The organism is Blastococcus sp. SYSU D00669, assembly GCF_054050715.1.
The window spans coordinates 57672-113589 of sequence record NZ_JBJGZV010000008.1; the positions used below are offsets into that span (position 1 = coordinate 57672).

Annotated in this window: 55 protein-coding genes and 1 pseudogene (2 of these 56 only partly in view); 22 read left to right on the forward strand and 34 right to left on the reverse strand. The window is 75.8% G+C overall.

Annotation, left to right across the window (positions count from 1 at the left end; genetic code table 11):
* Nucleotides 1-608, reverse strand: the 5' portion of a protein-coding gene (locus ACI8AF_RS07915; RefSeq protein ID WP_456539138.1) for a ferritin-like fold-containing protein. The gene continues 43 nt to the left of window position 1, outside the view; the window shows 608 of its 651 coding nt (coding positions 1-608); it begins with the start codon at nt 606-608; the stop codon falls past the left edge of the window.
* Between the two features lie 192 nt (nt 609-800).
* Here ACI8AF_RS07915 and ACI8AF_RS07920 point away from each other — a divergent pair, with 192 nt between their 5' ends.
* The 4 genes from ACI8AF_RS07920 to ACI8AF_RS07935 are packed head-to-tail and all read left to right on the forward strand — an operon-like array spanning nt 801 to nt 5494.
* Nucleotides 801-2543 (forward strand): DEAD/DEAH box helicase, encoded by a 1743-nt coding sequence (locus ACI8AF_RS07920; protein ID WP_456539139.1) that lies wholly within the window; start codon nt 801-803, stop codon nt 2541-2543.
* A 9-nt stretch (nt 2544-2552) separates the two neighbouring features.
* Entirely contained in the window at nt 2553-3707 is a 1155-nt protein-coding gene (locus tag ACI8AF_RS07925) for an outer membrane protein assembly factor BamB family protein (RefSeq protein WP_456539140.1), read from the forward strand.
* A gap of 6 nt (nt 3708-3713) precedes the next feature.
* A complete protein-coding gene (locus ACI8AF_RS07930; protein WP_456539141.1) occupies nt 3714-4661 on the forward strand; it encodes an alpha/beta fold hydrolase in 948 nt (315 codons plus the stop codon).
* Nucleotides 4658-5494, forward strand: a complete 837-nt coding sequence (locus ACI8AF_RS07935) for an oxygenase MpaB family protein (RefSeq protein ID WP_456539142.1) — start codon at nt 4658-4660, stop codon at nt 5492-5494. Before ACI8AF_RS07930 ends, ACI8AF_RS07935 begins: the two co-directional genes overlap by 4 nt.
* On the opposite strand, the gene ACI8AF_RS07940 is transcribed toward ACI8AF_RS07935, so the two are convergent.
* Entirely contained in the window at nt 5467-6360 is an 894-nt protein-coding gene (locus ACI8AF_RS07940; RefSeq protein WP_456539143.1) for a LysR family transcriptional regulator ArgP, read from the reverse strand. The two genes, ACI8AF_RS07935 and ACI8AF_RS07940, sit on opposite strands and share 28 nt — an antisense overlap.
* Before the next feature lie 70 nt (nt 6361-6430).
* On the opposite strand from ACI8AF_RS07940, the gene ACI8AF_RS07945 reads away from it, so the two are divergent.
* Nucleotides 6431-7060 (forward strand): LysE/ArgO family amino acid transporter, encoded by a 630-nt coding sequence (locus tag ACI8AF_RS07945; RefSeq protein WP_456539144.1) that lies wholly within the window; start codon nt 6431-6433, stop codon nt 7058-7060.
* Here ACI8AF_RS07945 and ACI8AF_RS07950 read toward each other — a convergent pair.
* The 5 genes from ACI8AF_RS07950 to ACI8AF_RS07970 all read right to left on the reverse strand — a co-directional run bounded on the left by ACI8AF_RS07950 (nt 7057) and on the right by ACI8AF_RS07970 (nt 10415).
* Entirely contained in the window at nt 7057-7908 is an 852-nt protein-coding gene (locus ACI8AF_RS07950) for a RecB family exonuclease (protein WP_456539145.1), read from the reverse strand. The two genes, ACI8AF_RS07945 and ACI8AF_RS07950, sit on opposite strands and share 4 nt — an antisense overlap.
* Nucleotides 7909-7944: 36 nt before the next feature.
* A complete protein-coding gene (locus ACI8AF_RS07955; protein ID WP_456539146.1) occupies nt 7945-8802 on the reverse strand; it encodes a PHP domain-containing protein in 858 nt (285 codons plus the stop codon).
* A 38-nt stretch (nt 8803-8840) separates the two neighbouring features.
* Complete coding sequence (locus ACI8AF_RS07960) at nt 8841-9530, reverse strand: PH domain-containing protein (protein WP_456539147.1); 690 nt, start codon at nt 9528-9530, stop codon at nt 8841-8843.
* Between the two features lies 1 nt (nt 9531).
* Nucleotides 9532-9690 (reverse strand): hypothetical protein, encoded by a 159-nt coding sequence (locus ACI8AF_RS07965; RefSeq protein WP_456539148.1) that lies wholly within the window; start codon nt 9688-9690, stop codon nt 9532-9534.
* 101 nt (nt 9691-9791) lie between these two features.
* Nucleotides 9792-10415: a DUF6758 family protein gene (locus tag ACI8AF_RS07970; protein ID WP_456539149.1), complete on the reverse strand. Its 624-nt coding sequence runs from the start codon at nt 10413-10415 to the stop codon at nt 9792-9794.
* A 79-nt stretch (nt 10416-10494) separates the two neighbouring features.
* Here ACI8AF_RS07970 and ACI8AF_RS07975 point away from each other — a divergent pair, with 79 nt between their 5' ends.
* Nucleotides 10495-10908, forward strand: coding sequence for an NUDIX hydrolase (locus ACI8AF_RS07975; RefSeq protein WP_456539150.1), 414 nt, complete (start codon nt 10495-10497; stop codon nt 10906-10908).
* Nucleotide 10909: 1 nt separating this feature from the next.
* On the opposite strand, the gene ACI8AF_RS07980 is transcribed toward ACI8AF_RS07975, so the two are convergent.
* Both ACI8AF_RS07980 and ACI8AF_RS07985 read right to left on the reverse strand, forming a co-directional pair.
* Nucleotides 10910-11416, reverse strand: coding sequence for a MaoC family dehydratase (locus tag ACI8AF_RS07980; RefSeq protein ID WP_456539151.1), 507 nt, complete (start codon nt 11414-11416; stop codon nt 10910-10912).
* A 188-nt stretch (nt 11417-11604) separates the two neighbouring features.
* Nucleotides 11605-11898: a WXG100 family type VII secretion target gene (locus tag ACI8AF_RS07985; RefSeq protein ID WP_456539152.1), complete on the reverse strand. Its 294-nt coding sequence runs from the start codon at nt 11896-11898 to the stop codon at nt 11605-11607.
* 153 nt (nt 11899-12051) lie between these two features.
* Between ACI8AF_RS07985 and ACI8AF_RS07990 the strand changes: the two genes are divergently transcribed.
* Nucleotides 12052-16170 (forward strand): FtsK/SpoIIIE domain-containing protein, encoded by a 4119-nt coding sequence (locus tag ACI8AF_RS07990; protein WP_456539153.1) that lies wholly within the window; start codon nt 12052-12054, stop codon nt 16168-16170.
* A gap of 12 nt (nt 16171-16182) precedes the next feature.
* On the opposite strand, the gene ACI8AF_RS07995 is transcribed toward ACI8AF_RS07990, so the two are convergent.
* The 3 genes from ACI8AF_RS07995 to ACI8AF_RS08005 form a co-directional block, all read right to left on the reverse strand.
* Nucleotides 16183-16707, reverse strand: a complete 525-nt coding sequence (locus ACI8AF_RS07995) for a DUF6912 family protein (protein ID WP_456539154.1) — start codon at nt 16705-16707, stop codon at nt 16183-16185.
* Nucleotides 16708-16779: 72 nt separating this feature from the next.
* Nucleotides 16780-18159, reverse strand: a complete 1380-nt coding sequence (locus tag ACI8AF_RS08000; protein WP_456539155.1) for a WS/DGAT/MGAT family O-acyltransferase — start codon at nt 18157-18159, stop codon at nt 16780-16782.
* A 92-nt stretch (nt 18160-18251) separates the two neighbouring features.
* Nucleotides 18252-19031, reverse strand: coding sequence for an AAA family ATPase (locus ACI8AF_RS08005; protein ID WP_456539156.1), 780 nt, complete (start codon nt 19029-19031; stop codon nt 18252-18254).
* Between the two features lie 442 nt (nt 19032-19473).
* Here ACI8AF_RS08005 and ACI8AF_RS08010 point away from each other — a divergent pair, with 442 nt between their 5' ends.
* Nucleotides 19474-19761 carry a helix-turn-helix domain-containing protein gene (locus ACI8AF_RS08010; protein WP_456539157.1) on the forward strand — a complete coding sequence of 96 codons (288 nt, stop codon included), beginning with the start codon at nt 19474-19476 and terminating at the stop codon, nt 19759-19761.
* Nucleotides 19762-19770: 9 nt separating this feature from the next.
* On the opposite strand, the gene ACI8AF_RS08015 is transcribed toward ACI8AF_RS08010, so the two are convergent.
* The gene (locus ACI8AF_RS08015) at nt 19771-20340 is read right to left on the reverse strand and encodes a hypothetical protein (protein ID WP_456539158.1); all 570 of its coding nucleotides are present in this window, start codon (nt 20338-20340) and stop codon (nt 19771-19773) included.
* Between the two features lie 98 nt (nt 20341-20438).
* On the opposite strand from ACI8AF_RS08015, the gene ACI8AF_RS08020 reads away from it, so the two are divergent.
* From ACI8AF_RS08020 to ACI8AF_RS08035, 4 genes are all read left to right on the forward strand, one after another.
* A complete protein-coding gene (locus ACI8AF_RS08020; protein WP_456539159.1) occupies nt 20439-21119 on the forward strand; it encodes a hypothetical protein in 681 nt (226 codons plus the stop codon).
* Between the two features lie 82 nt (nt 21120-21201).
* A complete protein-coding gene (locus tag ACI8AF_RS08025; protein ID WP_456539160.1) occupies nt 21202-21738 on the forward strand; it encodes an Rv3235 family protein in 537 nt (178 codons plus the stop codon).
* Between the two features lie 125 nt (nt 21739-21863).
* Nucleotides 21864-24302: a hypothetical protein gene (locus ACI8AF_RS08030; protein ID WP_456539161.1), complete on the forward strand. Its 2439-nt coding sequence runs from the start codon at nt 21864-21866 to the stop codon at nt 24300-24302.
* A 98-nt stretch (nt 24303-24400) separates the two neighbouring features.
* Nucleotides 24401-25378, forward strand: a complete 978-nt coding sequence (locus ACI8AF_RS08035; protein ID WP_456539162.1) for a hypothetical protein — start codon at nt 24401-24403, stop codon at nt 25376-25378.
* 21 nt (nt 25379-25399) lie between these two features.
* Here ACI8AF_RS08035 and secA read toward each other — a convergent pair whose 3' ends face one another.
* Nucleotides 25400-28351, reverse strand: coding sequence for a preprotein translocase subunit SecA (gene secA, locus ACI8AF_RS08040; RefSeq protein ID WP_456539163.1), 2952 nt, complete (start codon nt 28349-28351; stop codon nt 25400-25402).
* A 71-nt stretch (nt 28352-28422) separates the two neighbouring features.
* Here secA and ACI8AF_RS08045 point away from each other — a divergent pair, with 71 nt between their 5' ends.
* The gene (locus tag ACI8AF_RS08045) at nt 28423-28815 is read left to right on the forward strand and encodes a PPOX class F420-dependent oxidoreductase (RefSeq protein WP_456539164.1); all 393 of its coding nucleotides are present in this window, start codon (nt 28423-28425) and stop codon (nt 28813-28815) included.
* Nucleotides 28816-28825: 10 nt separating this feature from the next.
* The gene (locus tag ACI8AF_RS08050; protein WP_456539165.1) at nt 28826-29377 is read left to right on the forward strand and encodes a GNAT family N-acetyltransferase; all 552 of its coding nucleotides are present in this window, start codon (nt 28826-28828) and stop codon (nt 29375-29377) included.
* 48 nt (nt 29378-29425) lie between these two features.
* Here ACI8AF_RS08050 and hpf read toward each other — a convergent pair whose 3' ends face one another.
* The 13 genes from hpf to ACI8AF_RS08115 all read right to left on the reverse strand — a co-directional run bounded on the left by hpf (nt 29426) and on the right by ACI8AF_RS08115 (nt 44221).
* Entirely contained in the window at nt 29426-30118 is a 693-nt protein-coding gene (gene hpf / locus ACI8AF_RS08055; RefSeq protein ID WP_456539166.1) for a ribosome hibernation-promoting factor, HPF/YfiA family, read from the reverse strand.
* A gap of 87 nt (nt 30119-30205) precedes the next feature.
* Complete coding sequence (locus ACI8AF_RS08060) at nt 30206-30919, reverse strand: ComF family protein (protein WP_456539167.1); 714 nt, start codon at nt 30917-30919, stop codon at nt 30206-30208.
* 56 nt (nt 30920-30975) lie between these two features.
* Nucleotides 30976-32679: an LpqB family beta-propeller domain-containing protein gene (locus tag ACI8AF_RS08065; RefSeq protein ID WP_456539168.1), complete on the reverse strand. Its 1704-nt coding sequence runs from the start codon at nt 32677-32679 to the stop codon at nt 30976-30978.
* Nucleotides 32676-34460 (reverse strand): MtrAB system histidine kinase MtrB, encoded by a 1785-nt coding sequence (gene mtrB, locus ACI8AF_RS08070; RefSeq protein ID WP_456539169.1) that lies wholly within the window; start codon nt 34458-34460, stop codon nt 32676-32678. Before mtrB ends, ACI8AF_RS08065 begins: the two co-directional genes overlap by 4 nt.
* A gap of 4 nt (nt 34461-34464) precedes the next feature.
* A complete protein-coding gene (gene mtrA, locus ACI8AF_RS08075; RefSeq protein WP_456539170.1) occupies nt 34465-35181 on the reverse strand; it encodes an MtrAB system response regulator MtrA in 717 nt (238 codons plus the stop codon).
* Nucleotides 35182-35288: 107 nt separating this feature from the next.
* A complete protein-coding gene (gene ahcY, locus ACI8AF_RS08080; protein WP_456539171.1) occupies nt 35289-36773 on the reverse strand; it encodes an adenosylhomocysteinase in 1485 nt (494 codons plus the stop codon).
* Nucleotides 36774-36951: 178 nt separating this feature from the next.
* The gene (gene manA, locus ACI8AF_RS08085) at nt 36952-38130 is read right to left on the reverse strand and encodes a mannose-6-phosphate isomerase, class I (RefSeq protein ID WP_456539172.1); all 1179 of its coding nucleotides are present in this window, start codon (nt 38128-38130) and stop codon (nt 36952-36954) included.
* Between the two features lie 74 nt (nt 38131-38204).
* Nucleotides 38205-39923 carry a glycerol-3-phosphate dehydrogenase/oxidase gene (locus ACI8AF_RS08090; protein WP_456539173.1) on the reverse strand — a complete coding sequence of 573 codons (1719 nt, stop codon included), beginning with the start codon at nt 39921-39923 and terminating at the stop codon, nt 38205-38207.
* Nucleotides 39924-39983: 60 nt separating this feature from the next.
* Nucleotides 39984-41051, reverse strand: a complete 1068-nt coding sequence (locus ACI8AF_RS08095) for a DUF808 domain-containing protein (protein ID WP_456539174.1) — start codon at nt 41049-41051, stop codon at nt 39984-39986.
* Nucleotides 41052-41109: 58 nt separating this feature from the next.
* Nucleotides 41110-42252, reverse strand: coding sequence for an SIS domain-containing protein (locus ACI8AF_RS08100; RefSeq protein WP_456539175.1), 1143 nt, complete (start codon nt 42250-42252; stop codon nt 41110-41112).
* Entirely contained in the window at nt 42249-42431 is a 183-nt protein-coding gene (locus ACI8AF_RS08105; RefSeq protein ID WP_456539176.1) for a Trm112 family protein, read from the reverse strand. The genes ACI8AF_RS08100 and ACI8AF_RS08105 overlap by 4 nt, the downstream gene beginning before the upstream one ends.
* Nucleotides 42428-43792 (reverse strand): phosphomannomutase/phosphoglucomutase, encoded by a 1365-nt coding sequence (locus ACI8AF_RS08110; protein WP_456539177.1) that lies wholly within the window; start codon nt 43790-43792, stop codon nt 42428-42430. The genes ACI8AF_RS08105 and ACI8AF_RS08110 overlap by 4 nt, the downstream gene beginning before the upstream one ends.
* 78 nt (nt 43793-43870) lie before the next feature.
* Entirely contained in the window at nt 43871-44221 is a 351-nt protein-coding gene (locus tag ACI8AF_RS08115) for a DUF3499 domain-containing protein (RefSeq protein ID WP_448627028.1), read from the reverse strand.
* Nucleotides 44222-44321: 100 nt separating this feature from the next.
* Between ACI8AF_RS08115 and ACI8AF_RS08120 the strand changes: the two are divergent.
* From ACI8AF_RS08120 to ACI8AF_RS08130, 3 genes and pseudogenes are all read left to right on the forward strand, one after another.
* Nucleotides 44322-44564, forward strand: a pseudogene (locus tag ACI8AF_RS08120) (KR domain-containing protein); the annotation flags it as partial.
* A gap of 244 nt (nt 44565-44808) precedes the next feature.
* The gene (locus tag ACI8AF_RS08125) at nt 44809-44973 is read left to right on the forward strand and encodes a hypothetical protein (RefSeq protein WP_456539222.1); all 165 of its coding nucleotides are present in this window, start codon (nt 44809-44811) and stop codon (nt 44971-44973) included.
* Nucleotides 44974-45005: 32 nt separating this feature from the next.
* On the forward strand, nt 45006-45464 hold the full coding sequence (locus tag ACI8AF_RS08130) for a metallopeptidase family protein (RefSeq protein WP_456539178.1): 459 nt from the start codon (nt 45006-45008) through the stop codon (nt 45462-45464).
* Here the strand turns inward: ACI8AF_RS08130 and ACI8AF_RS08135 are convergent.
* Complete coding sequence (locus tag ACI8AF_RS08135; RefSeq protein WP_456539179.1) at nt 45461-46342, reverse strand: phosphotransferase; 882 nt, start codon at nt 46340-46342, stop codon at nt 45461-45463. The genes ACI8AF_RS08130 and ACI8AF_RS08135 overlap by 4 nt on opposite strands.
* A gap of 68 nt (nt 46343-46410) precedes the next feature.
* Between ACI8AF_RS08135 and ACI8AF_RS08140 the strand changes: the two genes are divergently transcribed.
* Both ACI8AF_RS08140 and ACI8AF_RS08145 read left to right on the forward strand, forming a co-directional pair.
* Nucleotides 46411-47367, forward strand: coding sequence for a hypothetical protein (locus ACI8AF_RS08140; protein WP_456539180.1), 957 nt, complete (start codon nt 46411-46413; stop codon nt 47365-47367).
* A gap of 342 nt (nt 47368-47709) precedes the next feature.
* Nucleotides 47710-47949 carry a hypothetical protein gene (locus ACI8AF_RS08145; RefSeq protein ID WP_456539181.1) on the forward strand — a complete coding sequence of 80 codons (240 nt, stop codon included), beginning with the start codon at nt 47710-47712 and terminating at the stop codon, nt 47947-47949.
* Nucleotides 47950-47973: 24 nt separating this feature from the next.
* On the opposite strand, the gene ACI8AF_RS08150 is transcribed toward ACI8AF_RS08145, so the two are convergent.
* Both ACI8AF_RS08150 and ACI8AF_RS08155 read right to left on the reverse strand, forming a co-directional pair.
* Nucleotides 47974-48849, reverse strand: coding sequence for a hypothetical protein (locus ACI8AF_RS08150; protein ID WP_456539182.1), 876 nt, complete (start codon nt 48847-48849; stop codon nt 47974-47976).
* Between the two features lie 66 nt (nt 48850-48915).
* Nucleotides 48916-49263 (reverse strand): WhiB family transcriptional regulator, encoded by a 348-nt coding sequence (locus ACI8AF_RS08155; protein WP_456539183.1) that lies wholly within the window; start codon nt 49261-49263, stop codon nt 48916-48918.
* A 249-nt stretch (nt 49264-49512) separates the two neighbouring features.
* Between ACI8AF_RS08155 and cofD the strand changes: the two genes are divergently transcribed.
* The 3 genes from cofD to ACI8AF_RS08170 are packed head-to-tail and all read left to right on the forward strand — an operon-like array spanning nt 49513 to nt 52173.
* Complete coding sequence (gene cofD, locus ACI8AF_RS08160; RefSeq protein WP_456539184.1) at nt 49513-50487, forward strand: 2-phospho-L-lactate transferase; 975 nt, start codon at nt 49513-49515, stop codon at nt 50485-50487.
* Complete coding sequence (locus ACI8AF_RS08165) at nt 50480-51544, forward strand: coenzyme F420-0:L-glutamate ligase (protein WP_456539185.1); 1065 nt, start codon at nt 50480-50482, stop codon at nt 51542-51544. The genes cofD and ACI8AF_RS08165 overlap by 8 nt, the downstream gene beginning before the upstream one ends.
* Nucleotides 51545-51570: 26 nt before the next feature.
* Nucleotides 51571-52173, forward strand: a complete 603-nt coding sequence (locus ACI8AF_RS08170) for a dTDP-4-dehydrorhamnose 3,5-epimerase family protein (RefSeq protein WP_456539186.1) — start codon at nt 51571-51573, stop codon at nt 52171-52173.
* Nucleotides 52174-52177: 4 nt separating this feature from the next.
* Here ACI8AF_RS08170 and ACI8AF_RS08175 read toward each other — a convergent pair whose 3' ends face one another.
* From ACI8AF_RS08175 to ACI8AF_RS08190, 4 genes are all read right to left on the reverse strand, one after another.
* Entirely contained in the window at nt 52178-52942 is a 765-nt protein-coding gene (locus ACI8AF_RS08175; RefSeq protein WP_456539187.1) for a DNA-3-methyladenine glycosylase family protein, read from the reverse strand.
* A 253-nt stretch (nt 52943-53195) separates the two neighbouring features.
* Complete coding sequence (locus tag ACI8AF_RS08180; protein ID WP_456539188.1) at nt 53196-53966, reverse strand: SDR family NAD(P)-dependent oxidoreductase; 771 nt, start codon at nt 53964-53966, stop codon at nt 53196-53198.
* Nucleotides 53967-54048: 82 nt separating this feature from the next.
* Nucleotides 54049-55158 carry a mannose-1-phosphate guanylyltransferase gene (locus tag ACI8AF_RS08185; protein WP_456539189.1) on the reverse strand — a complete coding sequence of 370 codons (1110 nt, stop codon included), beginning with the start codon at nt 55156-55158 and terminating at the stop codon, nt 54049-54051.
* Nucleotides 55159-55171: 13 nt separating this feature from the next.
* Nucleotides 55172-55918 carry the 3' portion of a glycosyltransferase family 2 protein gene (locus tag ACI8AF_RS08190; protein WP_456539190.1) on the reverse strand. 210 nt of this gene lie beyond the right edge of the window, so only the last 747 of its 957 coding nucleotides appear in the window; the start codon falls outside the window, past its right edge; its stop codon occupies nt 55172-55174.

The window sequence follows — 55918 nt, forward strand, 5'->3', positions numbered from 1 at the left end:
GCGGTGATCCGCTCGATGAGCCGGCCGACGCCGGCGAGGTCACCGGTGCCGCGGACGATCAGCTCGGCCAGCTGGTCGCGCTCGGCGATGACCGACTGCGACTGCGACATCGCCTCCCCCACCAGGCGCCGTCCCCACAGGGCCAGCCGGCCGGCGACCGCCCGATCGGCCTTGATCGCCGCGCGCACCTCGCGGACGGCGAAGTCGGCGTGGCCGGTGTCGGCGAGCACCTCGAGCACCAGCCTGCGGTCGGAGTCGGGCAGCAGGGCGGCGATCTCGCGGTAGAAGTCCGAGGCCAGCCCGTCGCCGACGTAGGCCTTGACCAGCCCCTCCAGCCAGGTGCTGGGGCGGGTGCGCTCGTGGAAGGTGTCCAGCGCCCCGACGAACGGCGCCATCGCCTGCGTGGGGTCGGCGCCGAGCTCCTCGAGCCGTGCGGTGAGCCGGACGTGGTGCGCGATCTCGGCGGCCGCCATCCGCGCCAGCGCCGCCCGGCCGTCGAGGGAGGGGGCCAGCCGGGCGTCCTCGGCCAGCCGGTCGAAGGCGATGAGCTCGGCGTACGCCAGCGCCCCGAGGAGGTCGACGACGGCGCGGTTGTCGACCTCGGTCACCGGTTCTCCCTTTCGAGTGTCACGAGCCACATCTGCCTCGCAGCGCGCAGAGGCTAACCGGTCGCTCCGCTAGCATGGGAATCGGCGAGCCACTCGGTTCGCTTGTGCACGTATCTGCGCGCTGACGAAGCCGAGCGACGCCCGACCCCGGGCGAGCCACCAGGGCCTTCCCGAGAGCCCGGTCCGCTGGCGGTGTCGGCGCTGGAACTGATCCCGCGACACCGAATCCGGGACAGGACGGGTCCGGCGGAATCCGCCGCGGGACCACCTGCCCCCAGCAGACCTGAGGCGAGAGCACTGACTTCCACCGACAACACCCCCACGGCCCCCGAGCTCGAGCACGCCGAGACCGGCGCCCCCGCTCCGGAGGCCATCGAGCAGACCGTCGAGCAGCTCGGCGGCGCCCCGGTCGAGGAGACCGCGCCGCTGTTCAGCGACTTCGACGTCCACCCCGACGTCGTCGCCGCGCTGGCCGAGGCCGGGATCACCCGCACCTTCGCCATCCAGGAGCTCACGCTCCCGCTGGCGCTGGGCGGGCACGACCTGATCGGCCAGGCGCGCACCGGCACCGGCAAGACCCTCGGCTTCGGCGTCCCGCTGCTGCAGCGGGTCGTCCCGCCGGCCGAGGGCGGCGACGGGGTGCCGCAGGCGCTGGTCGTCGTCCCGACCCGCGAGCTGTGCGTGCAGGTCGCCCGCGACCTGACCACCGCCGGCAGCAAGCGCGGCATCCGCGTCCAGGCCATCTACGGCGGGCGCGCGTTCGAGCCGCAGGTCTCGGCGCTGCAGGCCGGCGTCGAGGTCGTCGTCGGCACCCCCGGCCGGCTGCTCGACCTGGCCCAGCAGGGCCACCTGGTCCTCGGCAAGGTCCGCGTCCTGGTCCTCGACGAGGCCGACGAGATGCTCGACCTGGGCTTCCTGCCCGACATCGAGCGCATCCTCGGCATGGTCCCGGCGCAGCGGCAGACGATGCTGTTCTCGGCCACCATGCCGGGCCCGATCGTCACCCTCTCCCGGTCGTTCATGACCCAGCCGACCCACATCCGGGCGCACGGCAACGACGAGGGCTCGACCGTCCCGCAGACGACCCAGTTCGTCTACCGGGCGCACAACCTCGACAAGCCCGAGCTGCTCTCCCGCGTGCTGCAGGCCCGCGGTCGCGGCCTGGCCATGATCTTCTGCCGCACCAAGCGCACGGCGCAGAAGGTCGCCGACGAGCTCGTCGAGCGCGGCTTCGCCGCCGCGGCGGTGCACGGCGACCTCGGCCAGGGCGCCCGGGAGCAGGCGCTGCGCGCCTTCCGCAGCGGCAAGGTCGACGTCCTGGTCGCCACCGACGTCGCCGCCCGCGGCATCGACGTCACCGGCGTCACCCACGTCGTCAACTACCAGTGCCCCGAGGACGAGAAGACCTACGTGCACCGCATCGGCCGCACCGGCCGGGCGGGGGCGGACGGCGTCGCGGTCACCCTGGTCGACTGGGACGACGTCCCGCGCTGGCAGCTGATCAACAAGGCGCTCGACCTGTCGTTCGACGACCCGGCCGAGACGTACTCGACCTCCCCGTGGGTCTACACGGACCTCGACGTCCCCGAGACGGCCACCGGCCGGCTGCCCCGCGCCCAGCGCACCCGCGAGGGCCTGGACGCCGAGGAGCTCGAGGACCTCGGCGAGACCGGCCGGAAGAACCGCGGCGGCGGTCGCGGCCCGGCCCGGGAGGACGCCGGCGAGCAGTCCGACCGGCCGCGCAAGAGCCGTCCCCGCCGGCGCACGCGGGGCGGTGGGTCCGCCGCGGCGGCCGCCGGCGCCGAGGAGGCCGCGCCGGCGCCGGTCGCCGCCCCCGCCGCCGCCGGTGAGGAGGGCTCCGCGCCCGAGCCGCGGCGCCGTCGTCGCCGCCGGGGCGGTGCCAACCGCGGCGGCGGCTCCGAGTCCGCCGCCTAGTCCTCACCGGTGCCGGCGCTGCGCCGCCCGCCGCTGCGGGTGTGGGTCTGGACGGCGGCCACCCTCGCGCTGGTCGTCGTCGCCACCCTGCTGTGGCGGGGCTCCGACGCCGCGGCGACCGACCGCTCGACCGCACCGAAGGCCGCCCTGCCCGGCGGGGCCCCGGCGACGGATCTGACCGAGGCCTGGTCGGTGCCCGCGGGCACGGCCCCCGACCAGGTGGTCGAGAGCTCCCGGGTGGTCGTCGGCGACGCGCACGGGCTCCGGGCGCTCGACCCGGCCACCGGGGAGACCGCGTGGCACTACACGCGCAGCAACGCGCGGTTGTGCGACGCGACGGCCACCGACGGCGTCGTCGTCGCCGTGTTCCGCACCGAGCAGCGCTGCGACGAGGCGGTGGCGCTGCGCGCCGACACCGGCGTCTACGCCTGGACCCGCAACGTCGGCTTCGACCCCGACGTCACGCTGTCCAGCCGCGCCGGGGTGGTGCTGGCGACCGGCCGCGGCAGCGTCGTCGTCGTCGACCCCATCGGCGACAACATCCGGTGGCGCTACACCCCCGACGACTGCCTGGTCGCCGGCGCGGTGCCCGGCTCGTCGGGTGTCGCCGTCCTGCTCCGCTGCGAGGGCGTCGCCGGGCTGCGCGTCCGGCTGATCGACAGCGCCGACGGCACCGCCGTGTGGACGGCGGACCTGTCGGCCGGCGACGGGTCCGACCCCGTCCTCGCCGCCGCCGACCGGGGCGTGACGGTCGTGGTCGGGGACGAGCTCCGGCTGCTGGCGGCCGCCGACGGCACCCCGGTGACGACGGTCGAGCTGCCCGCGGCGGGCACCGACGACCCCGCGCCGCTGGCCGCGGAGGTCGGCGCGATCGTCCTGGTCTGGGCTCGCGGCACGCTGGTCGCCCTCGAGCCCGACGCCGGCCGGGTCGCCTGGCAGCAGCCGGCCCGCGGCCTGCCCACCACCGAGCCGGTGCTCAAGGTCGGCCTGCCGCGCACCTCCCTGTTCGTGCCCGAGGACGGCGCCTTCGTCGAGCGCGAGCCGACCACCGGCGCGGAGCTGGGCCGCTCGGCGGTCGCCGACCTGCCCGTCGGCGGGACGAGCACCGTGGTCGGCGACGTGGTGGTGTACCGCCTGCCCGACGAGGTGCGCGCCTACCGCTGAGGGGGCGTGGGGTTCACTGGGGTCATGGTCCTGCCCGGTGGTTCCTCCGACGCCGTTCCGCTCGCGATCGCGCCCACCGACCTGCGCCAGCTCGCCGAGCACGACGCCGCGCACCGCACCTTCGCCGGGGGCGCCGGCCCGCTGGCCGCGCTCGACACCGGGCCCGCCGACGGCGCCACCGTCCTGCTCGTCGCCGGCTTCACCGGCACCAAGGAGGACTTCGCCCCGCTGCTGCGGCCGCTGTGCGGCGCCGCGTACCGGGTGGTCGCGCTCGACCAGCGCGGGCAGTACGAGTCGCCCGGCCCCGACGACCCCGGCGCCTACACCGTCGCCGCGCTGGCCGAGGACGTGGTCGGGGTGGCCCGGGAGCTGCGCGCGGAGAGCCCCGCACCGCTGCACCTGCTCGGGCACAGCTTCGGCGGGCTGGTCTGCCGCGGCGCCGTGCTCGCCGAGCCGGCGCTGTTCACCTCGCTGACGCTGCTGGGCTCGGGCCCGTCGAAGCTGCTCGGCCCGCGGGCGGTCATCCTCGAGCACATGCGGCCGCTGCTGGCCGAGGGCGGCGTGCCCGCGGTGCACGAGGCGATGGAGCAGCTGGCCATGACCGACCCGAGGGCGCAGGCGGTGCCGGCGCCGACGCGGGCGTTCCTGTCCCAGCGGTTCCTGCGCAACTCCGCCGCCGGCCTGCGCGGCATGGCCGACGCGATGACCAGCGAGCCCGACCGCGTGGCGGAGCTGGCGGCGACCGGCGTGCCGGTGCTCGTGGCGCACGGGGTGGCCGACGACGCGTGGACGCCGGAGTCGCAGGCCGACATGGCGGTGCGGCTGGGCGCGCGGTACGAGGTCATCCCGGGGTCGATCCACTCCCCCGCCGTCGAGAACCCGGCGCGGACGCTCGAGATCCTGCTCGACTTCTGGGGCAGCGTCACCGCGTCCGGGGTACAGGCGGCCTCGTGAGCGACGACGACGCCGACGACCTGCTCGGGTTCTTCGGTCCCGAGAGCGTCACGTGGCGGGTGCACAGCGACCCGACCTTCTCCGTCGCCGGGCTGCGCGCCCTGCTGCTGCAGGCGCTGCACCCGGTCGCCATGGACGGCGTCGCGCGCAACACAGCGGCCCGCGAGGACCCGTGGCCGCGGCTGGTGCGCACCGCCGCCTACGTGGACACGCTGACGTTCGGCACCCGCCGGGAGGCGCTGCGCGCGGTGCGGCGGGTGCGCGGCATCCACCGGCGGCTGGGCGGCGTGGAGGAGACGACCGGGCGGGAGTACCGCGTGGACGACCCCGACCTGCTGCTGTGGGTGCACTGCTGCGAGGTCGACTCGCTGCTGTCGGTCGCCCGGCGCGGCGGCGTCCCGCTCACCGACGACGACGCCGACCGCTACGTCGCCGAGCAGGTGACCGCCGCGGTGCTGGTCGGCGCGGCGGAGGCCGACGTCCCCCGGTCCGTGGCGGCGCTCGCCGCCTACTTCGACGCGGTGCGGCCGTCGCTGGCGCTCACGCCGGCGGCGCGCGACGCCGCCCGGCTGGTGCTGCTGCCGCCGATGCCGGCGTGGGTGCGCTTCCTCACCCCGGCCCGGCCGGCGTGGGGCACCCTGGCCTCCCTCGCCTTCGCGTCGCTGCCCCGCTGGGCCCGGCGGACCTACTCGATGCCGGGACTGGCGCTCACCGAGCCGGCGACGACCGCGGCGCTCAAGGCGTTCCGGCAGGCGACGCTGGCGCTGCCGCAGAACGCGCGGCGCTCGCCGATCGTGTGGGCCGGCTACGAGCGGGTGGCCGGCGCGGCCTGATCCAGCTGCTCGCGGGCGGCGGCCAGCACGGCCTCCCGCACCCGGTCCAGGCCCGCCGAGCGCAGCTTCCACTGCTGCCAGTGCAGGACGACGTCGACGGCGCCGTCCTCGTCGAGCACGGTGAGATCGGCGCCGCGCACCTGCTGGTCGGGCAGCATCCCCCACCCGAGGCCCAGGGCGACCGCCGCCAGGTAGTCGGCGGACGCGGGCACGTAGTGGGCCGGCGGGTCGGCGTCGGGCGCCCGGCCGCGCAGGTAGCGGTGCTGCAGGTCGTCGCGCCGGTCGAAGACGACGACGGGCGCGGCACGCAGCGCCTCGGGCGTCGGCCCGTCGGAGAACCAGCGCCGCGCGAACGCCGGTGCGGCCATCGGCCGGTACCGCATGCCGCCGAGGCGGGTGACGGTGCAGCCGGGCACCGGGACGGCGTCGGTGGTGACGGCGGCCATCACGGTGCCGGAGCGCAGCAGCGCGCTGGTGTGCTCCTGGTCCTCGCGGTGCAGGTCGAAGACGTGCTCGCCGGCCAGCGGGGCGAGCGCGGGCAGCACCCAGGTGGCCATCGAGTCGGCGTTCACCGCGATCGGCAGGGTGGCCGGCCGGTCGGCGTGCTCGTCGGCGCCGAGCTCGCGCACGGCGTCGGCGGCGAGCAGCGCGACCTGCCGGGCCAGGCGCAGCACCGCCTGGCCGGACTCGGTGACCTGGACCGGCTTGGTGCGCACGAGCAGCACCCGGCCGGTGGCGACCTCGAGCGCGCGCAGCCGCTGGCTGACCGCCGACGGCGTGACGTGCAGCGCGCGGGCGGCCGCCTCGAGCGTGCCCGCGCGGACGGTGGCGTCGAGCGCGCGCAGCTGGGGCAGGTCGAGGTCCATGAAGCAAGGCTAACGCTGGTGCAGAATTCTGAGCTGGACTGTCGGCGTGGTGCTACCTAGCGTCGGCGGCGTGCTCGACACCCCAGCCCTCGTCGCCGTCCTCTCCGGCCTCGCGCTCGGGCTGGGGCTGATCGTGGCGATCGGCGCGCAGAACGCCTTCGTGCTGCGGCAGGGGCTGCGGCTCGAGCACGTGACCGCCGTGGTGGCCGTGTGCGCCGTCTCCGACCTGGCGCTGATCGGGGCGGGGGTGCTCGGCGCGGGGGCGGCGCTGACCCGGGTGCCGTGGCTGGTGCCGGTGGTCTGCTTCGCGGGCGCGGCGTTCCTCGTCGGCTACGGCGTCCTGGCGCTGCGCCGGGCCCTGCGGCCCGGGGCGCTGCTCCCCTCGGCCGCGGGCGCGCGCACCGGGCCGGCGGTCACGGTCGGCACCTGCCTGGCGCTGACCTGGCTGAACCCGCACGTCTACCTGGACACCGTGGTGCTGCTCGGCACGACGTCGGCGACCTACGGCGACCACCGGTGGGAGTTCGCCGCCGGGGCCGGCGTGGCGAGCCTGGCCTGGTTCGCCGGCCTGGGCTACGGCGCCCGGCTGCTCCGGCCGGTGTTCGCCCGGCCGGCCGCGTGGCGGGTGCTCGACGGCACGATCGCCGTCGTCATGACGGCGCTGGGGGTGTCCCTCGCCGTGCGGGGGTTCGGCGGCTAGGCGTCGTCGTCGGCCAGGAAGCTCCAGGTCTCCCGCGGCGGGGTGGCCGCCTGCCCGGTCGGGCAGCTGGGGCGGAAGTCGCACCAGGCGCACTGCCGCCCCGGGGCGGCGGGGAACGCCTGGTCGGGGTCCAGCCCCTCCTCCATCGCCCGGGTGGCGGCGCCGATGTCGGCGGCGACGTCCTCGGCCCGGCGGACGTGGTTGGCCAGCGAGCGGTCGGTGTGCTCGAAGGCGGCGACGGTGCCGGTGGGCAGGTGGTGCAGCTCGACCCGGGAGCAGGGGCGGCGCAGGGTGCGGCGGACGCCGAGCACGTACGCGGCGAGGGCGGGTGAACCGCGGGCGTCGTCGTCGGTGCTGACGCTGCGGCCGGTCTTGTAGTCGACGACCACCAGCTCGTCGCCGCGCCGGTCGATGCGGTCGACCCGGCCGGACAGGGCGAGCGCGGTGGTGGTGCAGCCGACGGTGCGTTCGGTGCCCACCGGCTCGTCGGTCGGATCGAGACCGGCGACGTACTCGGTGAGCCAGCCGGCCGCCCGGGCGCGCCACCGCTCGGACTGCTCGGCGTCGCGGAAGCCGGCCGGTGACCACGCGCCGTAGAGCAGCTGCCGGGCGGCGGCGGTGGTGCGCTTGTCGACCGGCAGCTCGAACCACGACCGCAGCGCGGCGTGCACCGCGGCGCCGACGCTGTTGTGCGCCCAGGCCGGGCCCTTGGCCGGGGTGGGGCGGTCGACGTAGGCGTAGCGGTAGCGGCGGGGGCAGTCGCTGAAGCAGGCGAGCTTGCTCGGGGTGGCCGGGAAGAGCCGCTGGGGCATGCCCGGCATCTCGAGCTGCGCGGCGCCGGAACTCACCCCTCCACGCTAGCCGCGTCCGGCCGCGATCAGGCGTCAGTCCCCGAAAGGCGCGCTGCCCGTGCCGGCGGCGATCAGCGCCGCCAGCTGATCGGGGTCGGTGGTGCACGCGCCGATCGGGGTCGTCTTGTTGGTGCCGTGGTAGTCGCTGGACCCGGTGGTGAGCAGGCCGAGCTCCCGGGCCAGGCCACGCAGGTGGGCGCGCTCCTCGGCGCTGTGGTCGGGGTGGTCGACCTCGAGGCCGAGCAGGCCGGCCTCGGCCATGGCGCGGATCGCGTCGTCGCCGACGACCCGGCCGCGCTTGGTGGCCAGCCCGTGCGCGAACACCGGGACGCCGCCCGCGGCCCGGACCAGCGCGATCCCCTCGCGCACGTCGGTGTCGCGCTTGGCGACGTAGTGCGGGCTGCGCGGGTGCAGCAGCGTGGCGAAGGCGTGGTCGACCGAGTCGACGACGCCGGCCTCGACGAGGGCGCGCGCGATGTGCGGGCGCCCGACCACCCCGCCCTCGCTGGCCTCGACGATCCGCTCCCAGCTGATCGGGTAGCCGGCGGCGGCGAGCGCGGCGGCGATCTTCTCGCCGCGGCCGAGCCGCTCCTCGCGCAGCCGGGTGCGCTCGCTCATCAGCGCCGGGTGCTGGGGGTCGAAGAGGTAGGCCAGCAGGTGCACGCTGATCGGCCGGTCGTCCTCCGGGAACCAGCGGCACGACAGCTCCATGCCGGGGATCACCGTGAGGCCCAGCGGGCGCTCGGCGGCGGCCATGACCCAGCCGTCGGTGGTGTCGTGGTCGGTCAGCGCGATGACGTCGAGCCCGGCCGCGCGCGCGGTGGCCATGAGCGCGGCCGGGGTCTCGGTGCCGTCGGACACCGTGGAGTGGGTGTGCAGGTCGATCCGCATCGCCGTCCACCCTGCCCGATCGGTCTGTCGCCCGGCGGTCAGGGTCCCGTGCCCGGGGGCGGACGGCGCGGGATCGGCTCGGTGTCCTGCCGGCCGGCCGGTGGCGGGGGTGGCCGGCGCGGCGGCAGGGGTGGCGGCTCCTCGTCGCCGAGGTCGCCGTTGTCGACGCCGCCGGCGCCGTTGTCGCCGGGGAAGAGCAGCTCGCTGATCTTGCGGTAGAGCACGTCGGCGCGCGGCAGGAAGGTGACGCGGGACAGCGCCTGGTGCTGGCCGGCCGACTCGATGCGGAAGGTGCCGTAGCCGAGGACCTGGCCGAACAGCGTCTCCTGCCAGGTGAGGTCGGTGATCCGCCGCCGCGGCAGCAGGGTGACGGTGCGGACGATGACGCCGGAGGTGAGCAGCATGCGCCGCGGGCTGACGATGAAGTGGCGCATGTACCACTCGGCGACGTGCAGGCCGAGGTAGCCGAGCCCCGCGACGAGCAGCAGCAGCCCGGCCGAGCTGCTCACCCGGTTGTCGGGGTCGAGGGTGAGCAGCCAGAACCCGAGGGCGACGGCGGGCAGCGACTTGGCCGCCGGCTCGAACAGCGAGGCCCAGTGCCGGCGGGTGGCGATGATGACCTCCTCGCCGGGGAGGAGGTACTTGGCGACGTCCTTGCGGGCCCGCCGCCCCTCGTACATGGTCCGGGGGTGGCCGGTCTCCTCCGCGTGGGGCGCGGGCGGGGTCACCTCAGACCAGGGAGCCGACGAAGTCCGCGAGGGAGGACGCCGCGTTGCCCAGGGCGTTGCCGGCGCTGCGGACGAACTCGGCCGAGCTCTCCGGGAACTTGATCACGTAGAAGATCACGAAGGCGATGACCAGCCAGGTGACGACCTTCTTCAAGCTCACCGTCACCTCCGCCGGGTGGGCCCGCCGGGGTGGCGGACCGCTTCGTCCCAAGGCTCACACAGGCCTCACGGGTTGCCCGGGCGACGCGCCGGGTCGGTCGGCTACTTCCCCGGGAGCAGGTGCTCGCTCGGCGGGCCGAGCGGCAGGTCGGGGTAGAGCCGGTCGCGCAGGTCCAGCAGCTCCAGCTGCTCGGCCAGCAGCCAGGCGGCGTTCATCGGCCACATGACCAGCCACAGCCAGACGCCGTAGGCCTCGCCCACGAACGCCGCGCGGTCGTCGGAGGTGGGCACCGCCCACAGCGGTGCCCGCTGGCCGGCCGCCTTGACGTCGACCGACGACGGACCGGTGATGACGTCGCCCGGGTCGAGACCGGGCAGCCCGGCGTAGCCGCAGCCGACGCCGGTGCCCGGCTCCTCGGCGACCAGCACCAGCTCGGCCGAGCCGCCCAGCGGTGCGGGGCCGGCGGTGTCGACGACGATGGCCCGCGCACCGGGCTCGCCGCCCCAGGCCAGCCCGGTGACCGTCCAGCCGGTCGGCATGGGATCGGGCACCCAGGCGGGCACGCGCGCGTCGGCGGTGACCGCGCTGATGGCGTCGTGCGCGATGAGCACCGTGTGGTGCAGCGGGGTCACGGCCCCGTGCAGGTGGCACCAGGCCTGGGCTTCGTGGCCCGGGCGCACGACCAGTTGCTCACCGCACCGGGGGCAGACCGCCGAGACGCTCATCGCGGAACACCGTCCTGTCCGCGCGGGCTCTCGTCAAGCCGAGCGCCCGCACGGCGCGCGGCCTCCGTAGCCTCGCCGCATGGCCGGCCCCGTCCCCCGCGTCCCGTGCGTCGGCGCGGTGGTGCGCGACGGCGCCGGGCGGCTGCTGCTGATCCGCCGCGGGCAGGAGCCGAGCCGGGGGCTGTGGTCGCTGCCCGGCGGCCGCGTCGAACCCGGGGAGACCGCCGAGCAGGCGGTCGTCCGGGAGGTGCGCGAGGAGACCGGGCTGGACGTCCGCGCCGGCGCCGTGGTCGGCCGCATCCTCATCCCTGCCGGCGCGGTCGACTACGACGTCGTCGACCTCGTCTGCACGCCGCTCGACCCGACGGCCGTGCCGGTGGCCGGGGACGACGCAGACGACGCGCGCTTCGTCGCCCCCGCGGACCTGGCAGGGCTGGGCTGCACGCCCCGGCTCGTGGAGACCCTCCGCGAGTGGGGCGTGCTGCCCGGCTGACCTACTTCCGCACCGGCTCCGGGCGGCCCGGCTGCTCGCCGCCGCGGGCTTCCCCGTACGAACGCTTGGGCACCATGACCTTGCGCCGGAAGACGCACACGACCGTGCCGTCCTGCTTGTAGCCGATCGTCTCGACGTGCACGATCCCGCGGTCGTCCTTGGACTTCGACTCGGCCTTGTCCAGCACCGTGGTCTCGCCGTAGATCGTGTCGCCGTGGAACGTGGGCGCCACGTGCCGCAGCGACTCGATCTCCAGGTTGGCGATGGCCTTGCCCGACACGTCGGGAACGCTCATGCCGAGCAGCAGCGAGTAGACGTAGTTGCCGACGACGACGTTCCTGCCGAAGTCGGTGGTCTCCGCCGCGTAGTGCGCGTCCATGTGCAGCGGGTGGTGGTTCATCGTGATCAGGCAGAACAGGTGGTCGTCGTACTCGGTGACGGTCTTGCCGGGCCAGTGCTTGTAGACGGCCCCGACCTCGAACTCCTCGTAGTACCGACCGAACTGCATCTGCTCGCTCCCGATGTCGACGCGTGCGGGCGCGGCGATCGCGGAGCGCGGGCCCACCCCGCGGCGCACGGTGGGCCGGCTGCCCACCACGAAGCACCGGTGACCCGTCTGGACGGCCGCCGATCCTACGGTGCGCGCCGGCCTGCACCCCTCGTCCGGGGGCGGCCGTCCCCCGGACGAGGACCTGGTCAGAGCAGCGCGCCGATGCGCGCGGCCATGTCGGCCTCGTGCTGCTGGTACGACGAGGCCACGTTCGAGAGCAGCCCGCCCATGCCGTTGAGCGCGTCGGCCACGCCCTGGGCGGACAGCCGCCACTGCTCGTACAGCTCGGTGAAGCGGGCCGCCGCCTGGCTGTCGGTCCACCCGTCCAGCACCGAGGTGTTGATGCCGGCGGAGAGGGCGGCCTGGCGGCCCGTGGCGTCGGCCGCCTCCGTCCGGCACTGCCCGGCCATGTGCTGCAGGGTGGCGATGTCGACCTTCACGGCTCCTCCTGTGCGTCCGGGCCCTTCCCGGTCGACGCGGGACGCTAGGCGGGACCGGCCCGGCATCCCCGGAGTCGTCCACAGCCCGGCCGGTTGTCCACAGGTGCCCCTCCGGCGCCCCGCGCCCACGCCTGGGCGGGACACCATCCGCGGGTGATCGAGCCCTCCGCGGCCGCAGCCGCGCCGCCCCGCGGCACCCGCTGCTGGACCCTCTGGTCCGCCGACGGCGCCGTCGACGTGGAGGTGACGGCCGCCGACGACGCGCCCCTCGGCGAGGTCGTCCCCGTCCTCGTGCGGGCGCTCGGCCCGGCCGTCGACGGCCTGTGGTCGGGTTCCACCCGGCTCCCCGACGACCTCGCCCTGGACGTCCCGGAGCTGGCGCACGGCGCGGTGCTCGGGTGGGGCCGGCCCGGTCCGCGCGCACGCGCCGAGCGGCGGACCAGCGCCCTCGAGCTGCACGTCGTCGGCGGGCCCGAGGCGGGTCGCACCGAGCCGCTCGGGCAGGGCCGGCACGTGCTCGGCCGGGGCGCCGAGGCCGGCGTCCGGTTCGACGACCCCGACGTGTCCCGGCGCCACGTGCAGGTCACCGTGGCCGCCGGCGAGATCACCGTCGCCGACCTCGGCTCGACCAACGGCACCCGGCTGGACGACGCCGCGGTCTCCGCGGCGCCGATCACCTGGCCGACCGGTGCCGTCCTGCGGGTCGGCGCCAGCGCCGTGACCGTGCGCGGGCCCGAGGGCGGCTCGGCCGCGCTGCAGCGGGGTGCGGGCGGGCGGCTGCGGCTGCGCCCCGCTCCCCGGTTGCCCGCCACCCGCCCGGAGGTGGAGGTCCGGTTCCCGCGGCCGCCGGCGCCCGCGCCCAGGCGCCGGCTCGCCTGGATCGCGGTCGCGGTGCCGCTCGTCGCCGGCGTCGCGATGGCCTGGCTGCTGCACACCCCGCAGTTCCTCTTCTTCGCCCTGCTGAGCCCCGTCATGGCGGTGGGGACCTGGTGGTCCGAGCGCTGGTCCGGGCGGCGCGACGGCCGCCGGCAGACGGCCGAGCACGCCGCCGCTCACGCCGACGCGCAGCAGCGGCTGACCGACGCGGTCCACGCCGACCGCCGCGCGACCGGGACCGCGCACCCAGACCTGGCAGCGCTGACGACCGCCGCCCGGCGCCGGTCCGGGCGGGTCTGGGAACGGCGCCGCGATGACGCGGACGCGCTCCACGTCCGCCTCGGCACGGGGCAGCGGCCCTGCGCCGTCACCCGCGTGTCGCCGGAGGGCGACCGCGAACGGGTGACCGCCGAGGACCTCCCGGTCGTGGTCGACCTCCGGGCGAGCGGCGGCCTGTCCGTGGTCGGCCCGCGTGCGCCGGCCACCGGGGTGCTGGCGGCGGTCGTCGCCCAGGCGGCGGTCCTCCACGGTCCCGACGAGGTCCAGCTGGTGCTGGTCGCCGACGTCGGGAGCGTCCCGGACTGGGACTGGGTCCGGTGGCTGCCGCACCTGCAGCACGTGGACGCGGCGCCCGTGGACGCGGCCGCCGACGAGGAGCTGCTGCGGTGGGCGGGCCGGGTGGTGGCGGCCCGGCGCGCGGCGGTGGCCGAGCACGCGCCCGGCGACCGGGCCCGCCTCCCGTGGGTGCTCGTCGTGCTGGCCCGTCCCGTCGGCACCGGCGTGGTGGCCGCGCTGCGGGCCGGCCGGGACGTGGGCGTCGTGGTGCTCGCGGCCGCCGCCACGGAGCACGAGCTGCCCGGTACCGCGGCCGCGGTGCTGGCCCTGGGCGGGGAGACCGGCGCCCGCGGCGACCTGCGCTGCGCGGACCGGCCGGACGTGCGGCACGTCGTGGTGGACCGGGTGCCCCGGGCGACCGCCGAGTCCCTCGCCCGGGACCTCGCCGCCCTGCAGCCCGCCGCAGCCGCGGCCGCCCTGCCGCGCGAGGTGCGGCTGCTGGACCTCCCGGCTCCCGGTCTCCACCTCGACGACGACGACCGCACCACCGGCCGCTGGAGCCGGGCACGGGACGCGCTCACGCTCCCCCTCGGCCGGACGGCGGAGGGGCCGCTGGTCGTCGACCTGTGCCGGACGGGGCCCCACGCGCTGGTCGCGGGCACGACCGGGTCGGGGAAGTCGGAACTGCTCCAGACCCTGGTCGCCGGGCTCGCGCTGCACCACCCGCCCGACCGGTGCTCCTTCCTCCTCGTCGACTACAAGGGCGGTGCGGCGTTCGCCGACGCGGTGTCGCTCCCGCACACCGTGGGCCTGGTGACCGACCTCGACGGTCCGGCGACCGAGCGGGCGCTGCGGTCGCTCGGGGCGGAGCTCACGCGGCGGGAGAACGTGCTCGCCGCGCACGGGGTCGCCGACCTCGCCGCGCTCCCGGAGGGTGTCGACCTGGCCCGCCTCGTCATCGTGGTCGACGAGTTCGCGGCACTGGCCGAGGAGCACCCGTCGTTCGTGCCCGGCCTGATCGGCATCGCGCAGCGCGGGCGGTCGCTCGGGGTGCACCTCGTGCTCGCCACGCAGCGGCCGGGCGGGGTGGTCTCCCCTGAGATCCGGGCGAACTGCAGCCTGCGGATCTGCCTGCGCACCACCGACGAGGCCGACTCGCGGGACGTGATCGGCACCAGCCGTGCGGCGTTCCTCCCGGTCGACCGGCCAGGGCGGGCACTGCTGCGCGCCGGGAGCGCACCCCCCGTCGAGTTCCAGGCGGCCCGGGTCGCCACGCCGGTACCGACCCCCGACGCCACGCCCGTGGTCCGCCGCTGGTGCTGGTGGGCGAGTGGTCCGGCCGCGGCGGCGGCCCCGGCGGGCGGCGACGGCGACCTGACGCGGCTGTCCGCCGCCCTGCGCCGGCACGCGACCGCCACCGGGGTCCCGGTGCCGCACCGGCCGTGGCAGCCGCCCCTGCCCGACCTGCTGCCGGCCGGGTCGCTCGAGCCGGCCGAGCACGCCACGCGCCTGCGGATCGGCCTCGTCGACCGCCCCGAGGTCCAGGCTCGGGAGCCGCTCGAGATCGACCTCGCCGACGGCGGCGGCTGGCTGGTGGTGGGCGGCCCCCGCAGCGGCCGGACGACGCTGCTGCGCACCGTGCTGGCTGAGGCGGTCCACCGGCTCGCGCCGGATGACGTGCACGTCCACGTGCTCGACCACGGCGGCGGTGCCCTGGCGGCCGCCGCAGCGGCGCTCCCGCACACCGGCACGGCGGTCGGCGCCGACGACCCGCTGCGCACGAGCCGGCTGGTGGCCCGGCTGGCCGAGGAGGTGGCGCAGCGGCGGGCGGGGCGCCGGGGCCGTGTGTCCCCCGCCCTGCTGCTGCTCGTGGACGGGCTGGACGCGGTCGGCGAGCAGCTGGACGTGGCCGACCCGGGCCAGGGCTCGGCGGCGCTGCTGCGGCTGGTGCGCGACGGCGCGGCGGTCGGGCTCACCTGCCTGCTCACCGCCGACCGCGCGGTGCCGGGAGGCCGGCTGGCGTCCGCCGTCGGACAGCGGCTCGTCCTCCCGCTGCCCGACCGGGCGGACTACGCGGTGGCCGGCGTCCCGGCCCGGCTGGTCCCCACGGCGCGGCCGCCCGGACGAGCGCTGCTGGGGGAGGCCGCCGTCGAGTGCCAGATCGCGCTCCCCCGGCCCGCGGCCCCCGGTGCCGCACCGGCACCGGCCCGGTCAGCGCTGCGGATCGCCGACCTGCCCGCCGACCCCCGGCTCCGCCTGCCCGCTCCTCCCGGCGACAGCGCGTCCGCCGTCGCGTTGACCCTGCCGGTGGGGCCCGGCGGGGACGAGGGTGGCGTGCTGTCGGTGGACCTCCGGCGGTCCGGTGGGCTGCTCGTCGTCGGACCGGCAGGCAGCGGGCGCTCCTCGACCCTGGAGGCGTTCGCCGCCCACCTGGCGCACGCCGGGGCGGCCGTCCGGGTCGTCGATCCCGCCGTCGTCCACGACCTCGCGGCCTGGGCGGCGGCCCTGACGGACCGCCCGGGCGTCGTGCTCGTCGACGACGCGGCCGCGCTCGGCGACGCACCGGCGCTCCACCTGCCGCCGCGGACCGGCACGGCCTGCCCGGTGGTCGTCCTCGCCGCCGGCCAGGCGGCGGACCTCGCCCGCCTCTACCAGGGGCCGCTGGCCGACCTGCGGCGCGGCCGCACCGGGCTGCTGCTCACCCCCGGCCCGGGGGACGCCGACCTGCTCGGCGTCCGGCTGCCGCGCACACCGGTGGCCGTCCGCCCCGGCTCGGGCTGGTTGGTCGTCGCCGGGACGCCGCAGCGCGTGCAGGTCGCGCGCCACCGGGACCCGGCGTAGGCCGTGACGCGCTCAGAGCAGGTCGAGCGCGGGACCGATCTCCTGCGTCGCGTACCAGGCCAGCTCGTGCCCCTCCGCCTGGTCGACGACGAACTGGGCGTCGTCGCTGCCGAGGTCGGCCTCGAGCACCACGTCGACCGCGGCCCGCACGTCGTCCTCCGCCTCGCTCCCGTCGATGTGGGCGCTGGCGACGTCCCGGAGCGCGATGTCGCCCGGCACCCGCACCGTGCCGCGCTCGGCGTCCGGGTCGACCGCGGGGTCGTCCCGCAGCTCCACGGCGGCGTCCGGGACGTCGGCGGCGAGCACGACCCGCCGGCGGGCGGCCAGCGGGTCCACGTCCAGCAGCCGCAGGCTGGCGCGGGCCGCGGTGAGCAGCGCCGCGTACTCCAGCTCCTCGGTGTCGGCCTCGGCCTCGCTGACGGCGTAGAAGTCCCGCAGCGCCGGCGTCACCGCGAACGCCGTGCGCGGGCCGGGCAGCCGCCCCTCGTCGACCAGCGTCCGCAGCACGGTCGTCGTCGCCGGCAGGTACACGCGCACCCGGTCCGCTCCCTTCCTCGGTGGACGGCGACCGTAGCGCGGCGGGGCCGGGCAGCCCTTCCCGGCCCGGGGTCACCCCGCGGCGCGCACCAGTTCCGCGACCTCCTGCTCGATCAGGTCGGCGAGCACGTCGACGTCGCCGACGCTGTCCCGGTCGGCGTCGAGACCGATGAACACGCGCCCGTCGTAGCTGGTCATGCCGATGGACAGCCCCTGCCCGCGGGCCAGCGGCACGACGGGGAAGACCTCGAGCACCCGGCTGCCCGCGGCGTAGAGCGGCACCTGGGGCCCCGGCACGTTGGTGACCACCAGGTTGAACAGCCGCCGCGAGAGCCCTCGCGCGGCCCGCACCCCGAGGGCGTGCATCGTCGGCGGCGCGAACCCGGTGAGGGCGATGAGCCGGTCGGCGCCGACGGACCGGCCGTGCAGCGCGACCCCGCGCATGGCGTAGCCGAGCCGGGCCAGGCGCACGCCCGGGTTGGGCTCCCCGACCGGCAGGTCGACCAGGAACGAGGCGACCCGGCCGCCGGGCGAGGCGTCGGCGTCCTGGAGCGACACGGGTACGAGCGCGCGCACCGACGTCGAGCCGGTCACCGGCTCGCCGCGCGAGAGCAGCCACTCGCGGAGCGCGCCGGTCACCACGGTCAGCAGGACGTCGTTGACCGTCCCGCCGTGCAGGCTGCGGACCTTCTTCACGTCGTCGAGGTCGGCCCGGGCCACGGCCACCCGCCGCTGCCGGCCGGTGGTGGTGTTCAGCGGCGTGTGCGGCGCCGGGAAGACCGCCGAGCGCGTCGCGCGCAGCAGGTCCCGGCCGACCCCCAGCACCCGCGCCGCGCCGGCGCGCACGTCGGTGACCGCGTGCCGGGCGGCGTCCAGCGCCGCCGTGGGCCGGTGCGCGTACTCCTCGAGGGCCTGCAGCACCAGCGCCGCGGCTCCCGGCGGCCGGGCCGGGGTCCACTCCTCCGGCGCGGGCACGGGAGCGTCGGGCTCCGGGTCGAGCAGCGCCTGGCCGATGTCGAGCGCGCTGAGCCCGTCCACCAGGGCGGGGTGCGTCTTGGTGATGACCGCGACGCGGTTCCCCTCCAGCCCCTCGACCAGGTAGAGCTCCCACAGCGGCCGGTTGCGGTCCAGCGGCCGCGACATCAGCCGGGAGACCAGCTCCAGCAACTGGGCCTGCGTGCCCGGGCGGGGCAGCGCCGAGCGCCGGACGTGGTAGGCGCAGTCGACGTCGGGGTCGTCGGCCCACACCGGGGTGGCCAGGTTGCCGGGCACCTCGATCACGCGCTGGCGGTACCGCGGCACCAGCGGCAGCCGCGCGGCGACCAGGGAGGCGAGGGAGTCCAACCCGTCCGGCGGGGCCTCGAGCACGAGCACGCCGCCGACGTGCATCGGGTTGAGCCGTTCCTCCAGGTACAGGAACGAGGCGTCCAGTGCGGTCAGCCGCTCGACCATCGCTCTCCTCGTGGGTGGCCGGCGCCCCACGCTACGGGGCACCGGTCGCCCGCACAGCAGGATGCGACGACCGTCACGCCCCCGGCTGGGGCTCAGCCGGCGCGCCGGCGGCCGGTCAGCCGGCGGCCGGACGCGGTGGGCTCGGGGACGCCGGCCACCTGCGCGGCCAGCGACCGGAGTGCGCCGCGCAGCGGCGACGCCGGGGCGGTCTCGGCCAGGGTCCGGCCGGCGGCGAGCGCGCCGTCGGTCGCCCGCCGGTCGGCGGGGAGGAAGAAGCCGACCGGGCGCCCGGCGAACCGCTCGAGCGCCTCGGCGATCTCCGCACGGGCGTTCCCGGGCACCGGACCACGCCGGACCTGGTTCACGACCACGACGGGGTCGACGTCCGGCAGCACGTCCCGCAGCTCGCCGAGCGCGCGCACCGTGCGCTGCAGCGCCACCGGGTCCGCCCCGCTCACGCACAGCACGGTGTCCGCTGCCTCGAGGACCGCCAGCGTGGCGCCGTTGCGCCGCGGTGCCGCCGTGTCGAAGGACAGCTCCTCGTCCTCCTCGAGGCAGAACGAGCAGTCGACGACGGTCAGGTCGGCCAGCCGGCGCGCCTCGCCCAGCACGGCGCTCACCGCCCGCGGGCGCAGCTCCGGCCAGCGGTCGGCCCGCGCCAGGCCGGTGAGGACCCGCAGGTGCGGCCGCACGGTCCAGGCCAGCCGCGCCAGCGCGGCGGTGTCCAGCGAACCGAGGGCCGCCTGCCGCGCCGCGCCGGCCAGTCCCGGCGACTCGTCGAGCAGGCCGAGGACCTGGGCGACCACACCGCCGTACACGTCCGCGTCGACCAGCAGGGAGGGCACGCCCAGCCGTGACGCCTCGTCGGCCACGCCCACCGCCACGGTGGTCCGGCCGGGTGCACCGAGCGGTCCCCAGACGGCGACGACCCGCCCTCGTCCGGCCGGGCGGTCCTCCGGCGCCGGGGGTGCGCCGAGCACGGGCAGCGCGGCCCGCGGGTCCCCGATGTCCCGCCCGCCGGCGGACCTGCGCCGGCTGGACGGCGACGCGGTGGCGCGGCTGGAGGCGGCGGGGGTCGCCGTGGTGGGCCTCGTCGAGCCGGGCGACGAGCGGGCGGCCGAGCGGCTCCACGGTCCCTCCCGTCGTGCGGGAGCGCGGTTCGTCGCCGACGCCGCCGGTCGGTGTCGATCGGGTGCAGATGATGCGCTACGGACGAGGGTGCGTGCATTCGCCGTCCACACGTTCGGGTGTGGACGGTGGCCACACGCCACCGGTGCGGCTGACACACTGGCCGGGACGGACGGAGACGCACCGATGCCCACACCTCGCTTCCTGACCCTCGACGACGTCGCGGAGATCCTCAACGTGAAGTGGTCGCAGGCCTATGCGCTCGTCCGGCGCAAGGAGCTGATCGCCATCCAGATCGGTGGCCGTGGTCAGTGGCGGGTGGAGGTCGACGAGCTCGAGCGCTTCATCCAGCAGAAGTACGCCGAGGCCCGGGCCGGGACCCTGCCCGAGGAGCCGCCGTCCCCGGCTCCCGCCGAGGAACCGTCCGAGGCCGACGAGCCCTCGGTCCCGACCGGAGGACGCCCCCGGCGCTGAGCCGCCCGGTCAGCCCGCTCCGCCGGGCCCCGTCCGGACCACCGCGACCGCGTCCAGCGCGACGGCGACCACCCCGCGCACCGCACCGGGCCGCCGCTGCGTGCCGAGGTCGTGCTCCGCCAGCTCCACGAAGTCGGCGCCGACCCGGTCCACCGTCCCCGTGAGCACCGCGCCGTCGTGGAGGAGCAGCTGGACCGCGCTGCGGTCGCGCGCCAGCGCCCGCACCGCCCACCGCAGGTCCAGCCGCCCGCGCACGACGCCGTCCTCCGCCGGCACGGCAGTCTGCCGGCCGAGCCCGCTCACCGCGACGACGGCCGCGCTCGCCACCAGCGCCTCCCGGCCGGCTCCCTCCTCGACCAGCACCCAGTCGACGCCCACGTCGGCCAGCTCGCCGCTGACCTGACCCGCGCCCCGGCAGCGCAGGGACACGCGGGCGCCCAGCGCGCCGCGGAGGCGGTCGGTCAGGCGGAGGGCACCGACCTCGGCGCGCGTCCGCGAGGCGTGCTCCGCCCGCTCGGCGTCCGCCTCGGCCTCGTCGAACTGGGCCTGCAGATCGGCGAAGAGCTGCTGCCAGCGCATCCGGCACCTCCTCGCGTCAGCGTAGATCCTTGTGGATTGTTTGATTTGCTTGAGTTTGCTTGTTCTAGTTTCATCCCAGGCTCACGGGAGGAGGCGACATGTCGGCACGGCGACTCGTGGGGACGGTGCTCGCGATGGCGGGCGCCGCCCTCGTGCTGGCCGTCCTGGGACCGGCTCCGGCTACGCTCCGCCGCGCGGTCCTGGAGCCCCAGCTGGTCGCCGACACCGCCGGCCCGGACGCGGTCGTGCTGTCGTGGGCGGCGCTCCTGGCGTGGGCCGTCTGGGCGTGGGGGGTCGCCGGCCTCGCGCTCACGGCCGCCGGCGCACTCCCCGGCCTCGCCGGGTCCGCCGCACGCCGCCTGCAGCGCGTCGTCCTCCCGGCCGGCGCCCGCCGCGCTGCGGCGGTGGCCCTGGGCATCGGTCTGGGCGCCGGCCTCGGCGCACCCGTGGTCGCCGGCGCGGCACCGCTCGCCCCGAGCGCCGTCCCGGCCGCCCCCGACTGGCCGCACGCGACCCACGGCACGGCGCCCGACTGGCCGCAGCAGCCGGCCACGCCCACCGCCGCCCCCGACGCCGCCGGGCACGTCGTCGTCCGGGGCGACTGCCTCTGGGAGATCGCCGAGGAGCACCTCCGGCGGACGACGGGTGGCGCGCCGGGCGACCGCCAGGTCGCCGACGCCGTCGGCGCGTGGTGGGCGGCCAACGCCTCGGTGATCGGCGCCGACCCCGACCTCCTCCTCCCCGGCCAGTCGCTCCGGCCGCCACCCAGCTCCACCTGACCGGCGCAGCCGCCGCCCGTACGAACCCCGCCGCTCCCCCGGCGCCCCGTCACCCGCACCGTCCTCACGAGGGAGCAGCACCATGACCGCGCCCACCACCACGCCGCCGACCGCGCCGTCGCTCCGGATGGTCGTCGTGCCGACACCGCAGCCCCCGCTGGTCGACCAGCAGGGCCCGCTGCGCCTGGTCGTGCCGGGGGTGCGGCCGCCTCGCCCGGTGCACCGGCCGGGCCCGCGCCCGCGGCCGGTGGGCGTGCGGCCGGACGCCGACTTCGGCCCGACCTGGTCGGCGCGCGCCGACCTGCCCGACGTGCGCCACGCGGGTCGCCGGCTCCTCGTGACGGCGCTCGAGGTGCTGGCCGGCCGCCGCCCGCTCAGCCAGCTCGCGCCGCTCACCTCGCACGGGGTCCACACCGCGCTCGCCCGCGGCAACCGGCCGCGCTGGTGCACCGAGAGCCCCTCGCCCCTGCTGCTCGGCCCCGTGCACGTCTGCGAGCCGGTCGACGGGGTCGCGGAGATCAGCGCGGTGGCCCGGCGCGACGGCCGGGCGCACGCCCTCGCCGCTCGGCTGGAGGGCATCGACGGCCGGTGGCGGTGCACCGCCCTGCAGGTCGGGTGAGCTCACCCCTGCGGGGGATTCCAGCCGATACCGTCTCGCATTTTGTAGATCGCGAAGCCTTCCGTGCCGATGCAGCGGCCGAGCGGGGAGCAGCCCCGCAGAGCCACCCACGGAAGGGAATCGAGATGACACCGCAGGACGGACGGGACGTCGGTCCGGAGATGGTCCTGGAACCACCGGTCGCCCCGGCGCCGGTCGCCCCCACCCCGGCCCCGGCCGAACCCCTCCTCGCCCGCATCCGGCGCGACGTGGGGCCGGAGGACGTCCGGGCGTCGCTCACCGTCGTCGCCCGCGCGGTCCTCCCGGTGCTGGCGGTCGTGACGGTGGTCGTGGCCGTGCTCTCCGCGGTCGTCCTGCCGGACGACCACAACGGCTCGCTGGCCGATTGGCTGCAGACGGCGATCGCCGTCCTGGCCCTCGCCCTCGGCGGCCGCCTGGTCGTGCAGGGGTCGATCGGCATCGACGAGCTGGCCACCGCGGAGGCGAGCGTGGGCCTGCGCCTCGTGCCCCTCGTCGTCACCGTCGCCGTCCTGGGCCTGGTCGCCCGGGCCACCGCACGTGCCGAGCGCGCCGCACCGTCGGGCACGACGAGTCAGCTGGCGCTCCGTTCGGCGGTCACCGGCCTGGTCGCCGGTGCCGGCACCGGCGCGCTGGTCCTGCTGGGCAGCACGACGGCGCCGTACGGGCTCGACCTCGCCGAGGAGTTCGACGTCGCCGGGTCGGTGTCCACCGGCGCCGGCGCGCTGGGGAGCTTCCTCGGCGCGACGCTGCTCGTCGGGCTCACCGCCGCCGCCGCCCGCGCCGTCATCGCACGGTCGGCCGGGGTCGCCGTGCCCGCGGCCGGCCGCACCCCCGAGCTGCGTGCGGTGCTGCGCACCCTGCGCACCTTCGCCGTCGGCCTGCTGGCCACCGTCGCCGTCGCCCTGGTGCTCGCCTACCTCTACACCGCGTTCCTCACCGACGACCTCGACGGCGCCCGCCTCGGCGTCCTCGGCGGCCTGCTGCTCTTCGGGGTCAACGCCGTCGTCGTCCTGGGCCTCGGTGTGCTGGGCGTTCCCGCGGCGCTCGACGCGCACAGCGCGGGCGGCGCCGAGCTCATGGAGCTGCTCGAGGAGGCCGTCGAGGCCGGCGCCGGCCGCTCCTTCGGCCTGACCGACCAGCCGTGGCTGCTCCTGGCGCTCCTCGTCCCGGTCGCGGTGGCGCTGGCCACCGCCGTCCGCCGCACGCTGCGCGACCCCGGCACGCAGGTCTCCACCGCCTCGCTCAAGGTGGCCGCGGGCACCGGCGCCGCCGCCGCGCTGCTCGCCGCCGTGGCCGTGCGCGTCGCCGTGTCGGGTGACGCCTCCGCGTCCGGCGACCCGGGCGTCGCCGTGGAGATCAGCGGCACGGCCGGCCTCAGTGCGTCGCCGTCGCTGCTGTGGGCACCGCTCCTGGGTGCCGTCTGGGCCGCGGCCGTCGTCTGGGCGCTGCGCCTCGGGCCGACCCTGGCCCTGTCACTGCCGCCGCGGGTCACCCGGCTGATCGCCGGCCGCCGGATCAGCCCCGTGTGGGCCGCGGCGCTGGACGGTACGGCGCCGGCCCCGGCCGGCCACCGGTCGGTCGCGCTGCGCCGCGCCGCCGTCGCCACCTCCGTCGCGGTGGCCGTGGCCGCCGTCGGCGCGGCGGTCGTCGCGGTGCTCAACGCCACGCTGTTCACGCCGCAGGCCGCGGCCGAGGAGTACCTGGACGCCCTCGCCGACGGCGACGTCGCCGCCGCCGTCGTCCACCTCGCCGACGCGCCGGACCTCGCCGACCAGCCGCTGCTCAGCGAGGCGGTGCTCGGCAGCGACAGCTACACCGGCATCGACCACGTCGTCATCGGCGAGGTCGAGGAGCACGGCTCCTCGGCCACCGTCGCGGTCACCTACGTCGTGGGCGACCAGCCGGTGGAGGACACCATCAGCCTCACGCCCGGGGAGGACCGCTTCGGCCTCTTCGGCACCTGGGAGGTGGCCGAGTCGCTGCCGACCCTCGAGGTCTGGTCCGGCAGCAGCCTCGGCGCGCAGATCGCCGGGACCGACCTGGCCGACGGCACGTACCTGGCCCTGCCGGGCCGCTACACCGTCTCGGCGGCCGACCACGCGCTGCTGACCGCCGCCGACGCGCCCGTCGTCGTCACCACGGACCGTTCGTACGGCGCGACGCTGTCGCCCGAGGTCAAGCCGGAGGCACTCGACGCGGCCCGGGACGCGGTGGACGCCGCGATCGCCGACTGCGCGACCGCCACCGAGCTGCCGCTGGAGAACTGCCCGTTCCTGACCGGCTACTACTGGCAGGACGAGCTGACCGACGTGCACATCACGGTCACCGAGGACCCGGAGTACTCGCTGGTCTACGACGAGTCGGCGAACAGCCTGGAGATCGTCACCGACTCCTACGGCTCGCTCCAGCTGACCGGCACCGAGACCGTCGAGTACTTCTTCAGCGACCCGGAGCAGCGCCCGTACGAGACGGAGGTCCGCTTCTCCGTCGACGGCGAGATCACCGGCTCGGCCGACGACCTCGAGGTCACGTTCTGGGACTGACCCCACCCCTGCCCCGGTGGAGCGCCGGCGATGGCGCTCCACCGGGGCCTCCCCCGTCCACGGACCTGCCCGGCTCAGCCGGGCACGGAGGTTTCCCCATGCACACCCACCGAGCCCGGGCGATGCGGCTGGCCGCCGTCCCGGCGCTGATCTCCTGCCTCGCCCTGACCGCCTGCGGCGGGGACGTCGCCGCCGCCGAGCCGGCCCCGACGCCGCCCCCGACGGCTCTTGCACCCACCACCCCCGAGGCGGCCCCGGTCGACTGGAAGGCGGTCGCCTTCGACGCGGCCGAGTGCTACACCCGCGAGATGTGGCTCGCCGAGCTGGGCGAGACGGCGACGTGGGACGACTGGCCGGTGACCACCGCCGAGGGCGACGTCACCGGCGACGGGACGCCCGAGACCGTCGTGCAGACGTCCTGCCCGACCCCGACGTCGACCACCGCGTCCTTCGTCGTCGTGTTCGACAGCTCGTCGGGTGAGCCGGACGTGCTGGGCTTCCTCGACGGCGAGCTGGTCTTCCAGGGCCCGACCGTGACCGTCGACGACGCGACGGTCGTGCTCGAGGGTCCGACGCGTGCCGGGGACGACCCGCAGTGCTGCGCCGGGCACTGGGGCCGGGCCGAGTACCGCTGGGACGGCGACCGCTTCGTGCTGGGCCGGCGGTGGGAGGCACGCACCTCCCAGCCGGTCGACCACGCCGGCCTGCCCGACGGCAGCTACGCCGGGGTGATCAGCGGCGGCGACGGCAGCACGGTGCTGGTCAACGTGGTCGAGTGGTTCGAGGGCGAGGCGGCTGCCCAGCAGGCCTGCCGCGAGGACGGCGTCGCGGTCCACGAGCAGCAGGCGTGGTGCAACGACTACTACTACCGCGACGTGAACGACCTGGTCCGCGCCCTCGAGGTCGCCGAGGACGCGCAGATCACCTACATCGACTGGGGCTCCGGCAGCGAGCGCACCGCTCCGCTGGCCGAGGTGGTCGGCGGGCTCTTCGGGGAGAGCTACTTCCGGATCTTCGAGTTCACGGTGACCGACGGCATCGTGACGGCGTTCCCCCAGGAGCACTTCGTCTCCTGAGGCGACCGCGGGCCGCCGGCGTCAGTGCGCGGCGCCGTGGCAGAACTTGTACTTCTTGCCCGAGCCGCAGGGGCACGGCGCGTTCCGCGAGGGCTCCTTCGTGCCGGTCACGGTCGCGGTCTTGGCCGCCTTGGCCGCGCCGCTCTCCTTGGGCGAGGCGTCGAGGCTGGGCGCGGAGTAGCTCAGGTTCTGCGCCGGCTTCGGGGTGTCGAGGCCCTTCACCGCCAGCTGCGGACCGGTCCCCGACGGTGCCGGCTCCTCCTCCACCTCGGCAGCCGGGGCGGTGGCGGCCACGGGGGCGGCCGGCTTCTTCGCCCGGCGGGCGGTCGCCGCGCCACCGGAGGCGGCAGCCTTCCTCGCGGCCTCCTCCTGCGCCGCCTGGCGGGCCAGCACCCGCGCCGTGCCCTCCTGGGCGGCGGCCAGCGCGCGGGCCTCGGCCTCCTCCTGCTTGGCCCTGGCCTCGGCCTCCTGCTCCTCCTTGGTCTTGACCTCGAGGTTGAACAGGAAGCCGACCGACTCCTCCTTGATGCCGTCGAGCATCGCGTTGAACATGTCGTAGCCCTCGCGCTGGTACTCCACGACCGGGTCGCGGTTGGCCATCGCGCGCAGGTGGATGCCGGCCCGCAGGTAGTCCATCTCGTAGAGGTGCTCGCGCCACTTGCGGTCGAGGACCGACAGCAGCACCCGTCGCTCGAGCTCCCGCATCACCTCGGCGCCGAGCTTGGCCTCGCGCTCGTCGTAGGCGCGGTGCACGTCGGCGAGCAGCTGCTCCTCGAGGTCCTTGGCCGTCAGCGCGGCCTGCTCGCCGTCGGCGACCTCGTCCAGCACCTCGTCGACGGTGACGCCGACCGGGTAGAGGGCCTTGAGCCCGGTCCACAGCTGGTCGAGGTCCCAGTCCTCGGCGTAGCCGGTCTCGGTCGCGCCCACCACGTACGCCCGGACGACGTCGTCGAGCATCGACTGGATCTGGTCGGCCAGGTCGACGCCGTCGAGGATCTTGCGCCGCTCGTCGTAGATGACGGTGCGCTGGCGGTTGAGCACCTCGTCGTACTTGAGGACGTCCTTGCGGACCTCGAAGTTCTGCTGCTCCACCTGGGTCTGCGCCGAGCGGATCGCCCGGGTGACCATCTTCGACTCGATCGGCTGGTCGTCGGGGACGCGCAGCGTGTTCATCATCGACTCGAGCATCGGGCCGTTGAACCGGCGCATCAGGTCGTCACCGAGGGAGAGGTAGAACCGCGATTCCCCCGGGTCACCCTGCCGGCCGGAGCGGCCGCGCAGCTGGTTGTCGATCCGCCGGCTCTCGTGCCGCTCGGTGCCCAGCACGTACAGGCCGCCGGCCTCGACCACCTGCTCGTGCTCGGCCTTGACCTGGGCCTTGGCCTCCTCGAGCGCGTCGTCCCAGGCGGCCTCGTACTCCTCCGGCGTCTCCGCGGGCGACAGGCCGCGGGCGCGCAGCGCCTCGTCGGCGATGAAGTCGGGGTTGCCGCCGAGCTGGATGTCGGTGCCGCGGCCGGCCATGTTGGTCGACACGGTGACCGCGCCGAGCCGGCCGGCCATCGCGACGATCGACGCCTCCCGCGCGTGGTTCTTCGCGTTCAGCACCTCGTGCGGGATCCCGCGCCGGAGCAGGAACTTCGAGAGGATCTCCGACTTCTCCACGCTCGCGGTGCCGACGAGGACCGGCTGGCCGGCCTCGTGCCGCTCGGCGATGTCGTCGACGACGGCCTCGAACTTCGCCTTCTCCGTCTTGTAGATGACGTCGGGCCGGTCCTCGCGGACCATCGGCTTGTTCGTCGGGATCGGGACGACGCCGAGCTTGTAGGTCTGGTGCAGCTCGGCGGCCTCGGTGGAGGCCGTACCGGTCATCCCGGCGAGCTTCTCGTAGAGCCGGAAGTAGTTCTGCAGGGTGATCGTGGCGAGCGTCTGGTTCTCGTCCTTGATCTGCACCTTCTCCTTGGCCTCGATGGCCTGGTGCATGCCCTCGTTGTAGCGCCGGCCGGCCAGCACGCGGCCGGTGAACTCGTCGACGATGAGCACCTCGCCGTTGCTGACGATGTACTGCTGGTCGCGGTGGAAGAGCTCCTTGGCCTTGAGCGCGTTGTTCAGGTAGCCGATCAGCGGCGTGTTGACCGCCTCGTAGAGGTTCTCGATGCCGAGCTGGTCCTCGACGAACTCGACGCCCTCCTCGGTGATGGCGACCGTGCGCTTGGCCTCCTCCACCTCGTAGTGGACGTCCTTCTTCAGCAGCGGCGCGATCCGCGCGAACTCCTGGTACCACTTCGCGCTCTGCTCGGCCGGGCCGCTGATGATCAGCGGCGTCCGCGCCTCGTCGATGAGGATCGAGTCGACCTCGTCGACGATCGCGTAGAAGTGCCCGCGCTGGACCAGGTCGGCCTTGCTCCAGGCCATGTTGTCGCGCAGGTAGTCGAAGCCGAACTCGTTGTTCGTGCCGTGGGTGATGTCGCAGGCGTACTGCTCGCGGCGCACCGCCGGCGACTGGCCCGACAGGATCACGCCGACCTTGAGGCCGAGGAAGTGGTGGACGCGGCCCATCCACTCGGCGTCGCGCTTGGCGAGGTAGTCGTTCGTGGTGATGACGTGCACGCCCTCGCCGGCGATCGCGTTCAGGTAGGCCGGCAGGACGCCGGTCAGCGTCTTGCCCTCACCGGTCTTCATCTCCGCGACGTTGCCCAGGTGCAGGGCGGCGCCGCCCATGATCTGCACCCGGTAGTGCCGCTGGCCCAGCGTGCGGGTGGCCGCCTCCCGGACGACGGCGAACGCCTCCGGCAGCAGCTCGTCGAGCGTCTCGCCGTCGGCGTAGCGCTCCCTGAACTCGTCGGTCTTGGCCCGCAGCTCGGCGTCGGTGAGCTCGGAGGTCTCGTCCGCCAGCGACTCGACCGCGTCGGCGATCTTGGACAGGCGGCGGACGATCTTGCCCTCACCGGCACGCAACAGCTTCGTGAACACCACGGCTCCAGGGTAGGCGTGACCACCAGCGGCGTTGGCAGTTGCAACGCACGAGCGGTCCGTACGCTCCCCCGGTGGCCGTCGACCTGCACCACCTCAGCCCCGACCTGCTCACCTTCCTCACCGAGCGGCACCTGGCCACCCTCACCACGCTGCGCGCCGACGGCACCCCGCACGTCGTCCCGGTCGGCTTCACCTTCGACGCCGGCACCCTCACCGCCCGGGTGATCACCTCCGGCACCTCCGCCAAGGCCCGGCACGTCCGTGCCGGGCAGGGCCGCGTCGCGCTGTGCCAGGTGGAGGGCCGCCGGTGGCTCACCCTCGAGGGGACGGCGGAGGTGCGGGACGACGCCGCGTCGGTGCGCGACGCCGAGGCCCGCTACGGCGTGCGCTACCGGCAGCCGCGCGAGAACCCGCGCCGCGTCGTCCTGCAGATATCGGTCGACCGCATGCTCGGCAACGCCTGACCATGTGCCGGTGGACCTCAGCGCCGTCGACCTGACCACCGAGGTGGTGCGCACCGAGCGCCTGGTGCTGCGCCCCTACCGCCCCGACGACGAGAACGCCGTCTACGAGGCGTGCCAGGACCCGGGCATCCAGCGCTGGATCCACGCCCTGCCGGTGCCCTACACCCGCGAGGTCGCCCGCGCCTGGGTGACCGTGGTGGCACCGGGCGAGCGCGCCGCGGGCCGCGGCATGCCGGTGGTGGTCGAGGCCGACGGCGTCCTGGTCGGCTCCAGCGGGGTGCACCTGCGCGAGGGCTACCTCGGCCCGGAGATCGGCTACTGGATCGCGCCGCACGCCCGCGGCAGGGGCTACGCGGCCGAGACGGCTCATGCGCTGGCCGAGTGGGCGCTGGGCCTGGGCGCGCCGCGGGTGCACCTCATCGCCGACGTGCGCAACACGCCCTCGCAGGCCGTGGCCCGCCGCGCGGGGTTCACGCAGGAGGGCGTGGTCCGCTCCTGCATCCCGTACCGCGACGGCACCCGGGGCGACGCGGTGCTGTTCTCGCGCCTGCCCGGGGAGTGAGCGGAGGCCGGGAACGCAGGTTTCCTGCGCTCCCGGCCTCCAGTCCTTTCAGACGGTGGCCGGGGCCGCGGGCTGCTGCGCGGTCGTGCCGGCGTGCGAGGCGTCGCCGTTGAGCGGGGTCTCGACCAGCCGGATGAGGCCGTAGTCGAAGGCGTGGCGCCGGTAGACGACGGTCGGCCGTCCGGTGTCGGCGCACTGGAAGAGGTAGAAGTCGTGGCCGACCAGCTCCATCTCGTGGAGGGCCTGGTCGACGGTCATCGGAGTGGCGGGGTGGTGCTTCTCCCGCACCACGCGCCCGGGCAGGTGCTCGTCGAGGTCGGTGACGTGCGGCCCCTCGGCGAGCTGCTTGTCGAGGTCGAGCGCGGCGCCGAGGTCCAGCTCGGGGGCGGTGTTGCCGGAGAGGCGGACGCTGTCGGGGGTCCGGCGCCCGTGGTGCACGCGCCGGCGGTCGGCCGCGCGGCGGAGACGGGCGTCGAGCTTGCCCTCGGCCATGTCGAGGGCGGAGTAGAAGTCCGACGCGCTGGCCTCGGCGCGGACCACCGGGCCCTTGCCACGCATCGTGATCTCGACGCGCTGGCAGTTGCCGGACTGGCGGGGGTTCTTCTCGTGGAAGAGCTCCACGTCGATGCGGAGGATCTTGAGCTTGCCGTCGAAACGGTCCAGCGGGGTGAGCTTGTCCCAGACGTGCTGCCGGAAGTGGTCGGGGACTTCGACATTGCGACCACGGACCACGATCTCCATGAGACCTCCCGTTGTTGCGGGCTGTGATCGCTTCGACGCTAGTCCCTCGGCTGGGCCTCCGACAGTCGATCGTGGGACGTCCCCCGTTCACCTCGGACGGCGGTTGCCGCGGGTCCCCGCGAGGTCACGCCGTGGCGTCGCCGCGACGGCCGCCCCGAGGACCGGCGTGGCGCTCACGGTGCGTGCCCGGCCGAGCACGGCAGCGGCCTCGGTGAGGGTCGCGCCACTGGTGACGACGTCGTCCACCAGCACCACCAGCGCGCCGGTCGGTGCGGCCCCGGCCAGGAGGAACGAGCCGGCCAGGTTGGCCCGCCGCTGCACCGCCGACAGCCCCGCCGAGTCGCGCACCGGGCCTCGCCGCCGCAGCAGCCGCGCCTGGGCGGCCGGGACCCCGGCCGCCCGCAGCTCCGCCTCCGCCCGGCGGGTCAGCTCGCGGACGTGGTCGCGGCCGCGGGTGCGCAGCGCCGCCGCCGACGGGGGTACGGGGACCAGCAGCACCGGGCCGGCGGCCCGCCCCGGCACCCCGGAGACGACGGCGGCGACGGCCAGCGCCAGCGCCGTCCCGAGCGCCGCGCCCAGCTCGGCCCGCCCGCGCTCCTTGAACGCCAGCACCGCTGCCCGCACCGGCCCCTCGTACGCCCCGGCCGCGACCGTGGGCGGGAACCCGGTGGGGAACCGCCGCGGCGCGGCCAGGTGCGGCACCGCGAACAGCCGGCCGCAGCGGCGGCACAGGACGACGCCGGGCAGCCCGCAGCCGGCGCAGGTGCGCGGCAGCACCAGGTCGGCGAGCGCGGCGAGCACCCGCCCAGCCTGTCCGCGGCGGCGGCCGGGGCGCCCCGGCCGGCCGGATCTGTGGACTACAGCGGGAAGAACGGCTCGGTGCCCGGCAGCGGCTCCTGGCCGCGGATCAGCGTGGACCACGTGCCGCCGGACAGCTGCCAGATCGTCCCGCCGGCGCTGACCAGCGGTGCGCGGCTGGGCGCGGCGGCGACCGCGGTGGGCTGGCTGGGCAGGCCCGCCGTCCCGACCCGGTCCAGGCCCCAGCCGTCGACGCCCACGGTGTAGGGCTCGACCTGGTCCTCGCCGGCGTCACCGGCCAGCACGACCAGGCTGCCGGCGTCGCGCCACGCGACGTCGACGACCTGGGTCAGCGCCGGGGCGATCTGCCGCAGGTCGGGCAGCGCGACCGCGCCGTTGTCGGAGCGGACCACGGTGCCCACGTAGAGGCTGGGGCCCTCCGGCCCGTCGACGACGACGGCCGCGCGCACGCCGTCCGGCGAGAGCTGCAGCACCGTGGTGCGGCCCAGGCCGGGCAGCGTGGGGGTGCTCACCGCCTGCGGCGGGCCCTGCGCCGGCACCCGCACGACGGCCTCCCCGTCGCGGACCGCCCAGAACTCGGCGCGGGTGGCGGCGACGGTCGGGACGCTCAGCGTGCCGGCGGTGACCACCGGGGCCAGGTCGCCCCCGTACGCCCCGGAGAGCAGCGTCTGCCCCCCGCCGGCGGCGGCCACCCCCGCCATGGAGACGAGCTCGCCGGTGCGCGGGTCGGCCGACACCGCCGCGCTGGTCAGCCCGTACGCGCCGGTGCCGGCCGGGCCGGGCGCCTGCCGGCCGTTCACCGTGTACAGCGCCCCGCCGCTCAGGTAGTGCCCGGTGGCGTCGACCGCGACGCCACCGGGGTCGAAGCGCGCCCAGTCGTCGACCGTCTGCACCAGCGGGATGCCCTCGAGCGGCTCGCCGTCGACCAGGATCCGCACGTCCCGGGCCGACAGCGGCTCGAGGCTCCACACCAGCTGGGCGCAGACCTCCTCGAGCTGCGGCGACGGCTCCGGCGACAGGTTGGTCAGGTCGACCGTGATGGTCTGCCCCGACACGGTCACCGCACCGCGCAGCTCGGCGCCGGCGAGCGGGTTGCGCACGCCTGCGTTGAGCGCCGCGGACGGACCTTCGAGCAGCCGGTTGACCAGGGTGGTGGGCTGCGCCTCGCCGGCGATCAGGTAGCGGGGATCGGGCACCAGCCGCTGACCGGTGGGGTCGAGGAAGTACACCGGCAGCTCGTCGTAGAGGCGGACGAAGTCCGGCTCGAGCATGAGCAGGCCGTCCGGCGGGTCGGTGATCCGCCACTCCCCCTCGACCTGCTGGAGGGTGAACTCGCGCGTGAACGGCTGCTGGTCGCCGACGGTGAAGACGCCGCGCGGGTCGACCGTGCCGACCAGGTCGGCGGTGACCCGGATCGTCCCCACCTCGGTGGTGACGGCCGAGTAGTCCTGGCTGATGATCGTGATGCCGGTCTCGTCGGACCAGGTCTCGGCCGCCTCGCCGGTGAGGTGCTCGCGGGCGACCGGGTGTCCGCGGGTCGTGCTCGCGGCGGCGTCGATGAACCCGCTCACGACCTCCTCGGGCGTGGCGCCGGGCTCCGGCGACAGCGGCTCGATGCCGACCATCTCGACCGGGCGGTCCGGCGGCTGGGTGATCTGCACGGTCGGCGAGCTGGTGGGGACGGTGGAGCAGCCGGCCGCCGCGAGCACCGCCGCGGCCAGCAGGCCCAGCCGGCGCCTCACGGCCGCACCCCGGGCCGGTGCTCGGGACGGCGGACGATCGCCGGCCGCAGCGGCAGCGGCGAGCTGGTCAGCTCCCCGCCCGCGGTCAGCGGCAGGGTCAGCCGGAACTGGGCGCCCTGGCCGGGCTGCCCCCACACCTGCAGCCAGCCGCCGTGCAGGCGGGCGTCCTCCAGGCTGATCGACAGCCCGAGGCCGCTGCCGCCGACCGTGCGCACCCGTGAGGGGTCGGCCCGCCAGAAGCGGTCGAAGACGTGCTGGGCGTCGGCGGGGCTCAGCCCGACGCCGAAGTCGCGGACCGTGACCGCCGCGGCGGAGGGGTTGGAAGCGACGGTGATCTCGACCGGCCGGCCCGCGCCGTGCTCGATGGCGTTGCCCACCAGGTTGCGCAGGATCCGCTCGACCCGGCGGGCGTCGATCTCGGCGATGACCTCCTCGGCCGGCCGGTGCACCACCAGCTGGGTGGCGTGCATCTCGGCCAGCGAGCGCATGGCGGCCACCACACGGTCGACCAGAGCACCCAGGCCGGCCGGCTCGGCCTCGAGGACGGCGGCGCCGGCGTCGTAGCGGCTGATCTCCAGCAGGTCGGTCAGCAGCGCCTCGAACCGGTCGAGCTCGGCGCGCAGCAGCTCCGCCGAGCGGGCCACGTGCGGCGGGAAGTCGCCGCGCGACTCGTGCAAGACGTCGGCGGCCATCTGCACGGTGGTCAGCGGCGTGCGCAGCTCGTGCGAGACGTCGGAGGTGAACCGCTGCTGCAGCTGCGAGAGGCCCTCGAGCTGGGTGATCTGCCGCTGCAGGCTGTCGGCCATCGCGTTGAAGCTGGTGGCCAGCCGGGCGAGGTCGTCCTCGCCGCGCACGAGCATCCGCTCCTCGAGCTGCCCCTCGGCCAGCCGCTGCGCCGTCCCGGCCGCCCGCCGCACCGGGTCGACCACCAGCCGGGTGACCAGGACGGCGATGAGGACGACGAACAGGGTGAGGGCGATGCCGCTGATGATCACGGTGCTGCGGATCAGCCCGAGGCTCTCCGCCTCCTGGTCCAGCGGGAAGGCGTAGAACAGCCCGATCCGCTCCGCCCCGCCGACGTCACCGGGCACCGAGGCGCCGATGAGCAGCGTCGGCTGCGGCGTGCCCTCGTCGTCGGGCACCAGCGCGTAGCGGTAGGACTGCCCGCCGGCGTCGACGTCGGCCCGCAGGTCGGCCGGGACGGCGTTCCAGACGGGCCCGCGGGTGGTCGCGGTGCGGGGCTGGGCGTCGCCGGCCCGGTAGACCATGACGACGTCGAAGTCGCCGGCCGGGCCGCCGCGGTTGAGCAGCGCCTGCACGGTGCGGTCGAGGGTCGAGCGCACGCTGGCCGCGTCGCCGGCGGCGATGCCGGTCACCTGGCTCTGCGCGTAGAAGACGCCGTCCTGGGCCTGGTCGATCGCCGCCTGCTTCTTCACCGACAGCAGCTGGTCGCGGATCTGGCTGAACAGCACGACGCTGACGATGATCACCACGGTGCCGGCGACGGCCATGGTGATCGCGCCGATGCGCACCTGCAGCGACGACCGCCACGCCCGCACGGCGCGGGCGGTGGCCCGGCGGGCGAGGTCCGCGGTCCGCCGTCCCGACCGCCGCAGCCACTCGGCCGTCTCCCGGCCGAGCCGCGGCAGCAGCGGGCGGGCGCCCTCCTCCGCCGGCGCGGGGCCGGGCTGCGGCGACAGGGCGACGCGGGGCCGCGACGGGGCCTCGGGCCCCGGGGCGAGCGTGCCGGTGGAGCGGGCGGCGTCGTGCGGGGAGGTCACGGCATCACGGCGGGCCGGCCTTGTAGCCGACCCCCCTCACCGTCAGCACGACCTCGGGCTTCTCCGGGTCCTTCTCGATCTTGGCCCGCAGCCGCTGCACGTGGACGTTGACCAGCCGGGTGTCGGCGGCGTGCCGGTAGCCCCACACCTGCTCGAGCAGCAGCTCCCGGGTGAAGACCTGGCGCGGCTTGCGGGCGAGCGCGACGAGCAGGTCGAACTCCAGCGGGGTGAGCGGGATCGGCACCCCGCCGCGGGTCACCTGGTGGGCCGGGACGTCGATCTGGACGTCGCCGATCGAGAGGTTCTCCGCCTGCCCGGTCTCGCCGCGGCGGAGCTGAGCGCGGACGCGGGCGACGAGCTCGACCGGCTTGAACGGCTTGGTCACGTAGTCGTCGGCGCCGGCCTCCAGGCCCTGGACGACGTCGATGGTGTCGCCCTTGGCGGTGAGCATCACGATCGGCACCGTCGACTGCTGCCGGATGTCCTGGCAGATCTGCAGGCCGTTGCGGCCGGGAAGCATCAGGTCCAGCAGGACGATGTCGGGCCGGGTCTGCTGGAAGACGCCGACGGCGCGGTTGCCGTCGGAGACGAACGCCGGTTCGTAACCCTCGCGGCGGAGGACGATCCCGAGCATCTCGGCGAGGGCGGCGTCGTCGTCGACGACCAGGACACGGCCTCGGCTCGGCCCGTTCTGCGGAGCGGTGGGTGGCACGGCGCCCATTCTGCGCTGTCCAGCGCGGAAGACGACGCCACCCGCCCGTGAGACACACGGGCGGGTGGCGGCGCAGCCCTGGTGAGGGACTGGGACGGCCCCGTCGGGGCCCTTCCTCAGTAGCGGTAGTGGTCCGACTTGTACGGGCCCTCGACCGGGACGCCGATGTAGTCGGCCTGCACCTTGGTGAGCTCGGTCAGCTTCACGCCGAGCGAGCCCAGGTGCAGCCGGGCGACCTTCTCGTCGAGGACCTTGGGCAGGACGGCGACGCCGGGCGTCCTGCCCTCGTAGGCGGCGCGGTTGCCCCACAGCTCGATCTGGGCGAGCACCTGGTTGGAGAACGAGGCGCTCATGACGAAGCTGGGGTGCCCGGTGGCGTTGCCCAGGTTCAGCAGCCGGCCCTCGGAGAGCACGATGATCGTGTGGCCGTCGGCGAAGCGCCACTCGTCGACCTGGGGCTTGATCGTGGTCCGGGTGATGCCCGGGGTCCGCGCGAGACCGGCCATGTCGATCTCGTTGTCGAAGTGCCCGATGTTGCCGATGATCGCCTGGTGCTTGGTCCGACCGAGCTGCTCGGCGGTGATGATGTCCTTGTTGCCGGTCGCCGTGATGATGATGTCGGCCTTGCCGATCACCTCGTCGAGCGTGGTGACCTCGTAGCCGTGCATCGCGGCCTGCAGCGCGTTGATCGGGTCGATCTCGGTGACGATGACACGGGCGCCCTGGCCGCGCAGCGACTCCGCGCACCCCTTGCCGACGTCGCCGTAGCCGCAGACGACGGCGACCTTGCCGCCGATCATCACGTCGGTGGCGCGGTTGATGCCGTCGATGAGCGAGTGCCGGCAGCCGTAGAGGTTGTCGAACTTGCTCTTGGTCACCGAGTCGTTGACGTTGATCGCCGGGAACAGCAGCCGGCCGTCGCGGGCCAGCTCGTAGAGCCGCATGACGCCGGTGGTGGTCTCCTCGGTGACGCCCTTGATGCCCTGCCCGATGCGGGTCCAGTACTGACCGTCGGCGGCCAGGCTGCCGCGCAGGACGTCGAGGATGACGGCGTACTCCTCCGAGTCGGCCTCGGTGGTGTCCGGGACGACGCCGTCGGCCTCGAAGCGGGTGCCCAGGTGCACCAGCAGGGTGGCGTCGCCGCCGTCGTCCAGGAGCATGTTCGGGCCGACGACGTCCCCGTTCTCGTCGCGGAACTCGAACAGCCGCTGGGTGCACCACCAGTACTCCTCCAGCGTCTCGCCCTTCCAGGCGAACACGGGGACACCGGCGGGCTGCTCGGGCGTGCCGTCGCCGACGACGATCGCCGCGGCGGCGTGGTCCTGGGTGGAGAAGATGTTGCAGCTGACCCAGCGGACGTCGGCGCCCAGCGCCGTCAGCGTCTCGATGAGGACGGCGGTCTGCACGGTCATGTGCAGCGAGCCGGCGATGCGGGCGCCGGCCAGCGGCTGCTCGTCGCCGTACTCGGCCCGCAGGGCCATCAGGCCGGGCATCTCGTGCTCGGCGAGGGAGATCTCCTTGCGGCCGAAGCCGGCGAGGGAGAGGTCGGCGACCTTGAAGTCGCCGTCGGTCAGTACACGGGTGCCAGTGCTGGCGGTCATGTCGCTCCAGGGAACGGCCCGGCCCACGGCGGCCAGGCATCGGTCGGTCGCTTGCGTGGAGGCGAGCATGCCGAGGCTTCGGCGGGGCTCGTGCCGGGAGCCAGGATACCGGCATCCGGGCGCCGGTCGAGCGGGCCGGACCCATCCGTCACAGTCGACCCGGAGGTGACGGGCCCGGTCAGGTCAGCGCGGTCGTGGCCCGGTACAGCACGGCCGGGCCCGAGGCGTCCACCGGGCGGCCGGCGGGGACGAACGCCGACTGCCCCTTGCCCAGGACCAGCTCCTCGCCGTCGCCCGAGCGGAGGACGGCGGTGCCCTCGGTGCACAGCAGCAGCTGCGGGCCGGCGGTGGTGAGCGCGCCGGTACCCACGTCGAGCTGGACCCGGGTGAGGTCGAAGTCCTCGACCGGCACGGGGTAGCGCAGCCCGCCCGGCCCGAGGACCGGGTGGATGACCGGGATGCGGCCGTCGGTGAAGTCGAGCACCTCGATGAGCGCGGCCAGGTCGACGTGCTTGCTGGTCAGCCCGCCGCGCAGCACGTTGTCGGAGCTGGCCATGACCTCGATGCCGGCACCGGACAGGTAGGCGTGCAGGTTGCCCGCGGGCAGGAACACCGCCTCGCCGGGGGCGAGCTTGAGGTGGTTGCACATCAGCGAGATGACGACGCCGGCGTCACCGGGGTAGGACTCGGCCAGCGACGCCGCCCACCGGTAGGTGTTGATGAACTCCGGGTCGTGCGCCGCGACGAACGCGAGCGCCTTCTCCGCCACGGCCGTCACCAGGGAGTTGCGGCGCTTCTCCGAGAGGGCCAGCAGCTGCGGGATCGCCGTCCGCAGCCCACCCCGCGCCAGCGCGGCGATCGTGGGCTTGAGCTCGGGCAGCTGCAGCTTGGCAAGGCAGTGCAGCGACTCCTCGACCGGGCGGAAGCCGCACAGCGCCTCGAACGTCGTCAGGGCCAGCAGCAGCTCGGGCTTGTGGTAGGGGTCCTTGAAGGTGCGGGTCGGGTCGTCCTTGGGGACGCCGGCGGCCTCCTCGGCGGCGTACCCCGCCGCGGCCTGCTCCGGCGTCGGGTGCGCCTGCAGTGACAGCGGGGCCTCGGCGGCGAGCACCTTCAGCAGGAACGGCAGCCGGGGACCGAACCGCTCGACCACGGCGCCGCCCAGCAGCGGCCGCGGCTCGGCGGCGATCGCCTTGTCCAGGGGGACGCCGCTGGACAGCACGCTCGGGTCGTCGGGATGGGCGCCCATCCACAGCTCCGCGTGCGGCTCGTCGGCCGGGGACGGCTGCCCCAGCAGCTCGGGGATCACCGTCCGGGAGCCCCAGGGGTAGTGCCGCACGGTGTTGGTCAGCTGCCACATCGGTCCCGAGGGTAGCGGCGGCCCGGCCGGCGGGGAGGCCGCTCTCACCCTGGCGGGGCGGGTCGTCGCAGGGGTCACACCGCCGACGCGCGGACGTCCGGCGCGCCCAGCCGGGCGGCGTCGGCGGTGCGGTCGTCGGGCATCCGCTGCGACTCCCGCTCGGCGGCCACCCGCGCCGCGTAGTGCTCGACCTCCCGCGCCCGCTGCGCGGCGTCCCAGCCCAGCGGGCCCGCCACCAGGTCGGCGACGTCCTCGGCCGACTCCACGCCGCGGTGCGCCGTCTCGATCGACACGCGGGTGCGCCGGGTGAGGACGTCGTCGAGGTGCAGCGCGCCCTCGGCCGTGGCGGCGTGCACGACCTCGGCGGCGAGGTGGTCCGGTGCCCCGGCGAGCGGCCGGCCGAGGCCGGGGTCGGCGCGCACCAGGGCCAGCACGTCGTCGACCCGGTCCCCGTGCCGGCGCAGCAGCCGGCCCACGGCCTCCTCGGTCAGGCCCGTGGCCGCGGCCAGGCGGGGCGCCGAGTCGCGGACGGCGGCCCACCGGTGCGCCCCGACCAGCGGCAGGTGCGCCGTCCGCGAGCCGGGCACCCCGGGCAGCGCGGCGACCGCGGCGTCGACGGCGTCCTGCGCCATCACGCGGTAGGTCGTGTACTTGCCGCCCGCGACGAGCACCAGGCCGGGCACCGGCGTGACGACGGCGTGCTCGCGGGAGAGCCGGCTGGTCTGGTCGGCCTCCCCCGCCAGCAGCGGCCGCAGCCCGGCGTACACCCCGACGACGTCCTCCGCGGTGAGCGGCCGGGTGAGGACCCGGTTGACCTGGCCCAGCAGGTACTCGATGTCGGCGCTGCTGGCCGCCGGGTGGGCCCGGTCGAGCCGCCACGGGGTGTCGGTGGTGCCGACGATCCAGTGCCGCCCCCACGGGATGACGAACAGCACGCTGGTCGGGGTGCGCAGGATCAGCCCGGCGTCGTGCCCGGCGATCGCCTCCCGCGGCACGACCAGGTGCACGCCCTTGGAGGCGCGCACCCGCAGGCTGGGCGCCTCGACGCCGAGCATCGCGCCGACGTCGTCGCTCCACACCCCGGTCGCGGCGATGACGCTGCGCGCCCGGACCTCGAACGCCGACCCGTCGGTGAGGTCGGCGACGCGCACGCCGACCACCGCTCCCCCACCGCCGGCGCGCAGCAGCCCGGTCACCCGCGCGCTGGACAGCACCCGGGCGCCGTAGCCGGCGGCGGTGCGGACGACGGCCAGCGTGTGCCGGGCGTCGTCGACCTGGGCGTCCCAGTAGCGGATCGCGCCGTGGACGACGTCGCCGCGCAGCGCCGGGAACGCCTCGAGGGTGGCCCGCCGCGACAGGTGCCGGTGGGTGGGGATGCCGCGGTCGGCGGCCAGGGCCGCCCCCAGGAGGTCGTAGAGCGCGACACCGGCGCCGTAGTAGGCGCGCTGCCAGACCGGGGCGGTGAGCGGCAGCAGGAACGGCAGCGGCGTGACCAGGTGCGGGGCGATCGTCCGCACCAGCCGGGCCCGCTCGTGCAGGGCCTCGTGCACCAGCGGGAAGGCGAACTGCTCCAGGTAGCGCAGCCCGCCGTGGACGAGCTTGCTCGACCGGCTGGAGGTGCCCGCGGCCCAGTCCCGCGCCTCGAGCAGCGCGACCGACAACCCGCGGCTGGCCGCGTCGAGGGCGGCGCCGGCGCCGGTCACGCCGCCGCCGATCACGACGACGTCGACGACCTCCCGCGGCAGCCGCGCCCGGTCCGCCCGCCGCCGGGCGGGCGAGAGCTCGGTGCGCACGCCCACGACTGTCCCCCCGCTGCCGACGCCTGGACGGTGGACCCGGTCACACCTGCGGTCTCAGCGGGTCTCGGGCTCCCCGCCCGGGCCCGCCCCGCTGGCGTGGGCCCCGCTGGCGCGGCTCCCGTCGGCGGGTGCGCCGTCCGCGTGGTGCTCGTCCGTGTGCGGCTTCCCGGCGTGCCCCGCCTCGCCGGTGTGCTTCTTCCGCCGGTGCCAGGTCAGGGAGCCGATGAGCACGATCAGCCCGCCGACGACCAGCCCCAGGACGGCGCTGCCCAGCGTGTTGACCAGCCACCCCACGAGCCCGCCGAGCGCCCCGGTGGCCTCGTGCGCGGCCTCCTCCAGGTGGTGCACGGTGTCGTACAGGACGTGCAGGCCCAGCTCGTCGGAGCCCACCAGCAGGATGTGCCCGCCGACCCACAGCATCGCCGCGATGCCGACCACGGTGAGGACGGCGAGGAGCTTCGGCATGCCCCGGACCAGGCCGCGCCCGAGCGCGGCGACGGCCTTGCCCGGGCGCTCGGACAGGTTCAGCCCGACGTCGTCCATCTTCACGATCAGGCCGACGACGCCGTAGACGAGGACCGTGATGCCGAGCGCGACGACGACCAGGATGAACAGCCGCGACAGGAACGGCTCGTCGGCCACCTCGTTCAGCGAGATCACCATGATCTCGGCCGAGAGGATGAAGTCGGTGCGCACGGCGCCGGACACGATCGTGTCCTCGTCCGGCGCCGCCTGCTCCTCCGCGCCGTGGCCGCCGTGGTGCCCGCCGCCGAACTTCTCCCACACCTTCTCGGCGCCCTCGTAGCAGAGGTAGGCGCCGCCGAGCATGAGGATCGGGGTGAGCAGGAAGGGCAGGAACTGGCTGAGCAGCATGATCGCCGGGAGGATGATCAGCAGCTTGTTGCGCAGCGACCCGACGGCGATGCGCCGGATGATCGGCAGCTCGCGCTCGGCGGCCAGACCGTGGACGTACTGCGGCGTGACGGCGGTGTCGTCGACGACGACACCGGCCGCCTTCACGCTGGCGCGCCCGGCGGCGGCGCCGATGTCGTCGACGGAGGCCGCGGCCGCGCGGGCCAGCGTCGCCACGTCGTCGAGGAGCGCGGCAAGTCCACCTGCCATGGAAGGTCCTCCCGGTCGGGTCAGCCGTCGGACGCCGTCGGCCCGGGCATCGCAGCGGTCACCTCGATAGGTTCCGCTCGTTGTCCAGCGCCAGCGCCAGGTAAACGGAGCTGAAGTCGGCCACGGCGAGTTGCCGCGCCAGCCGCGGCAGGCGGGGGAACCGCTCGGGCTCCCCGTGCTCGGCGAGCCCGCTCGCGGGGACGTTGTGCGCGGCCGCGGTCCGCAGCACCTCGTTCACCGCCTCGCCCGCCGACCGCGGGTCCCGCTCCCCGCCGTCGTGCGCGGCGGCCTCCGGGTCGCGGATGGTGAGCAGCCGCAGCCGGCGACCGGTGTCCTCCGCGCGGTCGCGGAAGAAGTCGTCCTCTGCGTCGGACGTGGTCAGCGGCCCGCCCAGGACGGCGTTGGCGGCCACCCGCTGGTCGGGCAGCCGGAAGGTGGTCGCCGGCAGCCCGGCCAGCGTGGCCAGCTGGTCGGCGACGCGGACCGCCGCCGCGCCGGCCAGCGGCCCCTCGGCGGCGATGACCGGGAGGGCGTCCAGCAGCTCCAGCGCGAGGGTCTTCGCCGGGTTGACGAACGACTCCTGCGCCGGGCCGCACTCGGTGGCGATGTCGTCGAGGGCGGTGGCGACGGCGTCGACGTCGGCGGTCGCCGCGGAGAGCAGCTCCAGGTCGACGGCGAGGCGCAGCAGCGGGGTGAGCAGCGACCACAGCGTGGTGTGCCGCACGCGGCTGCGCGGCAGCGCGACGTACGGGGCGCGGGCGGTGGAGCACGCGCCCTGCAGCGGCGCGTCCTCGGCGCCGATGCCGACCAGCGCCACCCCGCGGCGGGCGGCGTCGTAGGCCGGCGCGACCGCGTACTGGCCGGCGCCGGTCCGGGTGGCGACGACGGCGATGTCGGCCGGTCCGGTCCACACCGGCAGCGCCGGGCCGGGGACGACGTCGACCGTGACGGGGCTCGACGGGCCGAGCAGGGCACGGAGCACGCCGGCCGCGACGGCGCCCTCGCGGCGGGCGACGATGACCAGCCCGCGCGGCCGGCCGCCGGCGGTGACCCGGTCGAGCCCGGCCTCCTCGGTCAGCCGTGCGGTCTCCCGCACCTGCGCGCCGGCACCGGCGACGGCGGGCAGCAGCCCGCGCGGGTCGCGGGCGCGGAGCACCTCGAGGTCGTCGAGGACCTCCTCGGCGAGCTCGGGGTGGGTCACGTCTGCCGCGCCTCGTCCAGCAGCAGCACCGGGATGCCGTCGCGGACGGGGAAGGCGCGCCGGCAGGTGGGGCACACCAGCTCGCCGGCCGCCTCGTCGACGGTCAGCCGCGTGTGGTGGGTGTCCGGGCAGGCCAGGATCTCCAGCAGGACGGGGTCGAGCCCTAGCGGCCCGCTCATGACCGCACCAGCCCGAGGACGCGGTCGCGCAGCTCGGCCATCCGCGCCTCGTCGGGTGCCTCCACGTTCAGCCGCAGCAGCGGTTCGGTGTTGCTCGCCCGCAGGTTGAACCAGGCACCGTCGGGCAGCGTGACGGTGAGCCCGTCGAGCTCGTCGACCCCGGCGCCGTCCTCCGCCTCGAACTCCTTGCGGACGGCGGCGGTGCGCTCGGCGGCGTCGGCCACGGTGGAGTTGATCTCCCCGGAGGCGGCGTAGCGGGAGTAGGCGGCGGCCAGCTGCGACAGCGGCCGGCTCTGCTCCCCCAGCGCGGCGAGCACGTGCATGGCGGCCAGCATGCCGGTGTCGGCCCGCCAGAAGTCGCGGAAGTAGTAGTGCGCCGAGTGCTCGCCGCCGAAGACGGCGTCGGTGCGGGCCATCTCGGCCTTGATGAAGGAGTGCCCCACCCGGGTGCGCACCGGCTCGCCGCCGTGCTCGCGGACGATCTCCGGCACCGCCCGGGAGGTGATCAGGTTGTGGATGATCGTCGTCCCCCGGCCCTTGGCCAGCTCGCGGACGGCGACCAGCGCGGTGATCGCCGAGGGGCTGACCGCCTCGCCCCGCTCGTCGACGACGAAGACGCGGTCGGCGTCGCCGTCGAAGGCCAGGCCGATGTCGGCGGCGTGCTCGCGGACCGCGGCCTGCAGGTCGACCAGGTTGGCCGGGTCGAGCGGGTTGGCCTCGTGGTTGGGGAAGGAGCCGTCGAGCTCGAAGTAGAGCGGGACGATCTCCAGCGGCAGGCCCTCCAGCACGACCGGCACGGTGTGCCCGCCCATGCCGTTGCCCGCGTCGACGACGACCTTCAGCGGCCGGACGGTGGAGAGGTCGACCAGCGACCGCAGGTGGGCGGCGTACTCGTGCAGCACGTCGCGCGGGGTCACCGAGCCGACCCGGTCGGGCACGCGCTCGTAGCCGTCCCGCTCGGCCATCTCGCGGATCTGCACGAGCCCCGACTCCTGCCCGATGGGGGCGGCGCCGGCGCGGCACATCTTGATGCCGTTGTACTGCGCGGGGTTGTGGCTGGCGGTGAACATCGCGCCCGGGAGGTCCAGCGAGCCGGCGGCGAAGTAGAGCAGGTCGGTGGACCCGAGGCCGGCCTCGACCACGTCGAGGCCCCGGCTGATCACACCCTCGGCGAAGGCCCGGGACAGCGGCACCGACGACTCGCGCATGTCGTGGGCGGTGACGACGGCGGTGGCCCCGCTCTCACCGTGGACGAACTCGGCGAACGCCGCGCCCAGCGCGCGGGCGACGTCCTCGTCCCACTCGCCGGGGACGACACCGCGGACGTCGTAGGCCTTGACCACCGCCGAGAGATCGCGCACGGGCAAACACTAAAGGACCCGCCGAGCAGGCGCGGGCAGGCGCCAGCGCCGACGGGCGCGGCCTGCGACGTCAGCCGGTCAGCTGAGGTCGGGCAGGACGCGCAGGTGACCGCGGCGGGTGCCGCTGCCGTCGTCGGCAGGGTTCCGCGGCGGTTCCGGGCGAGCGGCCTCCCGGACCGCGTCGGCGAGCGCCAGCAGGTCGTCGCCGGTCGGGCCGGAGTCCTCGACGTCGATCTCGTGGCGCACGACCTCCCAGCCGCGCGGCACGGTCAGCCGCTCGGCGTGGAACTCGCACAGGTCGTAGCTGTGCGGCTCGGAGAACGTCGCCAACGGGCCCACGACGGCGGTCGACTCCGCGTAGACGTAGGTCAGGGTCGCCGCTGCCGGTTGCGCGCAGCCGCTGCGCGAGCAGCGACGTGACTGCCTCACCACCGGTTCCTCACGCTGGGCACAGTAACGCCGCCCGCGCGGACTTCGCAGCAGGCGCACCGTGAAAGTGGCAGGGCTGCACATCCTGCACGATGACCCCATGGGCATCCACACCGGTCCGGTGCTGCTGCCGGGCGGCCGCAGCGAGATCGGGACCGCCCTGGTCGAGCGGCTGGTCGGCTGCGGTGCGGGCACCGTGGTCCTGGCCGCGCGGCGGGCCGCGGAGCTGGACGAGGAGGAGGCCCGCCTGCGCCGCGCGGGCGCCACCGCCGTGCACCGCGTGGAGTTCGACGCCGACGACCTCGACCGGCACGCCGCCGTCCTCGCCGAGGTGGAGGAGCGCGTCGGGGTGCCGGCGACGGTCGTGCTCGCCTTCGTCGTCCTGGGCGACCAGGCCGCGGCCGAGCGCGAGGTCGTCCTCTCGTCGGTGGCCGGGGTCCGGGTGCGGCGGGCCAACTACGTCTTCGGCGCAGGCCTCGGCCGGGCTCGACGGGTTCGCCTCCGGGCTCGCCGACGCCCTGCACGGTTCGGGCGTGTCGCTGGTGCTCGTGCGCCCGGGCTTCGTGATCGGGCGGATGACGCGGGGCATGCGACCCGCGCCGTTCCCGACCACGCCGGCGGAGGTGGCCGACGCGGTCGTGGCGGCGCTCGGGCGGGGGCGCACGACGGTGTGGGTCGCGGCCGTCCTGCGGCCGGTCCGGTCCGGCATGCGGCTGCTGCCGCGCGCGCTCTGGCGGCGTCTGCCCCGCTGAGCGGGTGACACCGCCGTACGCTCGCACCCGTCATGACCCGTCCGCCCCGCCGTTCCCGACGCGACCGCCACGGTCGCGGCCTGCGGGGACGGCTGGTGCCCGACGGCGTCCCGCTGGCCCGCAGCCGGGCCGAGCGGTTCGACGACCTCGTGCTCGACGCGGTCGAGGACCTCGAGCGCCGGTGGGAGCGCGAGCTCGCCGGGGTGGAGTTCGCCGTCGAGGACGTCCCGTGGGTGGACCACACCAGCCCGGACGAGGTGGTCCTCGACCCGGACGTGCTCGAGGACGGCAGCGTGCCGCTGGCGCGGGTGCTGCCCGGCCACCGGGAGAACGGTCGCGAGGTGCCGCCGCGGATCATCGTCTACCGACGGCCGCTGGAGATCCGCGCGCACGACCGGGACGACCTGGCCGACCTCGTGCGCGACGTCGTCGTCGACCAGGTGGCGGTGCTGCTGGGCCGCGACCCGGAGGAGATCGACCCGACCGGCTAAGCCGTCGCGCTGCCGAGGTCCCGGGCGATGCGGCGCGCCTCGGCCAGGCGGCCGCGGGCGAAAGCGGCGTCGAGGCCGTCGCCGCGGTCGGGGCGGGTCAGCCGGGCGACGAACTGCTCCAGCGCCACCGCGTGCCAGAGCAGGCCGACGTCGGGCTCCTCCCACCCCGCCGTGCGGTCGAGGATGACGTCGGCGACGGTGCGGCGGTCCTCGGCGTCGGGGGTGGTCGCCCAGAGCGTCAGCAGGTCGCGGTGGCGGGGGCCGGGGCACACGCCCGACCACTCGAGGACCACCACGCGATCGCGGTCCTCGTCCAGGACGGCGTTGGCGGCCCGGAAGTCGCCGTGGCTGACCTCCGACAGCGGGAGCTGGCGCGCCGCGGCCCGGACCGCCCGCAGCTCCCCCAGCCGCACCCCGCCGCGCACCAGCCGGCCGGTGTCCTCCACCGACGCCCGGGCGCGGCCGATGGCCGGGCCGCGCGGCGGCGACCAGGGCTCACCGGGCGGTGCGGGCAGCGGGGCGATGCGCACGGCGGCCTCGATCGCGGCGGCGGTCCACCGCGGGCCGCCGACCGGCGCGCCGTGCACCCGCGCGGAGACCAGCCACCGGCCGTCGTCGTTGGCCGCCAGCGTGGCCGGCACACCGACGTCCCGCTCCTCGGCCCAGCGGCGGCCCCGCAGTTCGGCGCGCAGCCGCAGCCGGCCGCTCTCGGTGACCGCGAGGTCGACGACCCGGTCTGCGAGCACGCCCTGCACGACGCCGAGCCGCGCGGCGAGGTCGGTGGCCGACAGCAGGGGCTGGTCCACGCCCAGTTCGGACAGGAGCGCCGCGATGCGTGCGCGGGCCCCCTCGTCGGCCGGTCGTCGCGCGTCGCTCATCGCCGCGATCCTGGCACGCCGGCGCGGAGCCGGCGGGTCGGCGACCCCGTCCTGCGATGCTGGGCGGGATGGACGTCTCCGCCGCGGCTGCCGGGCCGTCGCTCGCGCTCGGCATCGCGGTGGCCGTCGGGGTGCTCGCGCTGGCGGTCGCCGTGGCGCTGGTGGTCACCTGGCGGCGCCCGGGCGGCTCCGCGGGGCGCGGGGACCGGCCCCCGCCGCCCGGTGTGTTCCCGGACGACGACCTGCCCGCCTTCCGCGAGCACCCGCCCGGCTTCCCCGGCCCCCGTCCGCCCGGCGCGACGGACCAGCGGCGGACGGCGGTCGGGCCGGCCACCCCTGGGACCAACCCGGTCCGCGCCCTCGCCGTGCTGGCGCTGGTCGCCCTCCTGCTGATCGCGGCCGCGGCCGCGGTGGCCGCGGCCACCGGCGACGGGCCCCCCGACCCCGAGCCGGGGTCGGCGGGCACCTCGGGAGCCGCCGCGTCCCCCACGACGAGCGCGCAGGCCACCCCCTCGGAGCCCGGCGAGCTGGCCGCGCTCTCGGTGCCGCTCGGGGCCGACGGCACGGCGGCGCGGCTCGTGTTCGGGACCGTCGTCCTGGCCCGGCACGAGGTGGGCATCACGGTGTCGAGGCCGGCCCTCAGCGTCACGGTGGCCGGCGACGGGACCGCGCTGGCCCACGTGCTGCTGCCGACGTGGAACTGCATGACCGACCGGCCGCCCGCCGACCCGGCGGCGGCGGGCTGCCGCGCCTCGGTCGTCGAGGAGGCCGACCTGCCGACCCCGGCCCTGGTCGTGGTGCGGTCCGGCGACGAGCTGCAGCTGTCGGGCCGGTTCCCCACCTACACCCGGCCGTCCGGGGGGCCGCCGGTCTTCACGGCCCGGGTGTACGCGCTCGACGTCGTGGTCCGTCCGGACGACGCCGACGCGGAGGGCTGGACCGCGGCGTCGGGCGAGCTCTCGACAGGGGGCAGCCGGGTGCCGGCCGTGGACGACGCCACGCTCAGCACCGTCCTCGCCCGCTGACCGTCGCCGCTGGTCAGCGGCTCGGAATTGTCGTACCTGCTCCGTAGCTTGGGGTCGTGCCGCGGGTCTCCGGTTCCTCGACGTTCGGGGGGGGTGCTGATCGACTGGTTCGTCGACCAGCCGGCCCCCTCGCGCGGGTGCCGGTGGAGTGGATGACCCAGGAGCAGGTCGCCGCCGAGCTGCAGCGGCTGGTCCGCCGCGGGGAGGGCCTGGACCCGCCGCCGGCGGTGGACCGGCACGACCCCACCCCCGCCCAGCGCCGGTTCGTGTCCACCCGGGACCGCGGCTGCCGCTGGCCGCTCTGCCCGCACCGCGCCGGCTGGGGCCGACCACGACCACGTCGTGCCGCACGCCGCCGGCGGGCCGACCGCCTGCGCCGACCTGTGCCGCCTGTGCCGCTCCCACCACCGGCTCAGGACCTTCACCCAGGGCTGGACCTTCGTCCTCGACCCGGACGGCACCCTGCACGTGACCACCCCGACCGGCATCACCCGGATCACCCACCCGCCGGGCATGCGCCGACGACCACCCCGGCCCCAACCACCGCCGGACGAGCCCGACGACGACCCACCACCGTTCTGACCGCGAGGAGAGCCGTGCCGCAGCTCAGCCGCGCCGGGTCGGCAGGAGCTCCGCCAGTGCCCGCGGGAGTCTCGGTGGCCAGGCTGTCCAGGGCAGTTGCGGGCGCGGTCCGCCGATCGCGCTGAGCGAGACCAGGGGCGCGCCCATCTCCCGCGGCAGCGCGTCGGGCGCGGCGACACCCCGCCAGGGCCAGCGGTCGGCACCGTCGAGCAGCGTGAGGAGCGCGGCGCGCGGGCGCTCCGGTCCCCCCACCACGGCCAGCTCCAGCTGGCCGATGGCCGCGTGCACGCGGCTCGTGGTGCGGACGAAGGTGCGCGCGCGCCGGTCCCGTTCGCCGGCGAGCAGGGCGGGCAGCGCCCGTTCGAGCACGCGGGCGTCGGTCGTCCGGTGCACCGGGCCGAGCCGGTCGAGGGCGTCCACCAGCCGCTCGGTGCGGCCGCTGCCGAACGTGGCGGACGGGATGCGGGCAGCGAGCGCCGCGGTCGTGGGGCAGCCGAGCGGGAGACCGGCCAGCCGCAGCGTCCAGGGCCGGCGCAGCGAGCCGAGCAGGTCGACCACGCCGGCCGCGAGGAGGTCGGCAGCCGCGGGGTCGGCGGCGAGCAGGCGGAAGGGCGGCCGACCCTCGGGAGCCGGGGTGGCCGGGCCGTCGCCGAGCAGCGTCGCCTGCACGACCGGGCCCCGGGACCGCAGCCCCAGCAGGGCCAGGGCGGCGGGGCGGCCCTGGCGGTGCGGCTCGACCACGACCGCCACCGGCTTCGACCAGGACGAGGCGGTCGTGAGGACGGCGGTCAGCCACGGGCCGCGGGCCGGCACCGGCGCGCGCAGGCGGGCCATCAGCGGCGCGGCGGCGCGGACCTCCCGGACCACCCGGGCCCGACCGCTCACGACCCGGGTGAACACGCCCTCATACGACCACAGCCGCCGACTCCCGGGAGTCGGCGGCTGCGGCGGAGGACAGCGGTGCGCTCACACGGCGCGGCGGCGGAGGCGGCGCCGCTCGCGCTCGGACAGACCGCCCCAGATGCCGAAGCGCTCGTCGTTCGCCAGCGCGTACTCGAGGCACTCGGCCTTGACCTCGCAGCCGGTGCAGATCTTCTTCGCCTCGCGGGTGGAGCCGCCCTTCTCGGGGAAGAAGGCCTCCGGGTCGGTCTCGGCGCACAGCGCCCGCTCCTGCCACGACTGCGCGTCGGCCTCCAGGCCGATGCCCAGCAGCCCGGCGATGCCCTGCCCACCCAGCGGCCCCGCGACGCCGTGGTCCGACCCCAGGCCGAATCGGTCAACCGACCGCTCGGACGCCCCCATGTAGTCGCTCAACCACGACACCTCCGCCATGACGATGCGTCCCCTCTCGCTCTCGTCCCGGTGCGCGTTCTCCGAGACGTTCCCGGGCCGCTCTGCACTGGATGACACCGCGGGAATTACACGCGTGTCGCTCCGAAGCCGTCAACTTCGCTCGTTGTAAGCGGATCGCCACAGGTGACCCAGGCGTCACAGTCGTTCGTCAGAATCTCGCCAAGGCCCCCGACACGCCGGTCGAACAGTCGACAACTGCCATGCGGCACGATGCGTTTCGTGCAGTTCGTCGTGCTCGCCGGAGGTGTCGGCGGCGCCCGTTTCCTCCGTGGACTCAAGACCGCGGCCCCGGGTGCCGACATCACGGGGATCGTCAACACCGGTGATGACGTGACGATGCACGGGGTGCGCATCTGCCCCGACCTCGACACGGTGCTGTACACCCTCGGCGGCGGCATCGACGAGGAGCGCGGCTGGGGCCGGGCCGGCGAGAGCTGGACGGTCAAGGAGGAGCTCGCCGCCTACGGCGCCGACCCCACCTGGTTCGGCCTCGGTGACCGCGACCTCGCCACCCACCTGATCCGCACCCGCATGCTGGACGCCGGCTACCCGCTCTCCCAGGTGACCGCCGCCCTCGCGGTGCGCTGGCAGCCCGGGGTCACGGTGCTGCCGATGAGCGACCAGCGGGTCGAGACGCACGTGGTGGTCGCCGACCCCGACGACCCGGAGCAGCCCAGCCGCCGGCAGCGGGCGATCCACTTCCAGGAGTGGTGGGTGCGCCACCGCGCGGCGCTCGAGCCGTCGGCCTTCGTGCAGGTCGGCGTCGACTCGGCGCGTCCGGCACCCGGTGTGACGGAAGCGATCGCCTCCGCCGATGCCGTCCTGATCGCGCCGTCCAACCCCGTGGTCTCCGTCGGCACGATCCTGGGTGTCCCGGGGATCCGTGACGCCCTGCGGAGCACAGCGGCCCGTGTCGTCGGCGTCTCGCCGATCATCGGCGGCTCGGTCGTGCGCGGCATGGCCGACCGGTGCCTGCCCGTCCTCGGCATCGAGGTGAGCGCCGAGGGCGTGGGCCGCCACTACGGCGCCCGCGGCGGGGGCGGCATCCTCGACGCCTGGCTCGTGGCGCCCGGTGACGACGCCACCGTGCCCGGGGTCGACGTCCGGCAGGTGCCCCTGCTCATGTCCGATACCGAGAAGACGGCCGCGCTGGCGCGCGCCGCCCTGGACGCCGCCGGTGTCTAGCACGGCACCCCCGGCGGGCTACTCCGTCCACCCGGTCCCCGGGCTGCCGGAGTTCTCCCCCGGTGACGACCTCGCCGCGGCGATCGCCGGCACGGCGCCGTGGCTGGCCGACGGCGACGTCGTCGTCGTCACCTCGAAGGTCGTGTCCAAGGTCGAGGGCCGGCTGGTCCAGGTGCCACCCGGTGCCGACCGCGAGGCCGCCCGCCAGCGGGCCATCGACGACGAGACGGTGCGGGTCGTCGCCCGGCGCGGCCCGCTGCGCATCGTGGAGACCCGGCACGGCTGGGTCGTGGCGGCCGCCGGCATCGACGCGTCCAACGTGCCCGGCGACGCCCTCGTGCTGCTGCCCGAGGACGCCGACGCCTCCGCCCGCCGGCTCCGGGAGCGGCTGGCCGAGCTCCTCGGGGTCGACGTCGCCGTCGTCGTCAGCGACACCTTCGGCCGCACCTGGCGCGAGGGCCTGACCGACGTCGCGGTCGGCGCGGCCGGCATCGTCCCGCTCGAGGACCACCGCGGCGCGGTCGACCGCCACGGCAACACCCTCGAGACCACCCAGGTCGCCGTGGTCGACGAGCTCGCCGCCGCGGCCGACCTGGTGAAGGGCAAGCTCGCCGGCGTCCCGGTCGCGGTGGTGCGCGGCCTGCCGGTCGCCCGGCCGCCCGGCGACGACCCCGGCACCCGGCCGCTGGTCCGCCTCGGTCCCGGGGACCTGTTCCCCTACGGGACCCGCGACCTGCTCGCCTCCCGCGAACCGGCCGCCGACCTCGTGCCCCGCCCGGGCGAGCTGGAGGCCGTCGCCGCCGCGTTCCGGATCGCCAGCGCCGCCCTGCCGGAGTTCCCCGTCGTCCTGCGGCACGGCGGGGAGGGGGACGGCGTCGTCGACGTCCACCTGCCCGACCGGGCCACCACGACGGCCGCGCTCAACCTCGGGGCGCTGCTCGGCGCGGTCATCGTGCAGCTGCACGCCGAGGGCTGGCGGACGCGGTGGGAGCCGGTCGGCACGCCCGGCGGCAGCTCGCTCGTCGGCCGGCTGTGGCTGGGCTCGACGACGCCCTGACCCGGGCCGTTCGATAGCGTCGGGGCGTGCAGATCCGCGAACTCGCCGTGCCGGACAGCTACGTGCTCGACCTCGTGCCGCACGGCGACGCCCGTGGCCGGTTCACGGAGTGGTACAAGGCCGACGTCCTCGCGGGCGAGACCGGGTTCGGCCTCACCCTCGTCCAGGCCAACCACAGCGTCTCCGCCCGCGGCGTGCTGCGCGGCGTGCACTTCGCCCTCGTCCCGCCCGGCCAGGCCAAGTACGTGTACTGCCCGGCCGGCAAGGTGCTCGACGTGATCGTCGACGTCCGGGTGGGCTCGCCGACCTTCGGCGTGCACGACTCGGTGCTGCTCGACAGCGAGGCGCCGCGCGCGGTGTACCTGGCCGAGGGGCTCGGCCACGCGTTCGTCTCGCTGGCCGACGGCAGTTCCGTCACGTACCTGGTGTCCACCGGCTACGCGCCCGACCGCGAGTTCGGCATCAACCCCATGGACCCGGCGCTCGACCTGCCCTGGCCGGCCGAGCTGGAGTTCGAGCTCTCCGCCAAGGACCAGGCCGCGCCCACCCTGGCCGAGGCCCAGGAGCAGGGCATCCTGCCCACGATGGAGCAGTGCACCGCCCGCTACACCGAGCTGCGCGGCGCCTGACCCCTCAGATGCGGCGGTAGTCGGTCGGGGCCACCCGCGGACCGCGCTTGGGCGGGCGGCTGCCGCCGATCTCCAGCAGCCGGACCACCCGCTGCCGGTGCCCCCGCCAGGGCTCGAGCAGCTCCATCATCCCGTCGTCGTCGGTCTTGCGGCCGGCCAGCGACCAGCCCACCAGGTTCTTCAGGTGGTAGTCGCCGTAGCTGACGGTGTCGGGGCAGCCGAAGGTGCGCTGCACGACCTCGGCCGCCGTCCACACCCCGATGCCCGGCACGGTCTGCAGCCGCTTCTGCAGCGTCGGGGAGTCGGGCGCGGCGTCGCACGGCTCCAGCCGGGAGGCGACCGACGCGACGGCGCGCAGCGCCCGCCGGCGGGCGCCGTCGAGCCCGCACCGGTGCCACTGCCAGTCGGTGACCGCGAGCACCCGCTCGGGGGTCGGGACGACGCGCATGCCCTCCGGCGCCGGTCCGGGCGCCGGCTCGCCGCAGAGCCGCAGCAGCGCGCGGAACACCCGGTGCGCCTCGATGGTGGTCACCTTCTGCTCCAGCACCGCCGGCAGCAGGGCGTCCCAGGTGCGCCCCGTGCGGCCCAGCCGCAGCCACGGCGAGCGGCGGTGCGTCTCGGTGAGCAGCGGGTGCCCGCACGGGTCGAACTCCTCGGGCCGGTCGTGGGCGCCCAGCCAGCCGGGCACCCGGGTGCCGGCCCAGACCGCGCCCGGGCCCCAGGCGCGCACCCGCACCTCGGTGACGTCGGGCCCGGCGACCGTGCGCACGTGCACGGTCGCCGGGCCGTCGGGGGTGGACGTCGTCCGCCAGGTGCCCGTGTCGGTGTGCCGGAGGGTCGGGTCGCCGGTCCCCCGCAGGTCGCGGGAGAGGGCCCGGCGGGCGTCGAGCGGCCAGTCGGGCCGCCAGACCGATTCGTACGGAGGGGTGCTCAGGGAAGACTCCGTGGGTGACGAGCTGGAGCGGCCCCGCTGCAGGGGCCCGCGCCGAGCGGAGCGAGGCGTGGGGGGCAGCGGGGCCCTTCTACTTCGGGGCCATCCTCAAGGCGCCGTCCATCCGGACGACCTCGCCGTTGAGGTAGCCGTGCTCGACGATGTCGAGCGCCAGCTCCGCGAAGTCGGCCGGCTTGCCCAGCCGCTTCGGGAACGGGATGCCGGCCGACAGCGCCGCCCGGGCCTCCTCGGGGAGGCTGCCCAGCAGCGGCGTGTCCACCAGCCCGGGGGCGATGGTGCACACGCGGACACCGACGGTGGCCAGGTCCCGGGCCGCCGGCAAGGTCATGCCCACGACGCCGCCCTTGGAGGCGGAGTACGCCAGCTGGCCGATCTGCCCGTCGAAGGCGGCGATCGAAGCGGTGTTGACCACCACACCCCGCTCGCCGTCCTCCAGCGGCTCGGTCTGCGACATGGCCGAGGCGGCCAGCCGCATCACGTTGAAGGTACCGACCAGGTTGACCGTGACGACCTTCACGAAGGCGCCGAAGTCGTGCGGCTCGCCGCCGCGGCCGACCGTCCGCTGCGCCCAGCCGATGCCGGCGCAGCTGATCGCGATCCGCAGCGGGCGGTCCTTGCCGGTGGCGTCCTCGATCGCGGCCTGCACCGAGTCGGGGTCGGTGACGTCGGTGCGGACGAAGGTGGTGTGCCCGCCGAGCTCGTCGGCGAGCGCCTTCCCGCGCTCTTCCTGCAGGTCGAGGATGGTCACGGCGGCCCCGCGGGCGGCCAGCTCGCGCACGGTCGCCTCGCCGAGCCCGGAGGCCCCACCCGAGACGACGGCGGCGACGTCGTAGGTCTTCATGCCCGGCAACGTAGCGCGGTGGAACGGCCTCCTCGCAGGGGCCCGCTGCGAGCCTGCGAGCAGCGGGGGCGAGGAGGTCCTCCTAGCTGAACCGTGAGCCGTGCCTCCCCTCCACCGCGGCCAGCAGCGCCTTGACCCGCTCGGCCTCGGCCACGGGCGCGACCATGGTCACGTCGGCGGTGTGGACGACGACGCTGTCGCGCACGCCCACCAGCGCGACCAGGTGCTCCGGGTCGTCGCTGAACACGATGTTCCCGTCGGCGTCGAGGGTCACGGCGAGCCCGCGGACGGCGTTGCCGCCGTCGGCGTCCGCGGTCCGCTCCAGGGTCAGGGCGAGCGCCGGCCACGAGCCGACGTCGAGCCACTCGACGTCGAGGTCGGCGACCAGCACCCGGCCGGGCTCGGTCGCCGCCGGCTCCAGCACGGCGTAGTCGACGCTGATCTTCGGCAGGGTCGGGAACACCTCCGCCAGGACGGCGTCCCGCGCCGGGCCGGCGGGCTCGGCCACCACGCGGGCCAGCCCCGCCGCCGTCTCCAGCAGGTGGTCGGCGAGGGCGTCGAGCACCGTGCGGGCGCGCCAGACGAACATGCCCGAGTTCCACAGGTACTCCCCCGACGCCACGTACCGCTCGGCGGTCGCCAGGTCGGGCTTCTCGCGGAACGACGCCGCCTCGGCGACGCCGGGCACCCCGGTGGCCGGGCCCCGCTGCACGTAGCCGAACCCGGTGGCCGGCGCCGTCGGCACGATGCCGAGGGTGACCAGGGCGTCGGGCCGCGGCGTGAGCGCGTCGAACGCCGTGCGCAGCGCCGCGGCGAAGCGCTCCACCGGCCGGATCACGTGGTCGGCGCTCACCACCGCGAGCTCGGCGTCCGGGTCGACGTCGGCGACCAGTGCCGCGGCCAGCCCGACGGCGTTGGCGGTGTCGCGCGCGACCGGCTCGAGGACCAGGCGGTCGGGCCCCAGCTCCGGCAGCGCGGCGCGCACCTGGTCGCCGTAGCGGGCGGCGGTGCAGACCCAGATGTTCGCGGTGGGCAGCACCGCCTGCAGGCGCGCGAACGCCTCGGCGAGCAGGCTGTGGGCGCCCCCGCCCGGCTCGGCGACGACGTCGAGCAGCTGCTTGGGGCGCTCGGCCCGGGACAGCGGCCACAGCCGCGTGCCCGAACCGCCGGCCATGATCACCGCGTGCCGCACGGGTGCACCTCCCTCACTGGTCGACGACGGGACGGCCCCGGCGCGGCACCCGCGGCCGCCAGCGGCGGCGGGCCGGCAGCTCGGCAGCCGATCGCTGGAACGCCGCACCGGCGCCGACCCGGGCACTGACGTAGGAGACGAGCATCCGGCCGCCCAGGCCCACCCGGAGCGCGACGCGCAGCGGCAGGTGGACCGGCCCCGGGTAGCGCCGCGACAGGTAGCGCAGGGCGCTGGTGTGGTGGACCCGCTGCATCCGGTGCGGCTGGCGACGGGTGGCGTGCCCGCCCTCGTGCTCGACCACCGCCGTGGGGGCGTAGACGTGCAGCCAGCCCTTCTCCGTGAGCCGGGCGGCGAGGTCGACGTCCTCGAAGTACATGAAGTACCCGGGGTCGAAACCCCCCACCGAGTGGAACGCCTCCAGGTCGACCAGGAAGCAGGAGCCGGACAGCCACCCGGCCGTCCGCTCCCGCGGGGTCTCCCGCTCCCGCCGGTAGGTGGCCGTCCACGGGTTCGCCGGCCAGACCCAGCCGAGCAGCGCGTGCCCGGCCCCGGTGGACAGCGACGGCAGGTCGCGGGCGGAGGGGTAGAGGTCCCCGTCGGGGGTGCGGATCGCCGGGCCGACGGTGGCCGCCCGCGGCCACCGGGCCGCGACCGCCAGGAGCTCGTCGACCGACCCCGGCTCGAAGCGGATGTCGGGGTTGGCGACCAGGGCCCACCCGCGGTGCCGGTCGGCGAGCCCGGCGTTGGCGGCGGCGCCGTA

Bases quoted from the DNA above. Each gene is read 5' to 3' on its own strand.
- ACI8AF_RS07940 (WP_456539143.1), bottom strand. From the start codon at position 6,360: ATGGACCTCGACCTGCCCCAGCTGCGCGCGCTCGACGCCACCGTCCGC.
- ACI8AF_RS07955 (WP_456539146.1), bottom strand. From the start codon at position 8,802: ATGCGGATCGACCTGCACACCCACTCCACGGTGTCCGACGGCACCGAG.
- ACI8AF_RS07970 (WP_456539149.1), bottom strand. From the start codon at position 10,415: ATGAGCGTCTCGGCGGTCTGCCCCCGGTGCGGTGAGCAACTGGTCGTG.
- ACI8AF_RS07975 (WP_456539150.1), top strand. From the start codon at position 10,495: ATGGCCGGCCCCGTCCCCCGCGTCCCGTGCGTCGGCGCGGTGGTGCGC.
- ACI8AF_RS07980 (WP_456539151.1), bottom strand. From the start codon at position 11,416: ATGCAGTTCGGTCGGTACTACGAGGAGTTCGAGGTCGGGGCCGTCTAC.
- ACI8AF_RS08000 (WP_456539155.1), bottom strand. From the start codon at position 18,159: ATGGTCGAGCGGCTGACCGCACTGGACGCCTCGTTCCTGTACCTGGAG.
- ACI8AF_RS08010 (WP_456539157.1), top strand. From the start codon at position 19,474: ATGCCCACACCTCGCTTCCTGACCCTCGACGACGTCGCGGAGATCCTC.
- ACI8AF_RS08015 (WP_456539158.1), bottom strand. From the start codon at position 20,340: ATGCGCTGGCAGCAGCTCTTCGCCGATCTGCAGGCCCAGTTCGACGAG.
- ACI8AF_RS08020 (WP_456539159.1), top strand. From the start codon at position 20,439: ATGTCGGCACGGCGACTCGTGGGGACGGTGCTCGCGATGGCGGGCGCC.
- ACI8AF_RS08025 (WP_456539160.1), top strand. From the start codon at position 21,202: ATGACCGCGCCCACCACCACGCCGCCGACCGCGCCGTCGCTCCGGATG.
- ACI8AF_RS08030 (WP_456539161.1), top strand. From the start codon at position 21,864: ATGACACCGCAGGACGGACGGGACGTCGGTCCGGAGATGGTCCTGGAA.
- ACI8AF_RS08035 (WP_456539162.1), top strand. From the start codon at position 24,401: ATGCACACCCACCGAGCCCGGGCGATGCGGCTGGCCGCCGTCCCGGCG.
- hpf (WP_456539166.1), bottom strand. From the start codon at position 30,118: ATGGAGATCGTGGTCCGTGGTCGCAATGTCGAAGTCCCCGACCACTTC.
- mtrA (WP_456539170.1), bottom strand. From the start codon at position 35,181: ATGGGCGCCGTGCCACCCACCGCTCCGCAGAACGGGCCGAGCCGAGGC.
- ahcY (WP_456539171.1), bottom strand. From the start codon at position 36,773: ATGACCGCCAGCACTGGCACCCGTGTACTGACCGACGGCGACTTCAAG.
- manA (WP_456539172.1), bottom strand. From the start codon at position 38,130: ATGTGGCAGCTGACCAACACCGTGCGGCACTACCCCTGGGGCTCCCGG.
- ACI8AF_RS08095 (WP_456539174.1), bottom strand. From the start codon at position 41,051: ATGGCAGGTGGACTTGCCGCGCTCCTCGACGACGTGGCGACGCTGGCC.
- ACI8AF_RS08105 (WP_456539176.1), bottom strand. From the start codon at position 42,431: ATGAGCGGGCCGCTAGGGCTCGACCCCGTCCTGCTGGAGATCCTGGCC.
- ACI8AF_RS08125 (WP_456539222.1), top strand. From the start codon at position 44,809: ATGCGACCCGCGCCGTTCCCGACCACGCCGGCGGAGGTGGCCGACGCG.
- ACI8AF_RS08130 (WP_456539178.1), top strand. From the start codon at position 45,006: ATGACCCGTCCGCCCCGCCGTTCCCGACGCGACCGCCACGGTCGCGGC.
- ACI8AF_RS08135 (WP_456539179.1), bottom strand. From the start codon at position 46,342: ATGAGCGACGCGCGACGACCGGCCGACGAGGGGGCCCGCGCACGCATC.
- ACI8AF_RS08140 (WP_456539180.1), top strand. From the start codon at position 46,411: ATGGACGTCTCCGCCGCGGCTGCCGGGCCGTCGCTCGCGCTCGGCATC.
- cofD (WP_456539184.1), top strand. From the start codon at position 49,513: ATGCGTTTCGTGCAGTTCGTCGTGCTCGCCGGAGGTGTCGGCGGCGCC.
- ACI8AF_RS08180 (WP_456539188.1), bottom strand. From the start codon at position 53,966: ATGAAGACCTACGACGTCGCCGCCGTCGTCTCGGGTGGGGCCTCCGGG.